The sequence below is a fragment of the Streptomyces sp. NPDC025721 genome (genome assembly GCF_055558595.1).
Genome location: NZ_JBVHMF010000011.1, coordinates 1 through 56,858 on the forward strand (window position 1 = coordinate 1; position 56,858 = coordinate 56,858).

52 protein-coding genes and 2 tRNA genes are annotated in these 56,858 nt (G+C 71.5%); 20 read left to right on the forward strand and 34 right to left on the reverse strand.

Annotation, left to right across the window (positions count from 1 at the left end):
• Window positions 1-129: 129 nt before the first annotated feature.
• From ACZ4EF_RS17410 to ACZ4EF_RS17430, 5 genes are all read right to left on the reverse strand, one after another.
• Window positions 130-831 (reverse strand): class E sortase, encoded by a 702-nt coding sequence (locus ACZ4EF_RS17410; RefSeq protein ID WP_391041969.1) that lies wholly within the window; start codon window positions 829-831, stop codon window positions 130-132.
• A gap of 36 nt (window positions 832-867) precedes the next feature.
• Window positions 868-2,223 carry a class E sortase gene (locus tag ACZ4EF_RS17415; protein WP_467348365.1) on the reverse strand — a complete coding sequence of 452 codons (1,356 nt, stop codon included), beginning with the start codon at window positions 2,221-2,223 and terminating at the stop codon, window positions 868-870.
• Window positions 2,224-2,258: 35 nt separating this feature from the next.
• A complete protein-coding gene (locus tag ACZ4EF_RS17420; RefSeq protein ID WP_355336697.1) occupies window positions 2,259-2,936 on the reverse strand; it encodes an aminodeoxychorismate/anthranilate synthase component II in 678 nt (225 codons plus the stop codon).
• Window positions 2,933-3,133 (reverse strand): hypothetical protein, encoded by a 201-nt coding sequence (locus ACZ4EF_RS17425; protein ID WP_355336696.1) that lies wholly within the window; start codon window positions 3,131-3,133, stop codon window positions 2,933-2,935. The genes ACZ4EF_RS17420 and ACZ4EF_RS17425 overlap by 4 nt, the downstream gene beginning before the upstream one ends.
• 120 nt (window positions 3,134-3,253) lie before the next feature.
• Window positions 3,254-3,958: a DUF881 domain-containing protein gene (locus tag ACZ4EF_RS17430; RefSeq protein ID WP_355336695.1), complete on the reverse strand. Its 705-nt coding sequence runs from the start codon at window positions 3,956-3,958 to the stop codon at window positions 3,254-3,256.
• A gap of 215 nt (window positions 3,959-4,173) precedes the next feature.
• On the opposite strand from ACZ4EF_RS17430, the gene crgA reads away from it, so the two are divergent.
• A complete protein-coding gene (gene crgA, locus ACZ4EF_RS17435) occupies window positions 4,174-4,431 on the forward strand; it encodes a cell division protein CrgA (protein ID WP_188281586.1) in 258 nt (85 codons plus the stop codon).
• Window positions 4,432-4,726: 295 nt separating this feature from the next.
• Here crgA and ACZ4EF_RS17440 read toward each other — a convergent pair whose 3' ends face one another.
• Window positions 4,727-5,581: a rhomboid family intramembrane serine protease gene (locus ACZ4EF_RS17440; RefSeq protein ID WP_467348175.1), complete on the reverse strand. Its 855-nt coding sequence runs from the start codon at window positions 5,579-5,581 to the stop codon at window positions 4,727-4,729.
• 171 nt (window positions 5,582-5,752) lie between these two features.
• A complete protein-coding gene (locus ACZ4EF_RS17445) occupies window positions 5,753-6,280 on the reverse strand; it encodes a peptidylprolyl isomerase (RefSeq protein ID WP_355336693.1) in 528 nt (175 codons plus the stop codon).
• A 256-nt stretch (window positions 6,281-6,536) separates the two neighbouring features.
• Here ACZ4EF_RS17445 and ACZ4EF_RS17450 point away from each other — a divergent pair, with 256 nt between their 5' ends.
• Window positions 6,537-7,349 carry a DUF5324 family protein gene (locus ACZ4EF_RS17450; protein WP_355336692.1) on the forward strand — a complete coding sequence of 271 codons (813 nt, stop codon included), beginning with the start codon at window positions 6,537-6,539 and terminating at the stop codon, window positions 7,347-7,349.
• A 200-nt stretch (window positions 7,350-7,549) separates the two neighbouring features.
• Here ACZ4EF_RS17450 and ACZ4EF_RS17455 read toward each other — a convergent pair whose 3' ends face one another.
• The 3 genes from ACZ4EF_RS17455 to ACZ4EF_RS17465 all read right to left on the reverse strand — a co-directional run bounded on the left by ACZ4EF_RS17455 (window position 7,550) and on the right by ACZ4EF_RS17465 (window position 13,417).
• Window positions 7,550-9,151 (reverse strand): MFS transporter, encoded by a 1,602-nt coding sequence (locus ACZ4EF_RS17455; protein ID WP_467505159.1) that lies wholly within the window; start codon window positions 9,149-9,151, stop codon window positions 7,550-7,552.
• A 203-nt stretch (window positions 9,152-9,354) separates the two neighbouring features.
• Entirely contained in the window at window positions 9,355-12,816 is a 3,462-nt protein-coding gene (locus ACZ4EF_RS17460) for an AfsR/SARP family transcriptional regulator (protein WP_467505161.1), read from the reverse strand.
• Between the two features lie 61 nt (window positions 12,817-12,877).
• Complete coding sequence (locus ACZ4EF_RS17465; protein ID WP_355336690.1) at window positions 12,878-13,417, reverse strand: MarR family winged helix-turn-helix transcriptional regulator; 540 nt, start codon at window positions 13,415-13,417, stop codon at window positions 12,878-12,880.
• Window positions 13,418-13,501: 84 nt separating this feature from the next.
• Here ACZ4EF_RS17465 and ACZ4EF_RS17470 point away from each other — a divergent pair, with 84 nt between their 5' ends.
• Window positions 13,502-14,146 carry an FMN-dependent NADH-azoreductase gene (locus ACZ4EF_RS17470; RefSeq protein WP_391041984.1) on the forward strand — a complete coding sequence of 215 codons (645 nt, stop codon included), beginning with the start codon at window positions 13,502-13,504 and terminating at the stop codon, window positions 14,144-14,146.
• A gap of 88 nt (window positions 14,147-14,234) precedes the next feature.
• On the opposite strand, the gene ACZ4EF_RS17475 is transcribed toward ACZ4EF_RS17470, so the two are convergent.
• Both ACZ4EF_RS17475 and ACZ4EF_RS17480 read right to left on the reverse strand, forming a co-directional pair.
• Complete coding sequence (locus tag ACZ4EF_RS17475) at window positions 14,235-15,083, reverse strand: methyltransferase domain-containing protein (RefSeq protein ID WP_467505163.1); 849 nt, start codon at window positions 15,081-15,083, stop codon at window positions 14,235-14,237.
• Between the two features lie 56 nt (window positions 15,084-15,139).
• Window positions 15,140-15,874 carry a DUF4232 domain-containing protein gene (locus tag ACZ4EF_RS17480; protein ID WP_467505165.1) on the reverse strand — a complete coding sequence of 245 codons (735 nt, stop codon included), beginning with the start codon at window positions 15,872-15,874 and terminating at the stop codon, window positions 15,140-15,142.
• A 188-nt stretch (window positions 15,875-16,062) separates the two neighbouring features.
• Between ACZ4EF_RS17480 and ACZ4EF_RS17485 the strand changes: the two genes are divergently transcribed.
• Window positions 16,063-17,490, forward strand: a complete 1,428-nt coding sequence (locus ACZ4EF_RS17485) for a helix-turn-helix domain-containing protein (protein WP_467505167.1) — start codon at window positions 16,063-16,065, stop codon at window positions 17,488-17,490.
• 56 nt (window positions 17,491-17,546) lie between these two features.
• Here ACZ4EF_RS17485 and bla read toward each other — a convergent pair whose 3' ends face one another.
• Window positions 17,547-18,545: a class A beta-lactamase gene (gene bla, locus ACZ4EF_RS17490; RefSeq protein WP_467505169.1), complete on the reverse strand. Its 999-nt coding sequence runs from the start codon at window positions 18,543-18,545 to the stop codon at window positions 17,547-17,549.
• A 235-nt stretch (window positions 18,546-18,780) separates the two neighbouring features.
• Here bla and ACZ4EF_RS17495 point away from each other — a divergent pair, with 235 nt between their 5' ends.
• Window positions 18,781-19,785, forward strand: coding sequence for a LysR family transcriptional regulator (locus tag ACZ4EF_RS17495; RefSeq protein ID WP_467505171.1), 1,005 nt, complete (start codon window positions 18,781-18,783; stop codon window positions 19,783-19,785).
• Window positions 19,782-20,696 (forward strand): serine hydrolase, encoded by a 915-nt coding sequence (locus ACZ4EF_RS17500; RefSeq protein WP_467505173.1) that lies wholly within the window; start codon window positions 19,782-19,784, stop codon window positions 20,694-20,696. Before ACZ4EF_RS17495 ends, ACZ4EF_RS17500 begins: the two co-directional genes overlap by 4 nt.
• Before the next feature lie 72 nt (window positions 20,697-20,768).
• Here ACZ4EF_RS17500 and tgmC read toward each other — a convergent pair whose 3' ends face one another.
• The 3 genes from tgmC to tgmA are packed head-to-tail and all read right to left on the reverse strand — an operon-like array spanning window position 20,769 to window position 23,180.
• On the reverse strand, window positions 20,769-21,932 hold the full coding sequence (gene tgmC, locus ACZ4EF_RS17505) for an ATP-grasp peptide maturase system methyltransferase (protein ID WP_467505175.1): 1,164 nt from the start codon (window positions 21,930-21,932) through the stop codon (window positions 20,769-20,771).
• On the reverse strand, window positions 21,929-22,891 hold the full coding sequence (gene tgmB / locus ACZ4EF_RS17510) for an ATP-grasp ribosomal peptide maturase (protein ID WP_467505177.1): 963 nt from the start codon (window positions 22,889-22,891) through the stop codon (window positions 21,929-21,931). The genes tgmC and tgmB overlap by 4 nt, the downstream gene beginning before the upstream one ends.
• A gap of 4 nt (window positions 22,892-22,895) precedes the next feature.
• On the reverse strand, window positions 22,896-23,180 hold the full coding sequence (tgmA, locus tag ACZ4EF_RS17515; protein WP_402710228.1) for a putative ATP-grasp-modified RiPP: 285 nt from the start codon (window positions 23,178-23,180) through the stop codon (window positions 22,896-22,898).
• 200 nt (window positions 23,181-23,380) lie between these two features.
• Here tgmA and ACZ4EF_RS17520 point away from each other — a divergent pair, with 200 nt between their 5' ends.
• The 3 genes from ACZ4EF_RS17520 (at window position 23,381) to ACZ4EF_RS17530 (ending at window position 25,834) form a co-directional block, all read left to right on the forward strand.
• Window positions 23,381-24,388: a tetratricopeptide repeat protein gene (locus ACZ4EF_RS17520; RefSeq protein ID WP_467505179.1), complete on the forward strand. Its 1,008-nt coding sequence runs from the start codon at window positions 23,381-23,383 to the stop codon at window positions 24,386-24,388.
• A 65-nt stretch (window positions 24,389-24,453) separates the two neighbouring features.
• On the forward strand, window positions 24,454-25,050 hold the full coding sequence (locus tag ACZ4EF_RS17525; RefSeq protein ID WP_467505369.1) for a YdcF family protein: 597 nt from the start codon (window positions 24,454-24,456) through the stop codon (window positions 25,048-25,050).
• A 28-nt stretch (window positions 25,051-25,078) separates the two neighbouring features.
• Entirely contained in the window at window positions 25,079-25,834 is a 756-nt protein-coding gene (locus tag ACZ4EF_RS17530; protein WP_467505181.1) for a WbqC family protein, read from the forward strand.
• A gap of 15 nt (window positions 25,835-25,849) precedes the next feature.
• Here ACZ4EF_RS17530 and ACZ4EF_RS17535 read toward each other — a convergent pair.
• Window positions 25,850-25,922, reverse strand: a tRNA-Ala gene (locus tag ACZ4EF_RS17535).
• A 106-nt stretch (window positions 25,923-26,028) separates the two neighbouring features.
• On the opposite strand from ACZ4EF_RS17535, the gene ACZ4EF_RS17540 reads away from it, so the two are divergent.
• Entirely contained in the window at window positions 26,029-26,592 is a 564-nt protein-coding gene (locus tag ACZ4EF_RS17540) for a helix-turn-helix domain-containing protein (RefSeq protein WP_355336678.1), read from the forward strand.
• A gap of 17 nt (window positions 26,593-26,609) precedes the next feature.
• Entirely contained in the window at window positions 26,610-27,980 is a 1,371-nt protein-coding gene (locus ACZ4EF_RS17545) for a serine/threonine-protein kinase (RefSeq protein WP_467505183.1), read from the forward strand.
• Between the two features lie 118 nt (window positions 27,981-28,098).
• On the opposite strand, the gene ACZ4EF_RS17550 is transcribed toward ACZ4EF_RS17545, so the two are convergent.
• The 12 genes from ACZ4EF_RS17550 to dnaA all read right to left on the reverse strand — a co-directional run bounded on the left by ACZ4EF_RS17550 (window position 28,099) and on the right by dnaA (window position 44,634).
• Window positions 28,099-29,490, reverse strand: coding sequence for a hypothetical protein (locus tag ACZ4EF_RS17550; RefSeq protein WP_467505185.1), 1,392 nt, complete (start codon window positions 29,488-29,490; stop codon window positions 28,099-28,101).
• Window positions 29,487-31,592, reverse strand: a complete 2,106-nt coding sequence (locus ACZ4EF_RS17555; protein ID WP_467505187.1) for a vWA domain-containing protein — start codon at window positions 31,590-31,592, stop codon at window positions 29,487-29,489. The genes ACZ4EF_RS17550 and ACZ4EF_RS17555 overlap by 4 nt, the downstream gene beginning before the upstream one ends.
• Window positions 31,593-31,821: 229 nt before the next feature.
• Window positions 31,822-31,962, reverse strand: coding sequence for a DLW-39 family protein (locus ACZ4EF_RS17560; RefSeq protein ID WP_223187219.1), 141 nt, complete (start codon window positions 31,960-31,962; stop codon window positions 31,822-31,824).
• A 178-nt stretch (window positions 31,963-32,140) separates the two neighbouring features.
• Window positions 32,141-32,214, reverse strand: a tRNA-Ile gene (locus ACZ4EF_RS17565).
• Between the two features lie 83 nt (window positions 32,215-32,297).
• Window positions 32,298-32,912, reverse strand: a complete 615-nt coding sequence (locus ACZ4EF_RS17570; RefSeq protein WP_391042007.1) for a DUF3566 domain-containing protein — start codon at window positions 32,910-32,912, stop codon at window positions 32,298-32,300.
• A gap of 3 nt (window positions 32,913-32,915) precedes the next feature.
• Window positions 32,916-35,567, reverse strand: a complete 2,652-nt coding sequence (gene gyrA, locus ACZ4EF_RS17575; RefSeq protein ID WP_391042009.1) for a DNA gyrase subunit A — start codon at window positions 35,565-35,567, stop codon at window positions 32,916-32,918.
• Window positions 35,568-35,608: 41 nt separating this feature from the next.
• On the reverse strand, window positions 35,609-37,609 hold the full coding sequence (gene gyrB, locus ACZ4EF_RS17580) for a DNA topoisomerase (ATP-hydrolyzing) subunit B (RefSeq protein WP_355336774.1): 2,001 nt from the start codon (window positions 37,607-37,609) through the stop codon (window positions 35,609-35,611).
• 325 nt (window positions 37,610-37,934) lie between these two features.
• Window positions 37,935-38,549, reverse strand: coding sequence for a DciA family protein (locus ACZ4EF_RS17585; RefSeq protein WP_391042011.1), 615 nt, complete (start codon window positions 38,547-38,549; stop codon window positions 37,935-37,937).
• Window positions 38,546-39,676 (reverse strand): DNA replication/repair protein RecF, encoded by a 1,131-nt coding sequence (recF, locus tag ACZ4EF_RS17590; RefSeq protein WP_355336672.1) that lies wholly within the window; start codon window positions 39,674-39,676, stop codon window positions 38,546-38,548. Before recF ends, ACZ4EF_RS17585 begins: the two co-directional genes overlap by 4 nt.
• Window positions 39,677-39,728: 52 nt before the next feature.
• Window positions 39,729-40,676 carry a phosphogluconate dehydrogenase (NAD(+)-dependent, decarboxylating) gene (gene gnd, locus ACZ4EF_RS17595; protein ID WP_355336773.1) on the reverse strand — a complete coding sequence of 316 codons (948 nt, stop codon included), beginning with the start codon at window positions 40,674-40,676 and terminating at the stop codon, window positions 39,729-39,731.
• Window positions 40,677-40,739: 63 nt separating this feature from the next.
• On the reverse strand, window positions 40,740-41,870 hold the full coding sequence (dnaN, locus tag ACZ4EF_RS17600; protein ID WP_355336671.1) for a DNA polymerase III subunit beta: 1,131 nt from the start codon (window positions 41,868-41,870) through the stop codon (window positions 40,740-40,742).
• An 811-nt stretch (window positions 41,871-42,681) separates the two neighbouring features.
• On the reverse strand, window positions 42,682-44,634 hold the full coding sequence (gene dnaA, locus ACZ4EF_RS17605; protein ID WP_391042015.1) for a chromosomal replication initiator protein DnaA: 1,953 nt from the start codon (window positions 44,632-44,634) through the stop codon (window positions 42,682-42,684).
• 380 nt (window positions 44,635-45,014) lie between these two features.
• Here dnaA and rpmH point away from each other — a divergent pair, with 380 nt between their 5' ends.
• The 9 genes from rpmH (at window position 45,015) to ACZ4EF_RS17650 (ending at window position 51,615) form a co-directional block, all read left to right on the forward strand.
• The gene (gene rpmH / locus ACZ4EF_RS17610) at window positions 45,015-45,152 is read left to right on the forward strand and encodes a 50S ribosomal protein L34 (RefSeq protein ID WP_003975051.1); all 138 of its coding nucleotides are present in this window, start codon (window positions 45,015-45,017) and stop codon (window positions 45,150-45,152) included.
• Window positions 45,153-45,171: 19 nt separating this feature from the next.
• Entirely contained in the window at window positions 45,172-45,570 is a 399-nt protein-coding gene (rnpA, locus tag ACZ4EF_RS17615; protein ID WP_391158835.1) for a ribonuclease P protein component, read from the forward strand.
• A complete protein-coding gene (yidD, locus tag ACZ4EF_RS17620; protein ID WP_188282916.1) occupies window positions 45,567-45,884 on the forward strand; it encodes a membrane protein insertion efficiency factor YidD in 318 nt (105 codons plus the stop codon). Before rnpA ends, yidD begins: the two co-directional genes overlap by 4 nt.
• Window positions 45,884-47,065 (forward strand): membrane protein insertase YidC, encoded by a 1,182-nt coding sequence (gene yidC, locus ACZ4EF_RS17625; RefSeq protein WP_355336772.1) that lies wholly within the window; start codon window positions 45,884-45,886, stop codon window positions 47,063-47,065. Before yidD ends, yidC begins: the two co-directional genes overlap by 1 nt.
• 13 nt (window positions 47,066-47,078) lie before the next feature.
• Window positions 47,079-47,597, forward strand: coding sequence for a Jag family protein (locus ACZ4EF_RS17630; RefSeq protein WP_355336668.1), 519 nt, complete (start codon window positions 47,079-47,081; stop codon window positions 47,595-47,597).
• A gap of 88 nt (window positions 47,598-47,685) precedes the next feature.
• The gene (rsmG, locus tag ACZ4EF_RS17635) at window positions 47,686-48,423 is read left to right on the forward strand and encodes a 16S rRNA (guanine(527)-N(7))-methyltransferase RsmG (protein ID WP_355336667.1); all 738 of its coding nucleotides are present in this window, start codon (window positions 47,686-47,688) and stop codon (window positions 48,421-48,423) included.
• Window positions 48,424-48,699: 276 nt separating this feature from the next.
• Entirely contained in the window at window positions 48,700-49,824 is a 1,125-nt protein-coding gene (locus ACZ4EF_RS17640; protein WP_355336666.1) for a ParA family protein, read from the forward strand.
• Window positions 49,821-50,921 (forward strand): ParB/RepB/Spo0J family partition protein, encoded by a 1,101-nt coding sequence (locus ACZ4EF_RS17645; protein WP_467505192.1) that lies wholly within the window; start codon window positions 49,821-49,823, stop codon window positions 50,919-50,921. Before ACZ4EF_RS17640 ends, ACZ4EF_RS17645 begins: the two co-directional genes overlap by 4 nt.
• Window positions 50,922-50,997: 76 nt before the next feature.
• Window positions 50,998-51,615: a GNAT family N-acetyltransferase gene (locus tag ACZ4EF_RS17650; RefSeq protein ID WP_355336664.1), complete on the forward strand. Its 618-nt coding sequence runs from the start codon at window positions 50,998-51,000 to the stop codon at window positions 51,613-51,615.
• 151 nt (window positions 51,616-51,766) lie between these two features.
• Here ACZ4EF_RS17650 and trxA read toward each other — a convergent pair whose 3' ends face one another.
• The 5 genes from trxA to ACZ4EF_RS17675 form a co-directional block, all read right to left on the reverse strand.
• Complete coding sequence (trxA, locus tag ACZ4EF_RS17655; RefSeq protein ID WP_355336663.1) at window positions 51,767-52,096, reverse strand: thioredoxin; 330 nt, start codon at window positions 52,094-52,096, stop codon at window positions 51,767-51,769.
• A 55-nt stretch (window positions 52,097-52,151) separates the two neighbouring features.
• Window positions 52,152-53,135 carry a thioredoxin-disulfide reductase gene (gene trxB / locus ACZ4EF_RS17660; RefSeq protein ID WP_355336662.1) on the reverse strand — a complete coding sequence of 328 codons (984 nt, stop codon included), beginning with the start codon at window positions 53,133-53,135 and terminating at the stop codon, window positions 52,152-52,154.
• Between the two features lie 135 nt (window positions 53,136-53,270).
• On the reverse strand, window positions 53,271-54,161 hold the full coding sequence (locus ACZ4EF_RS17665; protein WP_467505195.1) for an anti-sigma factor: 891 nt from the start codon (window positions 54,159-54,161) through the stop codon (window positions 53,271-53,273).
• The gene (gene sigM / locus ACZ4EF_RS17670; RefSeq protein ID WP_355336660.1) at window positions 54,158-54,829 is read right to left on the reverse strand and encodes an RNA polymerase sigma factor SigM; all 672 of its coding nucleotides are present in this window, start codon (window positions 54,827-54,829) and stop codon (window positions 54,158-54,160) included. Before sigM ends, ACZ4EF_RS17665 begins: the two co-directional genes overlap by 4 nt.
• Window positions 54,830-54,915: 86 nt before the next feature.
• A complete protein-coding gene (locus tag ACZ4EF_RS17675) occupies window positions 54,916-56,709 on the reverse strand; it encodes a protein kinase family protein (protein WP_467505372.1) in 1,794 nt (597 codons plus the stop codon).
• Between the last annotated feature and the right edge of the window lie 149 nt (window positions 56,710-56,858).

Sequence of the window (56,858 nt, forward strand, 5' to 3'; positions counted from 1 at the left end):
GAGGTGGGGATTGGCGGGGAAAGCAGCGGGAGAGGGGGTAGAGGCGCCCCTCGAGGAACAGAGGGGAAGCCCCCCCCCCCCCCCCCCCCCCCCCCCCCGCCCCCCTTTCACGTGTGTCGCCGTACGCGCCTACCGCAGCTCGGCCGGCGGGGTGCGGGCCGCGTCGACCTTCTCGGTGCGGACGAGTTCGCCCCAGACGATGTAGCGGTAGCGGGAGGTGTAGACGGGGGTGCAGGTCGTGAGGGTGATGTAGCGGCCCGGCGTGGTCTTGCCGGACTCCTTGGGGACCTGGTCGGTGACGGCGACGTTGTACTTCGAGGTCTGGTCGAGGATCTTGTAGACCTTGTAGACGTACCAGGTGTCCTTCGACTCGAAGACGACCGGGTCGCCGTCGTGGATCTTGTCGATGTTGTGGAACTTGGCGCCGTGGCCGTCGCGGTGGGCGGCGAGGGTGAAGTTGCCGGTCTTGGCGGTCGGCAGCGCGGCGGGGACGGGGTCGGTGTAGTAACCGGCGACGCCCTCGTTGAGGACCTTGGTCGAGGTGCCCTTCTTGACCAGCACCTCGTAGTCCTTGCCCATGGCGGGGACGTGCAGGAAGCCGATGCCGTCCTTGGTGTCGAGGCTCCCCGGTCCCGCGTCGGGCGTCCGGGCCCAGTCCTGCCGGACCTTGTCCGCCGCCTTGTGCTCATGGCGGTCGGCGAGGACGTTCGTCCACCACAGCGAGTAGGCGACGAACAGCGCGAGCACCAGGCCCGCGGTGATGAGGAGTTCGCCGATGACGCTGATGGTGGCCGCGATGGGCCCCCGGCCGCCGCGTTTGGTCGTGGTCACGCCGTTCCGTTCCTCAAGTTCCGCTTGGAGCATGGATCACTCCACCAGCGCGTCGGGCTTGCCCTTACTGCGCGGCCGTTCCTCGGTCAGCTTTCCCCAGACGATCAACCGGTTGGTGCTGGTGAATTCGGGGGTGCAGGTGGTCAGCGTCAGATAGCGGCCGGGCCCGGTGAAGCCGGAGCCGGTCGGCACCGGCTTGATCACGCTGATGTTGGACGGCGGGGTGGACGCCAGCGAACTGGTGATCTCGTACGTGTAGTAGGTGTCCGCCGTCTCGACCACGACCTTGTCGCCGGGCACCAGGTGGTTGATGTAGCGGAACGGTTCACCGTGGGTGTTGCGGTGGGCGGCGACCGCGAAGTTGCCGGACTTGTCCCACGGCATCGCGGTGTTCAACACGCCGTCGTAGTGGCCGATCATGCCCTTGTCCAGCACATTGTGCTTCGAGACGCCCTGCGCGATGGGCGCCTTGACGTCCAGCTTGGGGATGTACATGATCGCGAAGCCCTGGCCGGGCGAGAAGGTGCCGGGGACCCGGTTCGGGTCGTCCTTCGTGGCGTCCCACTGGTGCTGGAGGTTGTTCGCGGCGCCGCTGGCCTGCTGGTGCGCGCGGACGTTGGTCCACCACAGCTGGTACGTGACGAACAGCAGCATCAGCACGCCGGTGGTGATGAACAGCTCACCGACGATACGGCTGACGACGACCGCCGGGCTCTCCTTGGCGGCCTTCGCGGCCCTGCGGGCCTCGACCCGGCTGAGCGGGACGGCTCCGGCGGGGGCCGCACCGGCCGCGCCACCGGGCGTACGGCCCCTGGCGCGGTGGCCGCCGTGTCCGGCGCCGCCGCGCTGCTGTGCCTGCGCCGCCTTCCGCCGCGCGGCCCGCCCGCCCTCGCCGTCGGGGCCGAGCACGGGACCCGACGCCGGACCGGGCCCGGGACCCGCGGGCTCGGGGGCCGGTTCCGGGGCCGACTCCGTGGTGGGGAAGACGGATTCGAGTACGTCGTCCGCGGGCGGTTCGACGGCCGGCTGCTCGACCGGCCGCACGACGGGCTGCACGACCGTCGCCGTGCCGAGGTCCAGCTCCTCGTCCGCGGTGACGGGCCGGACCGGGGGCGGCGGAGGAGGCGGGGCCGCCTGCGGCGGCTCCTCGGGTACGAACCAGGGCGCGGCCGGCTCGTCGAACACCGGCTCTTCGTAGGCCGGTTCGGGGAAGACCGGCTTCTCGTACGCCGGTTCCGGGAAGACCGGCTCGTCGAACACCGGCTTCTCGTACGCCGGTTCGTCGTAGGTCGGCTCGGGAACCGCGGGGGGTCTTCCGGGGAGAGGGTCGTTCAGGGGGTCGTCGAGCTGCTCGACAACGGCTTTGAACTGCCCGGTGTCCTCATAGGACATCGGGCCGTCCGAGGGGCGCTCCGGGCGGAGCGTGGTCACGCCCCGGCCCTCCCCGCAGGACTTCCCGAACCTCCGGCGCCCCCCGCCGTACCGACCACGGGCGCCAGCCCCTCGGAGCGGCCGACGGCCCCCGGATCACCGCACTCGGCGAGCCAGTTGGCCAGCATCAGATGGCCCCACTCGGTGAGCACCGACTCCGGGTGGAACTGCACGCCCTCGACGGCCGCGTCCCGGTGCCGCAGCCCCATGATCACGCCGGACTCGGTCCACGCGGTGACCCGGAACTCCTCGGGCACGGTGTCGCGTTCGACGGCGAGTGAGTGGTAGCGGGTCGCGGTGAAGGGCGACGGCAGCCCGGCGAAGACGCCGGTCCCGTCGTGCGTCACCGGCGACGTCTTGCCGTGCAGCAGCTCCGGCGCGCGGTCCACGACCCCGCCGTACGCGACGGCCATCGACTGGAGGCCGAGGCACACGCCGAAGACCGGCACCCCGGTGTCCGCGCAGTGCCGCACCATGTCGACGCAGACGCCCGCCTCTTCCGGCGTGCCGGGGCCGGGCGAGAGCAGTACGCCGTCGAAACCGTCCTGCGCGTGCGCGGGCTTGACCTCGTCGTTGCGCCGCACCTCGCACTCGGCGCCGAGTTGGTAGAGGTACTGGACCAGGTTGAAGACGAAGGAGTCGTAGTTGTCCACCACGAGAATGCGTGCGCTCATCGGACAGCGGCCGTCCCCGTCTCGCGTACGACGGCCATCCCGTTGTCGACGGTGACCTCGTTGAACGGCAGCAGCGGCTCCGCCCACGGAAAGATGTACTGGAAGAGGAGGTAGACGACGGCCAGGGCGAGCACGAGCGAGATCAGAGCCCTCACCCACGCGTTACCCGGCAGATGCCGCCAGATCCAGCCGTACATGCGCTGCCTTCCTTCCTCTTCCCCGGAACAGAGTAAAGGGAGATCGGCGTGATAGGGGGCCCGGCTGGACAAAGGCTTCGGCATGCGTTCGCCAATGCTTCGGCCGGGGACGCCCGCCGCTCACGACGCCGGCTCCGCGTAGTGCAGGTCGGTCGAGCCCGAGTAACCGGGCAGTGTCGTCCGCTTCTGCGCGCCGACCTTCCAGCCGAGGCCGTACGCGTTCACGTACTGGAGGTAGTTCTGGATGGCCGGGCTGTCGTTGAGCGCCTTGCGCAGTTTGGCCTGGTCGCCGACGGCGGTGATGCGGTACGGCGGGGAGTAGACGCGGCCCTGGAGGATCAGGGTGTTGCCGACGCAGCGCACCGCGCTGGTGGAGATCAGCCGCTGGTCCATGACGCGGATGCCCTGGGCGCCGCCCTGCCACAGCGCGTTGACCACGGCCTGGAGGTCCTGCTGGTGGATGACCAGGTCGTTGGGCTGCGGGTCGGGGACGCCGGGGACCAGCGCGGTCGCGTTCGGCGGGGCGTCGTTGAGCGTCACGTCGATCGCGGGGCCGGTCAGCTTGCCGGTGCCCGCCGCCTTGTCGAGGGCGTCGAGCCTGGCCCGCTCGGCGGGGCTGACGCCGTCGCCCTGCCGGGTCAGCCGGTCCACGTCCTTGCGCACCCCGGAGAGCTGGTCCTCCAGCTGCTGATTACGGGTGTTCTTGGTACGTACGGTGTCGGACAGCTTCGGCAGCGGGTCGTCGCTGCGGATGTCGACGCCCTTGGCGGTGTTGAAGCTGGTCCAGAAGATCAGTCCGGCGAGCGCGAAGACTCCCGCACTCATGGTCCGCAGCGCTACGGTGCGGTGGGCAGGACGGGAGGAGGGGGTGGGGGATACCCCGTCTGAATCCGTCACCGTACCCTGTCTCCTTATAACCCGAGGAAGCACTACGCTAACGGACGCCCGGAAGCGGTAGTGACCCTTACCAGGCCCAGAACCCGCCCGGCTTACCCCGCACACCCGCGCGGTTACGCAGCGCATCGACAGGAGCGTCCCTCGTGCCGAAGTCACGGATCCGCAAGAAGGCCGATTTCACGCCGCCACCGGCGAAGACGGCCACCGCCATAAAGTTCAACACCAACCGCAACTGGGTCGCGCCGCTCATGCTGGCGTTCTTCATCGTCGGTCTGGCGTGGATCGTGCTGTTCTACGTGACGCAGGGCAGTCTGCCCGTCGAAGCGTTCGGCAACTGGAACATCGTGGTCGGTTTCGGCTTCATCGCGGGTGGGTTCGTCGTGTCCACCCAGTGGAAGTAGCCGTCCCCAGCGGGGTGCCGGGGGCCGCGTCGGCGTGCTGCCGGACGTTTGTCCACACGGTTATCCACAGTGGGGAAAAGGTCGGAAGATCTGTGGATAACCTCTACGAGGTTGACGCCGGTACGACCGGTGGCCAGGACGTCGGCCACCGGTCTTTCGCTGATCTTGGGCTTGTGCGGGCGTGAAACACGGTCTTCCGGCGACTTGTGCACAACTTGCGAAGACCCGCCTACACGCTGTGGATAACGTGTGATCAACGCCAATGGACACGGGTCCACGGCCGCGAATCCGTCCCTCAGGACGTGACCTGCGCCACAGCGATCACGCTGAGCGCGATCGAGACCACCAGGACCGCCGCCGTGGTCCCCCACTGCACCAGATCGCGGCGCTCGCGCGGCGCGTAGGCCATCCCTACGGCGATCGCGGTACCCGCCACCAGTCCGCCGATGTGGCCCTGCCAGCTCACGTCGGCCCAGGTGAAGGTGAACACGATGTTGAGCGCCAGCAGGATCAGCACCGGCCGCATGTCGTAGCGCATCCGCCGCATGAACACGGCCGTCGCGCCGAACAGGCCGTAGACCGCGCCCGAGGCGCCCAGGGTGAGCGACGACGGGGCGAGCAGCAGCACCAGCGCGCTGCCGCCGAGCGCGGAGACCAGGTAGAGCGCGAGATAGCGGGCCCGGCCGAGCATCCGCTCCAGCGGGGCGCCGATCCACCACAGCGACAGCATGTTGAAGCCGATGTGCAGGACCGCCTGGTGCAGGAACGCCGAGGTGATGAGGCGGTACCACTGGTCGGGGCCCTGGGCGACGCCGATGCAGCCGTGCTGTCCGAACGGGTCGTTGCCGCAGACCGCGTACAGCCCGAGGTCGTAGACCAGCCGGTCGCCGACCGCCTGGACCAGCAGGAACACCGCGATGTTCAGGCCGATGAGGATCTTGGTGATCAGGAACGGGTCGGCCGCGACCGTGCCGCCGGCGACCGTACGCGGCGCCGCCGTGTGCCGGCTGGACTCGTTGACGCAGTCCGGGCACTGGAAGCCGACCGACGCGTTGACCATGCACTCGGGGCAGATCGGCCGGTCGCACCGGGTGCAGCGAATACCGGTCTCCCGGTCCGGGTGCCGGTAGCAGCAGACCGCCTGGTCCATGAGCCTTCTCCCTGAATGAAGCGCCTCGCGATGCGGCGCGGAGGCGCTGAGACGCCCCGCCCACTCCTACGTGCGGGCGGGGCGCGATGTTCCCGAAGACGTTCCCCTGAGACGTTCCCCGAAGGTGCTTCCGAAGGGTACGGGATACGGGCCGCGGGGCGGCGGGCCGCGTCAGCGCTTCTCGATCACGACCGTCTCGATGATGACGTCGTCCAGCGGCCGGTCGGTGCGCGGGTTGGTCGGCGCGCCGATGATCGACCCGACGACCTTCTTGCTGGCCTCGTCCGCGACCTCGCCGAAGATGGTGTGCTTACGGGTCAGCCAGGTGGTCGGCGCGACCGTGATGAAGAACTGCGAGCCGTTGGTGGCCGGGCCCGAGTTGGCCATCGCCAGCAGATAGGGCTTGTCGAAGGCCAGGTCGGGGTGGAATTCGTCGGCGAACTCGTAGCCGGGACCACCGGTGCCGTTCCCCAGCGGATCGCCGCCCTGCATCATGAAGCCGGAAATGACGCGGTGGAAGACGGTGCCGTCGTAGAGCTTGGCCGTGGAAGGCCGGCCGGTACGGGGGTCGGTCCACTCGCGGGTGCCCTCGGCGAGCCCGACGAAGTTGTCCACCGTCTTGGGCGCGTGGTTCGGCAGCAGCCGGATCACGATGTCGCCGTGGTTGGTCCTCAGGGTGGCGTAGAGCTGCTCGGCCACGGTCTACCTTCCATAGTCTTCGCTGACAGGGACAAATCCTTTCACGGACGCGGTGGCGCGCGCGGGGTTCCCCGAGGGTCCGTGGCAAGGGAGCCGGCGGCGCGTCCCGAAGGCCCTCCCGGACACCGGGACGGACCGCTCGGAACGGGTACCTGACCCGTATGCGCGTCCACACATGCCGGACCCGCCATCGACAGGCATGATTTCAAACTGGGTGGAAAGGCGAAAACCGTACGCCACCGAGGAGGAGGATCCCGTGACCCGCATCGACAGCGTGCGCCACGCAGCCGACGTGACCAAGGACAGCGTGCGGCATGCCGCGGAGGTGGCGGCGCCGTACGCGAGCACGGCTAAGGACAACGCCGCGTACTACGCGCAGCAGGCCGGCGCACTGGCCAGGCAGCAGTACGACGCCCATCTCGCCGACCGGGTCGACCAGGCCCGCGAACAGGCGAAGTCGGCCGTGCCGCCGAAGGCCGCCGACGCGCTCGGCACCGCCGCCAAGCGGACCCGCCGCGGCGCGCGGGCCGCCGCCGACTACACCGCGCCGAAGGTGCGGGCGGCGGCCGACTACACCGCGCCCAAGGTGGAGTCCGCCGTGACCGCGACCCGCTCGGTCGCCGGTCCGGCCAAGGACGAGGCGGTGCTGCGCGGTGCCGCCGCGCTGCACGCCCTGCGCGGTCAGGTGACCGCGGCCGAGATCGACGGGCTGGTCCGCAGGCGGGTGCGCCGCGAGCGCACCGGCCGGGTCTTCCGCGGGCTCGTCGTCGCCGGTCTCGTCGGCGGTGCGGCCTTCGCCGCCTGGAAGTGGTGGTCGAAGCAGACCAACCCGGACTGGCTGGTGGAGCCGCCCGAGGCGACCGACGTCGCCGACCGCGGTCCCGTGAACAGCAGCGGCACCCTCACCGTCGTCGAGCCGGTCGGCCACCCCAACGGGTCCTCGCCGAACGGCACGATCGACCAGGTCGACGGCTCCCTCGAGGCCGATGGCCTCGACCCCGAGGTCGAGGCCAAGCAGGCCGACGCCGACCGCCCCGACGACGAGGGCCGGGGCGGCACCTACCCCTAACCGCCGACGAGGGACGAATCGCGCGATCAGCCGTGACGTGTGTGGCACGTCACGGCTGATCGCGCCGTGGCGCGGGTGAGAACCGTCCCCAGCGGGGCGGTTGCTGTCGTTTTCGGGCTCAAAGCCCGGCGGGGGCTGAGCGCGCAGTTCCCCGCGCCCCTTCTGGGCTCGTACCCACCGGGCGCACAAGTGCGCCGTCGTCAGACGGCAGGGGCGGGCTGGGGGGCCTGTTCCGCAGGGGCTTCGGGGACGTCGAGCACGGCGGGGACCCCGCGGAGGGCGAACAGGGCGGCGACGGCACCGGCCAGCATCAGCGCGGCGGCGATGTAGAGGGTGCCGTGCAACCCGTCGGTGAAGGCCGACTTGGCGGCGGCGACGACCTGCCGCCCGGTGGCGCCGGGCAGGGCGGCGCCGGTCTCGACGCCGGAGGTGACGGATTCGCGCGCGGTGGCGACCCGGTCGGGGGAGAGCCCGGCGGGCAGGGTGAGGCCGTTGCGGTAGAAGGCGCTGAGGACCGACCCGAGGATGGCGATACCGAGGGCGCCGCCGAGCTCCATGGCGGTCTCGGAAATGGCGGCGGCCGTACCGGTCCTGGTCCTGGGCACGCTGGCCAGCAGGGTGTCGGCGGTGACCGAGAAGACGAAGATCAGTCCTGCGCCGTTGACGACGAGCGCCGGAAGCAGCAGCCAGTAGCTGGTGTCGGCGCCGATCAGCCCGAACGCGGCGGTGCTCAGCGCCATGAGCAGCAGGCCGAACGAGACGGTACGGGCCCGGCCGATCCTCGGGATCAGCAGCGCGGACAGCGGCGCGGCGAAGGCGGCGGACAGCGGTCCCGGCAGCAGCGCGAGCCCCGCGGTCAGCGGCGACCAGCCGCGTACCACCTGGAAGTACAGGGAGAAGCCGAGGGACAGGGTGGTGGCGGTGAACAGCGTCACGACGTTGGAGCCGACAGCCCCCGCGAAGGCGGGGTTGCGGAAGAACCTCAGGTCGAGCAGCGGTTCGGCGAGGGTGGTCTGGCGGCGCAGGAAGAGGACGAGGGCGGCGAGGCCGACGGCCGCCGAGATCCAGACGGCGTGGTCGTCGACGCCGTCGCGTGCGGCGGCCTTGATCGCGTAGATCACGCCGAAGAGCCCGGCGATCGACAGGGGCACGCTCGGCCAGTCCAGCCGTCCCGGGTGCGGATTGCGGGACTCGGGGAGCAGGACGGCGCCCGCGACGAGGACGGCGGCCATCACGGGGACGTTGATCAGGAAGACCGAGCCCCACCAGAAGTGGTCGAGCAGCACGCCGCCGACGACCGGGCCGAGCGCGAAGCTGGCCGCGCCGATGCCGCTGCTGATGCCGATCGCGGTGGTCCGCTCCTTGGGATCGTCGAAGACGCTGCGGACCAGCGACAGGGTCGACGGCATGATCGTGGCCCCGGCCAGGCCGAGCAGCGCGCGGGACGCGATCAGCATGCCGGGGCCGTCGGCGTAGGCGGTGAGCGCGGAGGCGGCGCCGAAGCCCGCGACGCCCAGCAGCAGGAGCTTCTTGCGGCCGATCCGGTCGCCGATGTTGCCCGCCACGATCAGCAGGCCGCCAAGAACGAAGCCGTAGATGTCCACGATCCACAGGAGCTGTGTGGAGGACGGGCCCAGCTCGCGGGACAGGGACGGGATCGCGTAGTTGAGGACGCTGTTGTCGATGCCCAGCAGCGCGGCGGCCACGCAGCAGATTGCCAGGACGGCCCAGCGCCGCCGGTGCGCCTGTTCTGCGGCGCTCCCGCCGCCCCTCACATCGTCGTTCGGTGTCGTCGTCGTCATGGCAAGCAGCGTGCGGCGGCCCGCTGACGGCCGGCGCACCGTCGGCTGACAGCGCCGGGGCGCGATCCGGTCAGCGGGCGGTCGGGGCTGGGCCGGGGCGCGTGTCCCAGGACGGGAGCCGCACGCGGCAGGCGGTCGGAGAGCGTCAGGGGCGCGGGTCTCGGGGCCGGTCTCGCCCACGCGGCGGGCGGTTCGCCGTCAGCTCAGTCCGCCGTGAGGTACGCCGTCAGGACGGCGAGTGCCGCGTCGCGGTCGAGGGCAGCGGCCCGCGCGCGCTCGCGCTCGTACGCCTCGTCGCCCAGCGCGGCGCGTACGGCGGCGACGGTCGCGGCGGCGTCCGGCCCGGTGGGCGGCCGGCCGCGCAGGGCCTCGGCGGCACCGAGGAGGGCGGCGGCCCGTGGCGCGTCGCCGTTGAGCAGGGCGAGGCCCGCGGTGGCCTCGGCGGCGACGGCGCCGTTGAGCGGGAGCCGCATGGCGACGCTGTCGAGGGTGACCGCCTCGCGGAAGTGGCCGCGGGCCAGCTCCGGGTCGCGGTCGGCGACGGCGACCCGGCCCAGGGCGACGAGGACGGCGGAACGGGTGCCGTTGCTGGAGAACCAGCCGACCGGGCACTCGGCCAGCGCCTGCTCGTACAGCGCGCGGGCGCCGTCGCCGTCGCCGCGCAGCCGGACGGACTCGGCCAGCGCCAGGTGGGCGAGTGCCAGGCACTCGGGGGTGCCCGCCCGGCGGGACAGCTCCACGGCCCGCTCGCTGTACGCGGCGGCGGTCGCGTAGTCGCCCGCCTTGGTGCTGTACGCGGCGCGGATGCAGAGCAGCTCCGCCATGTCGAGCGCCGAGTCCAGCTCCTCGGCGAGCAGCAGCGCGTCATCGAGGAGGGAGTCGGCGAGCGCGAGTTCACCGCGGTGGTCGGCGAGGTCGGCCAGCACGTTGAGGTTGGTGATCATGCCCCAGCGGTCGCCGAGGCGGCGGAACTCCTCGTAGGAGGCGGTGCAGTGGATCCGCGCGGCGACCGGGTCGGCGCGCGTCAGCCAGGACTGGAATCCGCTGCCGAGCAGGATCAGCGCGCGGTACCAGGGGTGGTCCCGCTCGGTGAGGAACTCGTCGAAGACCGCTTCCAGGACGTCGATGCCCTCGTCGGGGACCCCGGCGAAGGGCGCCCACAGCAAGGTGAGCACGGGGTAGCGGCGGGACAGCCGGTGCATCGCCTCGACCACCCGGGTCGCCGCCGCGACATGGTCGGCGAACTCCTCGGGGTCGGGCAGCATCCCGACCACCGCCATCACGCACAGCGCGTACTCCTCCTCCATCCCCTCCGGCGGATTCGGGCCGAGGGCGGCGAGGACCTGGCGGGCGGGTCCGAAGCCCTCGTAGCGCACGCCGCGCAGCAGCCAGTACGAGGACAGGGCCGCGATCAGCCGCATCGCGGTACGCACCTCGCCCGCCTCCAGGCTGCGGTGCAGCGCGGCCTGGAGGTTGTCGCGCTCGTCGCCGAGCAGCCGCAGCCACTCCAGTTGCTCGGCGCGGCGCAGGTGCGGGTCGGCGGTGAGCGCGAAGTCCAGGAAGTACGCGGCGTGCGCGCGCACCGTCGCCTCGCGCTCCCCCGCCTCCGTCAGCCGCTCGGCGCCGTACGCCCTGATCGACTCCAGCGCGCGGTAGCGAATCCGGCCCGCGCCGTCCGGCTGCTCGGCCACCACCAGGGACTTGTCGACCAGCGCGTCCAGCAGGTCCAGCACGTCCTCGGCGAGGATTCGCGCGCCGTCCGCGCACACCGCCTCCGCGGCGGCGGGCGTCCAGCCGCCCGCGAAGACCGAGACACGGCGGAGCACGGCCCGCTCGTCGTCGGGCAGCAGGTCCCAGCTCCAGTCGACGACCCCGCGCAGGGTGCGCTGGCGCGGCTGGGCGGTGCGGCTGCCGCGCGACAGCAGCCGGAAGAGCGCGTCGGGCCGTACGCCCAGGCTGTACGGGGCGTCGTCGTCGGGCAGCGCGCCGAGCCGGTCGGCGATGTCGGTCACCGACAGCGAACGCAGCCGGGCCGCGGCCAGTTCGATGGCGAGCGGCAGCCCGTCGAGCGCGGTGCACAGCCGCAGGACGGCGTCCACGGTGGCCGGGTCCGCGGTCGCGTCGAGGTCGAGGTCGGGGCGTACGGCGGCGGCCCGCTCGGTGAACAGCCGCACGGCGGGGGAGCGCAGCGCCTGCTCGCGGTCGGTGCCGGGCCGGGGCACGTCAAGCGTGGGCACCGGGCACAGCGTCTCGCCGTTGATGCCGAGGGCTTCCCTGCTGGTGGCGAGCAGCCGCAGCAGCGGTGACCCGGCGAGCAGCCGCTCGGCCAGCCGGGCCGCGTCCTCCACCACGTGCTCGCAGTTGTCGAGGACCAGCAGCAGCGGGCGGCCGTCCAGGGCGGCGGTGATCCGCGCGACGGGGTCGTGCGGGCCGGGGTCGTGCCCCTGGCCGCCGGACGCGGCCGATCCGGCCGCCAGCAGCCCGCCCGCCCGCAGGCCGAGCGCGCCAAGGACGGCCTGCGGGAGTTCCGCGCCGTCGCTGAGCCCGGCCAGCGGCACGAAACAGGCGTCGTGCGCGTACCGCCCCGCGGCCTCCACCGCCAGGCGCGTCTTGCCCGCGCCGCCGGGGCCGGTGAGCGTGACGAGCCGCTGGCGCGCCAACTGCTCACCGATCCGCTTCAGTTCGGCGGACCGGCCGACGAAGCTGGTGAGCTGGGCGGGGAGTTCGTGCCGGGGCGGGGCCGGGGCGGGCGCGCCGTCCCCTGAGCCTCCCGCGCCTTCCGTCGATGTTCCACGTGGAACATGTCCGTCGGCGCCCACCCTGTCCGCCGTGTCTGTTTCACGTGGAACATCCTGCGGCGCGTCCCGTGGAACATCCCGCCGGGCGGCCCGCGACGCGTCCCGTGGGGCCTCGCGTGAGATGTCCCGTGGAAGCAGCGCGGGGTCGCCGCGCAGCACCGCGAGGTGGACGGCGGCCAGTTCGGGTCCGGGGTCGGCGCCGAGGGAGTCGGCCAGTTCGCGCCGGGCCTCCTCGTACGCCTCCAGCGCCTCGCTCTGCCGTCCGCTGCCGTACAGCGCGCGCATCAACTGGCCGCGCGGGCGCTCCCGCAGCGGGTGCGCGGTGACGAGTTCGCCGAGTTCGGCGACCAGGGAGCGGTGGCGGCCGAGGGCGAGGTCGGCGTCGACTCGGTCCTCGACGGCGCCGGTCCGCAGCTCTTCGAGCCGGGTGATCTGCGCGGCGGCGAAGGGCGCGGCGCCGACGTCGGCGAGTGCGGGGCCGCGCCACAACGCGAGGGCGGTGCGCAGCAGTCGCTCGGCCAGGACCGGGTCGCCCGCGGCCAGGGCGGCGCGGCCCTCGGCGCTCAGCCGCCGGAAGCGGTGGGCGTCCACCTCGTCCGGTGCGACGGCGAGCCGGTAGCCCGCGGGGAGCCCTTCGAGCGGCACCGGCAGTACCTGGCGCAGCCGGGAGATCTGGGACTGCACGGCGTTCCCCGCGCCCGCGGGCGGCTCGTCGCCGTAGAGGCCGTCGATCAGCCGCTCGGCGGGCACCGCCCGGCCCGCGTCGAGCAGCAGCAGGGCGAGCACCGCGCGCCGCCGGGGGCCGCCCAGCGCGACCTCGGCGCCGTCCGCGCCCACCACCCGCGTCGCGCCCAGGATGCCGAACATCACGCCCCCGTTCTCCGCCCGGGAGCGCGGGCCGACGCCGCCCGTGGCTCCCCGGGCACCGTCAGCAGGTCTCCGTGTCCCCCGCCTCGCCCAGGCACTCCGGCACGGCGGCCGGGGCGTCGGTCACGCAGTTCAACGCCGCGTCCGTCGCCGTCCCGTCCACGCCGTGTCCCGACGCGGCGAGCTGGAGCAGATCGTAGAGGGTGTCGCGCTGGCCGGTGTCGAGCGCGCAGAGGACTTCGTCCTCGACGCGGGCGAGCGCGAATTCGGCCTTGGCCAGCCGCTTGCCGCCCTCGTCGGTGAGCTGCACCAGGTGGCGCCTGCGGTCCTCGGGCGAGCGGAGCCGTTCGATCAGGCCGTCCGCCTCCAGATCGTTGAGCAGGCCGACGACATTGGCGCGGTCCATCATCAGCGTCGTGGAGAGCGCCTGCTGGGTGCTGCCGTGCTGGTCACGCAGGACGGTGAGGGCCACCAGGTGCCGTGGGCGCAGGCCGAGCGGGGTCAGCACGGACTCGGCGTGCAGTCGCATCCGGCGCGTCAGCTGTTCGAGCAGCGCGCCTGAACGTCGCGGGGGCTGGTTGAGCACGGGCAGTGAGGCCACTTCCTCAGTCTATCGGGCGGCGTGGAATCATGACGTGCTATAAATCGTTGGCGTTACACAAACCAAGTATGAAGGGTTAACGAGATGCCTCACCTCCTGCACATCGATTCCAGCGTCCAGGGCGACCGATCCGTCAGCCGCCGGTTGACCGCGCGGGCCGCCGCCGCCTGGAAGGCCGCCCACCCCGATGGCACGGTCACCTACCGCGACCTGGGCAAGGACCCGATTCCGCACATCCACACCGGCACCGTGGGCGTGGCGATGATCCCGGCCGAGGACCGCACCCCCGAGCAGGCCGCCACCTACGCGCTGTCCGAGACGCTGATCGGTGAGGTCAAGGAGGCGGACACCGTTCTGCTCGGTCTGCCCGTCTACAACTTCGGCGCGCCCAGCAGCGTCAAGTCATGGGTCGACCACCTGATCGTGCCCGGTCTCTCCGTCGACGCCGAGACGAGGGACCCGCTGCTGACCGGCCGCGACTTCGTCGTCCTCGCCTCGCGCGGCGGCGGCTACGCCCCCGGCACCCCCCGCGAGGGCTGGGACCACGCGGAGCAGTGGCTCCCGCACGGCGTGGTCATGACCGGCCTGGTCCCGCGCTTCATCACCGCCGAGCTGACCCTCGCGCCGGTCACCCCGGCCATGTCCGAGCTGATCCCGCTCGCCGAGAAGAGCCTCGCGGCGGCGGAGGAGGCCGTCGACGCGCTGTGGCAGCCGGTGCGGGCCGCCTGATCCCTGGGGGTTCCCTGACCCCTCAGGGTTCCCTGACCCCTCAGGGGCTCGCGGAATGACGCCCCGGCTCCACCGGCCCGGGCCACGGCTACGCCTGCGCCACCACGATGTAGAAGGTCACGGCCGCGAGGAAGGGCCCTGAGGCCAGGTGGTCCAGCCAGCGACGGGCCCCTTCGACGGTGAAGTACCCGGCGGCGAGGGCCCGTTGCGTGGTCCGCTCCAGGCCGAGGACCTTGTCGGCGGCGCCGACGTCCCGGAAGGCGGGCGTCACCGGGACGACCGCCGGCACCGTGAAACCGGCCTCCGCCGCCAGCCGGGGGAGCTGCCTGCCGATCCGGGCGTTACGGATCACCTCGTCGGTCACGTACCGCGTGTAGGCGCGCGACAGCTCGTCGTCGGGGTGGTCGACGGTCAGCGTGTCCCAGTCCGGCTCGCCCAGCACCAGCCGCCCGCCGGGCCGCAGCACACGGTGGGCCTCGCGCAGCGCCCGTACGGGATCGGCGACGTGTTGCAGCACCCGGTCGGTGCGGGCGCGGTCCACGCTGCCGTCGGCCAGGGGCAGTTCGTGGACGTCACCGAGGTGGACGGTGACGGTGTCCCGGCCGACGGTACGTTCCCTGGCGGTGTCGACGGCGACCTGGTCGTGGTCCACACCGATGACCGCGCCGGGGGCGGAGCCCGAGCCCGTACCGCTGACCGCGTCGGCGAGGGCGCCGAGGTCGGTGCCGGGGCCGCAGCCGATGTCCAGGACCGTCTGGCCGGTCCTGACATCGAGTGCGTCGAGCATGCGGCCCTTGTAGAAGCGGCCCAGGTCGGTCGCGGCGAGACGGTCGAGGTAGACGACGGAGCCGGGAGCGACGGTCTCGAAGACCGCTGAGGTCGGTGAACTCGGTGAACTCCATGAGCTCGATGAGGGCGATGAGGTCGATGACGTCATGGCGCCAGTCAACCAACCGCCCCCGCGTCGGCGGGCTCCTTCCCCCGGAGGGGCGGCTACCAGGAGATCGCGTCGTTCATCGACTGCTGCCAGTAGCTGACCTTGAGCGAGTCGTCGATGTAGGTGCCCCCGGCGGGCAGCGACGGGTGGGCGCCGGTGCCGACGCTCTCGTTGCCGGAGCGGCCGTGGAAGTAGACGTTCAGGGTCTTCACGGTGCGGCCGTGCTCAGCGCTGCCGTCGGCGGCGGCCAGGACGATGACGGCGTAGCCGGACTCACCCGGGTTCAGGGTGACGACCGCCTGCGGCTGGGACTCCTCGATGACCGGCGGCTCGGCCTGCGCGTCGGTGAACTGCACGGACGGGTACGTGTAGAGGAGGCAGGGGTTGCCGCCGGTGTTGGTGACCGTGAGCAGCATGTGGTTCACGGGACGGTTCAGCGGGGACGCGACCGTCTTGGTGTTGGAGCCCTGGCAGGTGACCGCCGTGTCCTTGGCCCCGGGCTTCTTCGGCGCGGGTGCCTTGGCCACGGGCTTCTTGGTCGAGCCGTCCGCGGCGGGCTTCGAACCGACCGGCGTGCCCCCGGCGTCCGCAGTGGTGGAGCCGGAACCGGGAGTGAGGGTCGGGGTGACCGAGGGCGAGCCGTCGGAGGAGGACGAAGAGGCCGGCGAGGCGCCCTCGTCCCTGCTGCCCGACCCGTCGTCGCAGGCGGTCAGGGCGAACGCGGCGAGCGCCACGGTCGCGGCGGCGGTGACGAAGCGGGTACGGGTACGGGAGTTCCGGATGCTGGACATGTGGCGGGTGCCCCTTAGTCGTTCGGGTGGTGGTGCTGCTTGGATGACTGGAGCTTGCGGGGCAATCCGTCCCAGCCACCACCGTCGGCGGGCAGTTGGGGACGCTGGGATGGAAAAACCGGCTCTGAGCAGGGGGAACGCACATCCCCTGGAATGCGTGACTGGGACGCGGGGGGATGGAGGAACTGATGTCGGTGGCAACAGGGGCCGGTGAGACGAACGAGTTCGCGACCCTGCTGCGGCAGCTCAAGGACCGTTCGGGCCTGAGCTACGGGGCGCTGGCGAAGCGGCTGCACATGAGCACGTCGACGCTGCACCGCTACTGCAACGGCACCGCGGTGCCGAACGAGTACGCGCCGGTCGAGCGCCTGGCGCGGGTCTGCCGGGCGACGCCCGAGGAACTGATGGAGCTGCACCGCCGCTGGATCCTCGCGGACGCGGCGCGCGACCGGCGCGCGGAACAGGCCGCGGCGGCGCGGGCGGGGGCGGCAGCGGCGGAAGCGGGGGCGGCGGAGGCACCGGGTACGGAGCAGGCGGCGCCGTTGTCGCAAGCGGCGGAGGCGGAGGCGGATGCCGAGGCCGGGGCAGAAACCGGGACCGGGGCCGAAGCCGGGACCCCGGCCAAGGCCAAGGCCGAGACCGACGGGAACGGTGACCTGGTCGTCACCGACCTGCCGCGCACGCCCGCGCCCGCACCGCCGTCACGCCGCCGCCGTCACGCCCTGATCGCGGCCGTCACCGTGGCCGCCGTCCTGGGAGCCGTGGTCCTCGCCGTGGACCGGCCCTGGGACGGCGGGAACGGCGGGGGTTCCGCCGACGGAAAACAGCGGGCCGTCGGCGCCACCGGCACCACCGCCGCCACGACCACCGGTACGGCGGCCACCGCGACGCCGCCCGCCACCCCGTCCTCGACCGCGCCGAGCCGCACCCCGTCCACCACGCCCTCGGCCACCAGGACCGGCGGGGCCGCGCCCGCCACCAGGACCGGCGACGGCGAAGGCGACGGCACGGCCCCGCCGGTCAGCGTCGACGTCCACCCCTACGTCCGCGCCGAGGAGAACCCGTGCAGCCAGCACTTCCTCGTCGACGCCGAGCCCTCGCACATGGGGCCGCCCGCCAGCGAGCAGGACTCACCGCGCTGGGCCGCCGCGTACGGCGCGGTCTCCTCCGACGAACAGCGCCTGTCCCTCACCGTCCAGGGCACCGGCTCCGAGACCGTCGTCCTGGAGGCCCTGCACGTACGGATCGTCTCCAAGGCCGCGCCGCTCGCCTGGAACGACTACGCGATGGCCGTCGGCTGCGGCGGCAATGTCGGGACGGCGGACTTCGGCGTCGACCTCGACAAGGGCAGCCCGCACCTCACCCCGGAGAACGGCCAGCGCGACTTCCCGTACAGCGTCAGTGAGTCGGACCCCGAGGTCTTCCGCGTCACCGCCACCACCAAGGCGTACGACGTCCGCTGGGACCTGCTCCTGGACTGGTCGAGCGGCACCCGCCACGGCACCCTCCACATCGACAACAAGGGCATCCCCTTCCGTACCAGCGCCGACGTGAACCGTCCCGGCTACGACTACCCGCCCGGCTACACCGACTGGATCAAGCGGGAGGGCGGCTGAGGCGAGGCGGGGGACGACGCGGTGACGTACGGACACCGGTGACGCGGGTGACGCCGTTACCGCGTCAGTGCTCCGAAGGCGACTTCGGAGGCCCGGGCGATGAGCGCGTCGTCGCGGGTCGCGTCCTCGGCCGCGCGGCGGGATAGGACGGCGAGGACGATCGGCGCGCCCCCGCCGGGCGGCCAGGCGATGGCGATGTCGTTGCGGGTGCCGTACCCGCCGGTGCCGGTCTTGTCGCCGATCCGCCACCCGCGCGGCGCACCGGCCCTGATGGTGTGGTCCCCGGTCGTGTTGCGCACGAGCCAGTCGGTCAGCACGGCGCGCTTGTCGGCGGGGAGGGCCGTCCCGAGGACGTACGCGCGCAGGTCGGTGGCCAGGGTGCGGGGCGTGCTGGTGTCGCGGAGGTCACCGGGGACGGCGTCGCTGAGCGCGGGTTCGTACCGGTCGCAGTGGGTGACGTGGTCGCCGAGCGCGCGCAGGGCGTCCTGGAGCCGCCGGGGGCCGCCGAGTTCGCGGAAGAGAAGATTCGCGGCGGCGTTGTCGCTGTACCGGATGGCCGCGTCGCACAGGTCGCGCACGCTCATTCCGGTGGCCACGTGCTTCTCGGTGATCGGTGAGTTGCTGACGATGTCGCCCCGGCCGTAGCGCACGACGCGGTCGAGCCGCCGCAGCGAGTTCTTCTCCAGAACGGCTCCGGCCAGCAGGGCCTTGCAGGTGGAGGCGTACGCGAAGCGTTCGTCGGAGCGGTGCGCGACGGTACGGCCGCTGCCGGTGTCGAGCGCGTGGACGCCGAGGGTGGCGTCGAACTTCTTCTCCAGGTCGGCGAAGGCGCGCCGCGTGGCGGGGTCGGCGGCGTTCGTCGCGCCCGGGGCGGGTCGCGTGGGTCCGGTGGGCCGGGTGGGCCGGGTCACGGGCGGGGACGTCGTCGTCGGCCGCGCGCCCGACCGGGTCGGGGCGGTCGTTCCGGAGCCGCCGCAGCCGGTGATCGGCACGGCCGCGATCCCGGTGAGGGTGGCGAGCGCGGAACGGCGGGAGACAGGGGTGCGGGTGTCCATGGGGTGCATGACTCCGTTCTGAGGGGGGTGGGTTCGCACCGGGGGGGGCCGCCGGTCGGCTCAGGAGGTGAGCCGGTCCTGGTGGCCGCGGACGGCCCACGGCGTCGGTGCGGGGGCACACCGTACGGTCGGCCCCTCGTCCCGGAGTCAAGCCCGCGACCGGGCCATATGTCGAATATGCTCTTGATGTCGGATCGATTCACAGGCCGTATCGGCCCACGCCAGGGGGTACGGATTGCTGACGGAACGGCATCTGGAAATCTTCGTCGCGCTGGCGGAAGAGGGACACTTCGGGAGCGCCGCGCAGCGGGTCGGCATCACGCAGCCGCCGCTGTCGCAGGGCCTGCGGCGGCTGGAGGCGCTGCTCGGCGTCCGCCTCTTCGACCGCGAGCGCGGGGTGTCCCTCACCGAGGAGGGCGCCCTGCTGCTCCCGCACGCCCGCCGGGCGCTGGCCGCGCTCGCGGAGCTGCGCGAGACCGGTGCCCGTGAGCAGGCCGACGGCCGCCGTCTGCGCCTCGGGCTGGCCCCCGAGGTGCCCGCGCCCCTCGCGGCCGGCGCGGCGGCCGAGGTCGCGGGCGCGCCGGTACGGACCGGTGAACGGACGCGCATCGGCGTGACGACGGCGCCGACGGCCGTACTGCTCAACGACCTCGCCGCCGGGCGGCTGGACATCGCCGTGATCCGGCACCCGTCCGTGCTGCACGGTCTCACCGCGGGCCGGGTGATCCTGCTGCCGACCTGGCTCCTCACCCCGGCAGGTCCGCACGTTTCTCACGGCGACGGCGACGGCGACGGTGGGGGTGGCGGTCACGGTGACGAAGGCGGTGGCAGCAACGGTGGGGGTGGCGCGCCGCCGCGGCTGCCCGTCGCCGTACGACCGCGGGCCGAGGCGCCCGCGGCCCACGACCTGTTCGTGGACACCCTGGCCAGCCGTGGCCGCCGGGTGGAGACGGTGGTGGTCTCCGACGAGCGCGCCGGGCTCGCACTGGTGGCGGCGGGCCAGGCGGTGCTGGTCACGGCGGACGACACGCTGACGGCCTCGGGGGTGGAGCGGCGCGCGGCGGCCGATCCGCCGCTTCCGCTGCGGCTGCGGGTGGCCTGGGATCCGCGGCGGCCGGGGGCGGGGGAGACCGCGCGGACGGCGCGGCGGTTCGAGGAGAGCCTGGCCCGTGGCGTCGCGGCCCCTCACACCTCTGGGCACTCTCCGCACGGCACCCCGGCCCGGCGGATGGCACCGTGAGCGGCACCCGGCACACGAGCGGGGTGGAGCGGGCCATCCGCGCCCTGTTCGACGACGCGGGCGTCCGCGGCTGGCTGCACGTGGCGGATCTGCGCCGCCCGTCCGACCAGGTGACGATCGACCCCGGCGAACGGCTGCCCATCGCCTCCGTCTACAAGGTGCCGCTGATGGCCGCCTTCTGCCGCCTCGCGGACGCCGGGCTGCTCGACCCGCGCCGCCCGGTGACGCTGGAGCCCGACGAGCGCGTCCCCGGCGCGACCGGCGTCTCCGTACTCCGCGACCCCGTCACCATGTCCCTGCGCGACCTGGTGGTCCTGATGATGACCATCTCCGACAACGCCGCGGCCGACGCCGTCCTCCGCGCGGTCGGCCCCGACGTGGTCGACGCCATGTGCCGTGAGCTGGGCATGCCCGACACCCGCGTCCACGGCGGCGCCGCCGGCACGTTCAGCCGCCTGGTCGCCGAGACGGGCGCCGCCTCCCTGGACGCGGCCCTCGCCCGCGTCGCCGACAACGACTCGGTCGCACCCCCCGGCGTGTACGACCCGGCCTTCACGGCGTCCGGCACCCCCGCCGACATCGCCGTCCTGCTCCGCGCGATCTGGACCGACGAGGCCGCCTCCGCCGCCCGTTGCGCCTTCATGCGCGACGTCATGCGCCGACAGCCCTGGACCCACCGCCTCGCCTCCGGCTTCCCCTACGACGACATCACCGTCTACGGCAAAACCGGCACCTTCGGCTCACTGCGCCACGAGGCGGGCGTCGTCGAATTCCCCGACGGCACCGCCTACACCGCCGTCGTCTTCACCCAGGCCGCCCGCTCCGACACCAAACTCCCGCGCGCCGACGCCGCCATCGGCACGGCGGCGCGACTGGCGGTGGAAGCACTACGCGCCACCCGCACCACCTGACCGCCCCCGGCCCCCAGGTACGACGGTGGGCCTTCGCGGTGTGGACGACTCGGCGGAGATCCCCACCACGCCTCAGGTGAGGACGTGTTCCCAGGTCAGGGCCGACGTCCCTTCGATCCAGTAGCGGTGGGACGCCTGGGTGACGCGGAGCCGTACCGAGTTGATCTCAGGGTGTCCGGCGGCCTGCCAGGCGACGAGCGCGCCCTCGATCCTGTCCCAGAGAGGTACGGGGCCGCCCTGCCGGACCGTCCACCGGCCGTCCTGGGCGGTGAATTCCGCGAAGGACTCCCGGTCGGGGTCGAAGAGGTACAGCAGGCCGGTCCCGTCGCTCCGGACGGCGCGGACGAGATGTGCGCCGGGTGCGGCGAGTTGAGCGAGGAAGGCCGGCATCCAGTCGTCGAGGAGGGTCGGTGGCACCTTCGTCTTCCGCTCGCTGTCCACGTAGGCGGTGCGGGCGGACAGGTCGCCTGCCACCGGCACGACGGCTTGGGCACGTGCCTGCATGAACGACGAGCGGCCGGCAATGCGGCCCTCGGCGTTGCCGTCGTCGTCGACGACCACCTTGGCCAGGCCGGTTCCGTACGGCCAGGAGCCCACGGTGGCCAGGATGGTGCCCCCGGGCTTGGTCTGGAGGATCCAGGTGTGCGGGATGCGGCGGACGGCGCAGGTGGCGATCACGCGGTCGTACGGGGCGTTCCGTGGGTACCCGAGGAGGCCGTCGCCGGTGACGGTCCATGCGGAGAAACCGAGCGATTCCAGCGCGGTGTCCGCGCGCTCGGCCACCTCCGGATCGACCTCGACCGTGGTCACGTTCTCCGCGCCGAGGCCGTGGCACATCAGGGCGGAGGAGTAGCCGGTACCGGTGCCGATTTCCAGGACCCGGTGGCCGGGCTCCAGGTCCAGATTCTCGATCATCCGGACGACGGTGGCTGGGGTGGTGGAGGAGGAAGTGGGCACCCCGGCAACGGACTCGGCCGTCTGGTCGGCGGTCAGGTGGCCGTCGAGCTGAGTGGTGAGGGTGTCGCGACCGTACGCGGTCCTGAGCCACTCGGTGGGCTCGGTGCCGGCCGCCGTGACGGGTTTCCAGAGGCCGCCCTCGTCGAGGAACACCCCGGGGCGGAGGAACACCTCGCGGGGTACGGCTTCGACGGCTGCGCGCAGCCAGGGCGAGATGAGGTCGCCGTGTCGAGCCAGCGCCGTGGCGAGGCGGCGGCGCTCGGGCGCGGAATCGGTCACGGGCTTTCTCCTTGTGCGAGCAGGTCGGCGAACGCGGAGGACATCGGGAGGCCGGTCTCGGTCGCCAGCCACCCCCACTGGCCGTTGGGATTCAACTCCAGCCACCAGTAGTCGCCCGCCCGATCCACGGCGAGGTCGAAGCTCCCCGACACCAGGCCGAGACACTCCAGATAGAGGTGGAGCGCCTTGGCCACCTCCTCGGGAAGGCGCTCGACGGTGTAGGTGAGGGCGCTGTAGTCCTTGCGCCAGTCCAGCAGACCGGACTGGATCCGCACGGCGAACGTGCGCCGGCCGACCACCAGGACACGGACGTCGGCGGCTTTCTCCACGCGAGCCTGAAACAGGTGCGGCGCGACACGGACGCTTTCGTCGACCTCGTCGGCGGACACGGGTTCGGCCCAGCCGGTGACCGGTACGCCGTCCCGCACGTACGGGGTCCAGCGCAGCGTTTTGAACAGCGCGTCGCCTCGGATACCGGCAATGAACTCGCGTGCTTCGTCCGGGTCGTTGGTGATGAGGGTGGCCGGGACGGCGAGGCCGAGTCGCTGTGCGAGGGCGAGCTGCGCGGGTTTGTAGTCGGCGGCGGCGATCCGCTGGGGATGGTTCACCCAGAGCGGGCCGTCCATCGCGTAGAGGAGACCGCCGAGCCCGAAGCGGACCTGCGCAGCCGCGAACCGGGCGTCGTCCGGGCGCAGATGGGAGAAGGCCGGCCACTCGGGGCGGCGCCAGTACACCGCGCGGACGCGGGCCAGGTCGGCTGTCCTCGACCGGGTGCGCAGCCGCCCGGCCATGGAGTCCGGGCGGGTGCCGAACCGGGTCGAGACCGTCAAGTCGGCACCGATGTCAGCAGGGTTGAACCTGACCACGGGCACATTCCGCCGGTTGAGTTCGGTGATCACCATGTCGGCGGTCAGGTCGTCCGCCTCGGTCACCACCAGAACCGGCCTCTCCTCGGTCACGGCGTCAGTCCTGCTCGGAATCCTGGTCGTGACCCTGATCGTTCTTGGAGTCCGAGTTCGTGGTGGTCGACGTTTCGGTGCCCTTGCTGGTGCCGTGCGCGCCCATCTCGACCAGCAGACCGGCGCGATCGCGGAACACACCTAATTGCGTGCCGGGGTCGACGACGACCGTGGCATGCGGGCGCTGTGCGGTGGCCGGGTACGGGGCGAGACGGCCGACGCCCCACGGTGCGGTGGGCTGGGGCGCGAGTCGCTGCTCGGTTCGGGTGACCACGCTGATGACCTCCACGGCGGGACGAACGGATCGGGTCCTTCGAGCCTGCCGCGGCCCCATCCCCCTGGGAATGAACCGCCGTTGCACCTTTGTGGCACTTCCGTGGCCGCTCGCACACCGTCCGTGATTCCATGGCGGCGGGAGGTAGGCGCGCTGTGGTGAATGTGAGTCGATGGACGGGCCACGAGGCGGGCTTGCTGCGGCAGGCGCTGCGCATGAGTGTGCGTGCTTATGCGGCGCATCTCGGCGTCGGCATCCGCACCGTCTCGAAGTGGGAGAAGCTGGGCACGGACACCTGCCCCTGGCCCGACACGCAAGCCATTCTCGACACAGCCCTCGCTCGTTCCGACGCCGCCGTACAAGCCCGATTCGATCAGCTCATGGGTTCGTTCCCCGGGCGGCGACCGACCAGGACGCCCTCGCTCACGGTCGCCGATTACGAGACCTGGACGGAGGATCTGGAGCGCGGCGCGGTGTGTCTCGACCGCCAGGACTTCTCCTTCGCCGCCAGCCTCCTGGAACGTTGGCTCGGTCGGGTCCGGACACGGGACCTGGACGATCGCGGCTTGTACCTCTACGGTCGCTCCCTGGTCCTCTCCGGCGACCTGCGCCGACTCCAGGGCACCCTTCAGGACTTGATGACCGCCAAGCGCCTCTACTGCGACGCCCACGCCGCGTTCACCGAACTCGGCATCCCCCGCCGGGCCGCGCAGATCGAACTCTCGCTCGCGGTCGTCACCGAGATGGCCGGACGGCTGGCCCCCGCCGCCACGCTTTATCAACAGCTCACCGACGACGAAAGGCTCGGCTCGGCCGACCGCGCTCGCGCCCTGCTGTGGATCGGCACCGCCCTGTCCAAGCACGGCCGCAACGAGTTCGCCATCCAGGTCATGGCACAGGCAGCCGAGCGGTTCGAGGACCTGGACGAACCGGAGGACTGGGCGACCGCCCAGCAGAAGCTCGCGCTGGCGCACCGCGGCGTCGGCGATCTCACCCGGGCGCTGGCGTACATCGACACGGCCCGCAGCAACGGCCGTTTCGAGACCCCGCTCCAGCGCGTCCAGATCGACACCGCGCACGGTCACATCCTGCTCACCGACCCGGCCACCCGCAGTGCCGGCGACTCCGTGCTTGACCGGGCCTCCGACACCGCCACCCGGTACGGCCTGAAACACCAACTGCGCAGCATCAAGAGCGTGCGTGAGAGCGAGGAGTACGCGTGACCAGGCAGGCACCGATCAGCGACGCGGACCGGGCCGACGCCCGCACCATCTGGGACTTCCACCAGATGGGCCACGAGCTGAAGCCCTGCTCCGCCGCGATCACCCTCGGCAGCCTCGACCTCGGTGTGGCCACCACCGCCGCTGGCCTCTACCGCGCCGGCATGTTCCCGACCGTGGTCTTCACAGGCGACACCAGCGCAGCCACCCAGGCACGATTCCCGCGCGGCGAAGCCACCCACTACCGCGAGCACGCGCTCTCCCTGGGAGTGCCGGACGGGGCGATCCTGCTGGAGCCCAAGGCCACCAACACCGGTCAGAACATCGGCTTCTCCCGCGAAGTGCTGGAGAACGCGGGCATCCCGGTGACCACCCTTCTCCTGATCTCCATGCCGTACATGCAGCGCCGGGCCTACGCGACATGCCGCAAGGTGTGGCCCGAGGTCGAGCCGGTCTGCGTCTCCCAGCCTTTGCCGTACGACGAGTACGTCAGGACGCATGACGACGAGAAGCAGCTCATCGACATGCTCATGGGCGACATGGAACGGGTGATGGAGTACCCCAAGCGCGGATTCGCCATCGAGCAGCACGTCCCTGAAAGGGTCCGCGATGCCTTCGAACGCCTCCGCGCCGGTGGTTACGACACCTGGCTCCTGCCCGGCTGACCGAACCGCCTCCTTGCACGCACCGGCCGTGCGCTCGTGCGCGATCCATCAGCCCAACCTCCTGCCCCGCCTCTCCACACTGGCGAAGCTCTACGCGGCCGACGTATGGGTGGTCCTCGACGACGTCCAGTTCGTCCGTCGCGACTACCAGCACCGAGCCCGGCTCGCGGGGCTCCACCGCCCGGAGCAATGCCGGTGGCTGTCCGTGGAAACCCATCTCCCTTACGGGCGCGCAACATTGATCCGCGAGGCCCGACTCGTAGACCCGTCACGCGCCGCCCGGCGCCTCAGCCAGTTGCCCGCACAGCACTACCGCCTCAGCGGCTACTGGCCGTCACTGCAAGTCGCCCTCCGACCCGCAGTCCAGGCGGTCACTGAAACCGGTGGGACAGCGTCCGTCGCTGAATCCACCACCCGCGCCCTGCTGAACGTCCTGGACTGGCGCGGCTCCATCGTGCACAGCAGCGACCTCGCCGCGTCCTCGGACCGCTCAGCACGCCTGGCCGACCTCACGAGGGCGGTCGGCGCCGACACCTACCTCTGCGGCACGGGCGGCATGCGATACCTCGACCGAAGCCCCTTCGCCGAGCGGGGTCTCAGCGTCCACGCATTCCGGCCGACGTCCGCCGAGGGCCTGTGGACGGGGGCGGCGACAGTGTCCGCCCTCTGGGCACTCGCCGCGTACGGCCCCCGCAACGTCAAGGCCGCGTTCGACGAGTTCCTCACAGCTCGTGTCCCGCACGCCAGCGGCCCCCTCGCCCGGACCGGGCGAGGGGGCCGCTGAACTGCGGGAACGCTGTGGAGCCTAGGAGATTCGAACTCCTGACATCTGCCTTGCAAAGGCAGCGCTCTACCAACTGAGCTAAGGCCCCGCTACGGGAGACAGCGTACCGGTTCCGGGGGCGGGGGCCGAACGGGTATGGGGGTGGGTCCGTAGGATGGGTTTGCTGGATTCGCGGGAGCAAATTGGGAGCGCGTATGGATGCGTCGGCGCAGGACTCGGCACGTCGCGCGCAGGAGGCGAGGGAGTTGCAGCGGGGGTGGTACGGGGAGCCGTTGGGGGATCTGTTCAGGCGGCTGCTGGCGGACCTGGGGCTGAACCAGGCGCGGCTGGCGGCGGTGCTGGGGCTGTCGGCGCCGATGCTGTCGCAGCTCATGAGCGGGCAGCGGGCGAAGATCGGGAATCCGGCGGTGGTGCAGCGGTTGCAGGCGTTGCAGGAGCTGGCGTGGCAGGTGGCGGAGGGCCGGACGGGGGCGATCGAGGCCGCGGCGCGGATGGACGAGATCCGGGAGCTGGCCGGGTCGTCGGTGCTGGGCGGGACGACGACGCACTCGGCGGCCGGGGAGCTCCCGGCGGCGCCCGCGCGGCAGGTGGTGCGGGGCATCCAGGACGTGCTGCGTTCGGTCGCGTCCGCGCAGGAGATCGAGCGGGCGGCGCACTCCCTCGCGCCCGCCCACCCGCAACTGGCAGAGTTCCTTCGTGTGTACGGCGCCGGGCGGACCGGTGAGGCGGTCGCGCACTACGAGGCGCATCAGGACTGAGGGGAGGGGCGCGCACCATGGGTGAGGTCTTCGCGGGCCGGTACGAACTGGTGGACCCGATCGGCCGCGGCGGTGTGGGCGCGGTCTGGCGCTCGTGGGACCGCCGCAGGCGCCGCTACGTGGCCGCCAAGGTCCTCCAGCAGAGCGACGCGCACGCGCTGCTGCGTTTCGTCCGCGAACAGGCGATGCGGATCGACCACCCCCATGTGCTGGCCCCGGCGAGCTGGGCGGCCGACGACGACAAGGTGCTGTTCACCATGGACCTGGTGCACGGCGGCTCGCTGTCGCACCTGATCGGCGACTACGGGCCGCTGCCGCCGCACTATGTGTGCGTGCTGCTCGACCAGTTGCTGTCCGGGCTGACCGCCGTGCACGCCGAGGGCGTCGTCCACCGCGACATCAAGCCCGCGAACATCCTGCTGGAGGCGACCGGCACCGGCACCCCGCACCTGCGCCTGTCGGACTTCGGCATCGCCATGCGCAAGGGTGAGCCGCGGCTGACCGAGACGGACTACGTGGTCGGCACGCCCGGCTACTTCGCGCCGGAGCAGATGCTCGGCGCCGAGCCCGACGTCCCCGCCGACCTCTACGCGGTGGGCCTGGTCGCGCTCTATCTGCTGGGCGGGCAGAAGCCGGACGCGCAGGCGATCTCGGAGCGCTTCCTGACGATGGGCATGCCGCCCGCGCCCGTGGGGGTGCCGGAGCCGCTGTGGCAGGTCATCGGCGCGCTGCTGCAACCCGACCCGCGGGCCAGATTCCGTACGGCCAACGGCGCGCGCAAGGCGCTGGCCGCCGCCGTGGAGCTGATCGGGGAACCGGCCGCGGGCGACGAACCGGTGGAGGTCTTCGACCAGATCGGCCCGCTGCCCGAGGGCTTCGGCCCGGACGGCCCGCTGCCCGCCAAGTCCTCGCAGTCCGCGGAACGCGCGAGGCACGCGGGGCCCGCGGAACCGGAACCCGCCGCGCCCGCCGCCCCGGCCGTCCCGGAACCGGCCCGCGCCCTCACCACCGGCTTCCCCCTCGCCGCCCCGCAGACGGCCACCCCGCAGACAGTCGGCCCGCAGACAGTCGGCCCGCAGACAACGGCCCCCGCCCCCGTACAGCCGGTCACCCACACCAGGACCCGCGCGGAGCCGTACACCCCCGCCCAGCCGCTCCCCCCGGCCGCGCCCATCGCCCGTACCGCCCCGACGCGCCCGCTGCCCGACCCGGCAGCCACCGGCCCGGCAGCCGTGGACCCCGCGGCCGGTCACAGCGCCGGTACGGTCTCGGCCCACCTCCCGGTCCGCGCGCCCACGCCGGGCCCTTCGGCCAAGGTGGTCGTGCCGGTCCTCGTCGTCGCCGTCCTGTGCTTCGTCGTCGGCATCCTGGCCCTGCTGGCCTCCTAGAGCCGCCGTGCCTCCGCGCGGAAACGGGTAACAGCCGCCCTCCAGGAGAGCGACTGTTACCGGCATCCGTACAAGAGCCCATACAAGAACCCGTACGAGAGCCCGTAGAAGACACCCGCTACCAGGCAGGCGGCGGCCCGTACCCCGGCTGCGGCGGCACCGCGTCCGCCGTCCGCGCCGCCCGTCGCCGCGCGGCGACGAACCACACCACGAGCGTGAGCAGCAGCACCGTCCCGGCGCCCATGGCGCCGAAGGCGAGGAAGCGCAGCCCCGAACTGCCGGACGACCCGGACGACCCGGTACCCGAGCCGTTCGCCGCCGAGACGTCGTGCGCGCTGACGCCGATGCCGGCCGCGCCCGGATCACCGTCGTACGCGGGCGCGGGCAGCGCCTCGCCCTTGACGTCCACCCGCAGGGTGACCGGCACCGCGCCCGTCACCGCCTTGGCAACATCGGGGTGCATGGTGACCGCGAAGTAGTACCAGCCCGCGTACCGCACCCGCACCACATCGGTGGCGCTGCCCGCCCTGTTGGCGTACGACACCGGCGCCAGCCGCTCGTTCAGCGAGGTCGGCGCGCCGGAGTAGGAGTGGTCGACGGAGTCGATCAGCTCGCGGACCGGGCTGTACGCCGTCAGTCGCACGCCCTGACCGATGTACGTGGCGCTGTCGCCGTTGGCCAGCGCGCTGGAGAAGTCCGAGAAGACGGTGGCCTGCTGGCCCCAGTCGACCGGGACCTTGTAGAAGCGCGTCTCGCCCGGCAGCACCTTGTCCTTCCAGATGCCGGTCTTGACGGCCGCCGCCGTCTCGAAGCTGGGGCCGCCGCGGGCCTGCCGCGGGGTGCCCGCGGTCAGCGGGGTCGGCGACGCGGAGCCTAAGTTCGGCGCGGGCTGCGCCGTCGTCCCGGCCTTCAGCGCGGGTTCGAGGACGAAGCGCAGCTCCAGCGGCCACGCGCCGGGGTCGGACGTCCCCGCGCTCGTCCGGTGCACCGACAGCGTGTACTGGTTGGCCTCCTGGCAGGACGTGCCGACGCCCGCCAGCCGCGCGACCGCCGAGCCGATCGGCCGGGTCGCGTCGTCGTCACGGAAGTTGGCGTCCCGGCTGTCGCAGGTGGTGCCGTCCGCGCTCTGGAGTTCAAGCTCCAGCCCGTCGTTGTACGCCACCCGCGAGCCGGTCGGCGGCAGCGCGAAGGCCGAGGCGTACGCCGAGGACGTGGCGTCGAGCGTGATCCCGTACATCCGGGTCTCGTTCGGCTTGATCATGTCCCGGTACGTGGTCGCGGCCTTCAACGGCGGCGCGTCCGCCGTGGTCTGCGCCCCCGAGACGGCGGTGCCCTCCGGCTTCCAGGTGGCCGGGGCCTCGGTCGGGACCCCCGTGGAACCGGCCGAGGACGACCCCGACGCGGAGGACGGGGGCGCGGACGGTGACGCCGTGTCGGCCGCCGCCTGTCCCTGGAGCGCGGCGAGCGCGAGCACGCCCGCCGCCGCGGTGAACGTCAGTTGGCGCTTCATGCCCCACCCCTGTAGTCGTCGCCGGACTGAGTGCCCGGTTGAGTGCCGGACGGTGTGCCCGGTTGAGTGCCGGTCTGTGTGCCCGTCTGGGTGCCCGTCTGAGGGCCCGTCTGAGTACCGACCAGCGTGTCGGCCTGCGCACGGAACCGCTGACGGGCCCCGGCGCGGCGGATCAGCGCCGCCACCCCGACCCCGGCCAGCGCCACGGCGCCGCCCGTCCCCGCCGCGAGCAGGTCCTTGCCCGTGACCGAGCCGATGCCGGACCCCGCGGCGGAGCCCGTACCGTCACCGTCACCGTCACCCGCGGCCCGGCCCTTCGTACCGCCGTCGGCGCCGCTCGCGCCGTTCCGGTCGCCGCCCTGCCGGGCCAGCTTCGGCGCCTGGTACTCGGGGCCCGCCAGCTCGTCGCCGGTGACCGCGACCCGCAGGATGACGCCGACAGCGGCGTTCTTGGCCAACTGCGCCGCGTTCGGGCCGAGTCCGACCGCGATCCAGTAGTCGCCCGCGCTGTGCACGGTGTCGGCCGGGTCGCCGACCGTCCAGCGGTTGGTCCAGGTCACCGGGACCGTACCGAGGCCGACCGACAGCGGCTTGCCGAAGTACGAGCGCTCGCCGCGGGCGTCGGAGGCGCTCTCGATCGGGAGCCTGCCGGGCGCGAAGGCCGAGGTGGTGACGAAGGTGGACGCGTGGGACGAGGAGTCGTCCAGGACCGGCTCGTTGGCGAATTCCGCCGCGTAGGTGAGCTGCTGGCCCCAGCCGAGGTGGACCTTGTAGTAGCGGGTCTGGCCGGGCAGCAGGTGGTCCCGCCAGACGCCGGTGCCGACCCGTGCGGCGTCGTTGAAGCCGGTGCCGCCGACGAGGTCCTTGGGCGTGCCGGTGACGGGCGCGGGCGCGGTCCCGTAGTCGGTCCGCGCGGCGGCCGGTGTGGTGCCCGCGGGCAGCGGCGCCTCGGCGTCCAGCCGCAGTTCGACCGGCCAGCGGCTCCGGTCGGAGGCGGGCGCGCTCGTCCGGTGCACCGACAGCAGGTAGCGGCCCGCCTTGTCGCAGTCGTCCTTGTGGTCGGCGGACGGCACCCGGCTGACCGCGCCGGTCAGCGTCATCGCGCCCTCGTTCTGCCCGAAGTGCGCGGACTGCGTGTCGCAGGAGTAGGCGTACGTACCCGTCCCCGTGAGCTTCAGCTCCAGGCCGTCGCCGTAGGTGACCGGCACGCCCGGCTGCGGGGCCGCGGTGACCGACGCGTCGGCGGTCGAGACGCCGTCCAGCGTGGCGGCGTACCAGCGCGTCTCGCCGGGGCCGATGGTGTCGAGGTACTGGCCGGTGCTGATCGAGGCGGCGTGCTCCGCCGAGTCGCCGCCGGTGATCCGGGTGCCCTCGAAGCGGTACGCGTCCGCGCTCAGTTGGGAGGCGCGCACGAGCTGGCGGGCGAGCGAGGCGGCGTCCGGCGCGTCGTAGTACGAGCCGTGCCCGGCGCGGGCGACGCACTCCAGCTCGTCGCGGGCCGCGCCCTTGACCTGGAAGCCGACCGTGTTGATCCGCAGGTCGATGCCGTCCTTGCCGTCGCCCGCGAGCCGCGCGGCCACGTCGCACGGCTTGGGCGCCCCGCAGTTGGACTCGCCGTCCGAGATCAGCAGGATCGTGCGCCGCCCGTCGGCGGGCAGGTCGTCGGCCGCCTTGGTGAGGGCGAGCGCCGTCGGGGTGTCCCCCTTGGGCTGTACGGCGTCCACCGCGCGCTTGACGGCGTCCCGGTCGAGCGGGGTGACCGGCTTGGCGAGCGAGGTGTCGTCGCAGCCGTGCGGCTTGCCCGCGCCGTAGACCCGCAGTCCGGTCGGGTAGCCGTCCGGCAGCGAGTCCACGACGGAGCCGACGGCCTTGCGGGCCGAGGCGATCCGGGTGCTGCCCGAGCCGTCGGGGCCCGCCATCGAGCCGGAGGAGTCCAGCACCATGATCAGGCTGCCGTCCTGGCCGACGGCCGGGGCGGCGGGTGCGGCCGGGGCCGCGGCGGCGGTTCCCGCGCCGGTCAGCACGGCCGCACAGGCCAGGAGCAGCGCCCCGAGCAGCGCGGCGGTGGCGGCTGCCCGCCCCGGTGGTGGTCGTCGTTCCATGCCGTCACATCCCCCTCGCTCCACTTCATTTGCAAGAGCAAACCTAAGGATTTGCTCAGGCAAACTCAAGCGGTTCCTGTCACGGTCCCGCAACAGCCGAGCCGGGCTCGCCCACACGCCCCGGCAGCGGCCAAATCCCCCGACCCGCCCGCACGGCCCCCGGAAACAGCGAAGCCCCGGCGGCACTCACCCATGAGTGCGGCCGGGGCCCGAAGACAGTACGTACGGTTCACACGGTCGTGCTGGATCCCGCCGGAACCGTGTCGGTGGCTTCGGTCCACAGGTCCTGCTCGGCGCGGTCCGCCTGAATCTGTCGGTATACGAACAGTCCGGCGACGGCGGCCAGGGCGACCAGGAGAAACTTCTTCATCGCGTGACCTCCTCCTTGATTCCGTGGGGAGAGCTTCTGACGCGCCCGACTATACACAGCGGCCGATACCGAACGGTGACCTGTGCGGCCTTTCGTTCTACCCTCAACAGCGCGGCCTCACACCCCCCGTACACACCGAAGGCCCCCAACCGACTTGCGGTTGGGGGCCTTCACGCGGTGGGGCTACCAGGACTTGAACCTGGGGCCTCTTCCTTATCAGGGAAGCGCTCTAACCGTCTGAGCTATAGCCCCGCGCTGCACCGAAAGATTAGCGCACCCTGGGCCATGTCCCAAAATCGGTATCCGCCGCCCCGACCTGCCGCCCTGACGGACGGCTACTCGTCCTCCGCCAGCGTCAGCTCGACACCGCCGACGAAGCCCGCCGAGAGGTTGTAGACGAAGGCGCCGAGCGTGGCCAGCGCGGTGGCCAGGATGACGTCGATCACGGCGATCACACAGGTGATGACCATCACCCGGGAGAGCGACAGGAACGACACCAGGTCGAAGCCGCCGCTGCCGCCCTGCTCGGACGTGGTGGCCTCGCTGATGGTGTCGCCGACGGTGCTGAAGACGCCGATCGCGTCCAGCACCATCCACAGCACCGCCACGGCGATGATCGTGCAGATGCCCAGTGCGATGGAGAGCAGGAAGCTCACCTTCATCACCGACCAGGGATCGGCCTTGGCGATCCGCAGCCGCGCCTTGCGGGTGCGCGGCACCGACCGGGCCGCGGGACGCGGCCTGCGCACCCCCGCGGCGGCGGGCGAACCCGGCGTCGGCGGAGGTGTGGCGGGTGCCGGCGGCGCGTACGCCTGCGCCGGCTGGTGCGGCGGCGGCTGACGCGTGTCAGTCACGGTGTATCCCCCCTCTTGCGGGCCGTTGAGGTTGGCCGAGCCATGGGCACCCCCGGTCCTGCCCGCCCCACCTGCGGCGCCCGTGGCTCCACTCACGGCTTACTCCTCCGCTTCACCGGTCTCGGGCTCCAGGCCCGCGACCGCTCCGTCGTCCTCACCGGCTTCGGCCACGATGGCCGACTCCGGGTCGTCGTCCGCTTCGGCGTTCCGCGCGATGCCGACGACGGCGTCCCGCTTACCGAGGTTGATCAGTTGGACGCCCATGGTGTCACGGCCCGTCTCCCTGACCCCGTTGACCCGCGTACGGATCACCCCACCGCTGAGCGTGATGGCCAGGATCTCATCGGTCTCCTCGACAACCAAAGCGCCGACCAGAGAACCGCGGTCCTCCACGATCTTCGCCGCCTTGATACCGAGTCCGCCGCGCCCCTGGACCCGGTACTCGTCCACCGATGTGCGCTTCGCGTACCCGCCGTCCGTGGCGGTGAACACGAACGTACCGGGCCGGACGACATTCATCGAGAGGAGTTCGTCACCTGGACGGAAACTCATGCCCTTCACGCCCGAGGTGGCGCGGCCCATCGGGCGCAGCGCGTCGTCGGTGGCGGTGAAGCGGATGCACTGCGCCTTACGGCTGACGAGCAGCAGATCGTCCTCCGCGGAGACCAGCTCGGCGCCGATCAGCTCGTCGGAGGTGCCGAGCACCGCGCCCTCGCCGTCCGCGTCGCCGTCCACCGCGCCGGACTCGCGCAGATTGATCGCGATGACACCGCCCGCGCGCGGCGAGTCGTAGTCCTTCAGCGCGGTCTTCTTCACCAGTCCGGCCTTGGTGGCCAGCACCAGGTACGGCGCCGCGTTGTAGTCCTTGATCGCCAGGATCTGGGCGATCCGCTCGTCCGGCTGGAAGGCCAGCAGATTCGCCACGTGCTGGCCGCGCGCGTCCCGCCCGGCGTCCGGCAGCTCGTACGCCTTGGCCCGGTAGACCCGGCCCTTGTTGGTGAAGAACAGCAGCCACTGGTGGGTGGTGGTCACGAAGAAGTGGTCGACGATGTCGTCCTGCTTCAGCTTCGCGCCGCGTACGCCCTTGCCGCCGCGCTTCTGCGACCGGTAGTCCTCGGTCTTGGTGCGCTTGACGTAGCCGCCACGGGTGATCGTGACGACGATGTCCTCCTCGGCGATCAGGTCCTCCATGGACATGTCGCCGTCGAAGGGCACCAGCTTGCTGCGCCGGTCGTCGCCGAACTTGTCGACGATGGCCTGGAGCTCCTCGCTGATGATCTGCCGCTGCTTCTCCGGCGAGGCGAGGATCGCGTTGTACTCGTTGATCTTCTGCTGCAACTCGTCGTGCTCGGCGATGATCTTCTGCCGCTCCAGGGCGGCCAGCCGGCGGAGCTGCATCTCCAGGATCGCGTTGGCCTGGATCTCGTCGATCTGGAGCAGGCCCATCAGGCCCTCGCGCGCGACCTCGACGGTGTCGCTGCGCCGGATCAGCGCGATGACCTCGTCGATCGCGTCCAGCGCCTTGAGCAGACCGCGCAGGATGTGGGCGCGCTCCTCGGCCTTGCGCAGCCGGAAGCGGGTCCGCCGCACGATGACCTCGACCTGGTGGTTCACCCAGTTGCGGATGAACGCGTCCAGCGACAGGGTGCGCGGCACGCCGTCGACCAGCGCCAGCATGTTGGCGCCGAAGTTGGACTGGAGGTCGGTGTGCTTGTACAGGTTGTTCAGCACGACCTTGGCGACCGCGTCCCGCTTGAGGACGATGACCAGCCGCTGGCCGGTGCGCGACGAGGTCTCGTCACGGACGTCGGCGATGCCGCCGATCTTGCCGTCCTTCACCAGGTCGGCGATCTTCTGCGCCAGATTGTCCGGGTTGGTCTGGTACGGCAGCTCGGTGACGACCAGGCACTGCCGGTTCTGGATCTCCTCGACCTCGACGATCGCGCGCATCGTGATCGAGCCGCGGCCCGTACGGTAGGCGTCCTCGATGCCCTTGCGGCCGACGACCAGGGCGCCGGTCGGGAAGTCCGGGCCCTTGATCCGCTCCATGAGGGCGTCGAGCAGCTCCTCGGGCGTGGCGTCCGGGTTGGCCAGGCACCACTGGGCGCCGTCGGCGACCTCGCGCAGATTGTGCGGCGGGATGTTCGTCGCCATGCCGACCGCGATGCCCGCGGAACCGTTGATCAGCAGGTTCGGGAAGCGCGCCGGGAGGACCGTCGGCTCCTGGTTGCGGCCGTCGTAGTTGTCCTGGAGGTCGACGGTCTCCTCGTCGATGTCCCGGACCATCTCCATGGACAGCGGCATCATCTTGCACTCGGTGTACCGCATCGCGGCGGCCGGGTCGTTGCCCGGGGAACCGAAGTTGCCGTTGGAGTCCACCAGCGGCATCCGCATCGACCACGGCTGCGCGAGACGGACCAGCGCGTCGTAGATCGAGGAGTCACCGTGCGGGTGGTAGGTGCCCATCACGTCGCCGACGACGCGCGCGCACTTGTAGAAGCCCTTCTCGGGCCGGTAGCCGCCGTCGTACATCGCGTACAGCACGCGGCGGTGCACCGGCTTGAGGCCGTCCCGCACGTCCGGCAGCGCGCGCGAGACGATGACGGACATCGCGTAGTCGAGATAGCTGCGCTGCATCTCGGTCTCGAGCCCGACGGGCTCGATGCGCAGGCCACCCGACTCGTTGCGCTCGTCCATCTCGGACGGGGGTACGTCGGGCACGGGGGGAACGTTGGAGGTGTCGTCGGCCATCGCTGTCGATTAGTCCTTTCACACGGCCAGTGGGGGCCGACTCAGATGTCCAGGAACCGGACGTCCTTGGCGTTGCGCTGGATGAAGGAGCGGCGGGCTTCCACGTCCTCGCCCATCAGCACCGAGAACAGGTCGTCGGCCTGGGCCGCGTCGTCGAGCGTGACCTTGCCGAGCACCCGGTGGTCGATGTCCATCGTGGTGACCCGCAGCTCCTCGGCGTTCATCTCGCCCAGACCCTTGAAGCGCTGGATCGAGTCCTCGCGGATGCGCTTGCCGGCCTGCTTGCCGATCTCCACCAGCGCGTCCCGCTCACGGTCGGAGTACGCATACTCGAAGTCGTCCCGGCCCCACTTGATCTTGTACAGCGGCGGGCGGGAGAGGTAGACGTGCCCGGCCTCGACCAGCGGCCGCATGAAGCGGAACAGGAAGGTCAGCAGCAGGGTGTTGATGTGCTGGCCGTCGACATCGGCGTCCGCCATCAGGATGATCTTGTGATAGCGGAGCTTGGAGATGTCGAAGTCCTCGTGCACACCGGTGCCGAAGGCCGAGATCAGGGCCTGGATCTCGGTGTTCTGGAGGATCTTGTCGATCCTCGCCTTCTCCACGTTGAGGATCTTGCCGCGGATCGGGAGGATCGCCTGGTACTGCGGATTGCGGCCGGACTTCGCGGAGCCGCCGGCCGAGTCGCCCTCGACGATGAAGATCTCGCACTTCGTCGGGTCGTTGGACTGGCAGTCGCTCAGCTTGCCGGGCAGCGACGCGGACTCCAGCAGCCCCTTGCGGCGGGTCAGGTCCCGCGCCTTGCGGGCCGCGACCCGGGCGGTGGCCGCCTGGATCGACTTGCGGATGATGTCCGCGGCCTCGTTGGGGTTGCGGTCCAGCCAGTCGGTCAGGTGCTCGTGCACGACCTTCTGGACGAACGTCTTCGCCTCGGTGTTGCCCAGCTTCGTCTTCGTCTGGCCCTCGAACTGCGGCTCGCCGAGCTTGACGGAGATGATCGCGGTCAGACCCTCGCGGATGTCCTCGCCCGCCAGGTTGTCGTCCTTCTCCCGGAGGAACTTCTTCTCGCGCGCGTAGCGGTTGACCAGGCCGGTCATCGCCGCGCGGAAGCCCTCCTCGTGCGTGCCGCCCTCGTGCGTGTGGATCGTGTTCGCGAAGCTGTACACACCCTCGCTGTACTGGGTGTTCCACTGCATGGCGACCTCGACCGACAGCAGCCGCTCCTTGTCCTCCGCCTCGATGTCGATGACGGTGGGGTGGATCAGCTCGCCCTTGCGCGAGTTCAGGTACTTCACGTAGTCCACGAGGCCGCCCTCGTAGTGGTACGTGACGGTGAGCGGCTTGCCCTCCTCGTCCACGTGGTCGGCGCGCTCGTCGGTCAGCGAGATCCGCAGGCCCTTGTTGAGGAACGCCATCTCCTGGAAGCGCCGCGACAGCGTCTCGAAGGAGTAGTCGGTGGTCTCGAAGATGTCCGCGTCTGCCCAGAAGGTGACCGTGGTGCCGGTCTCGTCGACCGCCTCGTTCTTCAGCAGCGGCGCCGTCGGCACACCCAGCTTGTAGTCCTGCGTCCAGCGGTGGCCCTCGGTGCGCACCTCGACCGCGACCCGGGAGGACAGCGCGTTGACCACGGAGACGCCGACGCCGTGCAGACCGCCGGAGACCGCGTAACCGCCGCCGCCGAACTTGCCGCCCGCGTGCAGCACCGTCAGCACGACCTCGACGGCCGGCTTGCCCTCGGAGGGGACGATGCCCACCGGGATGCCGCGGCCGTTGTCCACGACGCGCACGCCGCCGTCTTCGAGGATGGTGACGTCGATGGTGTCCGCGTGACCGGCCATCGCCTCGTCGACCGAGTTGTCGACGACCTCCTGGACGAGGTGGTGCAGGCCCCGCTCACCGGTCGAACCGATGTACATACCGGGGCGCTTGCGCACCGCTTCGAGACCCTCGAGCACGGTGATCGCGCTGGCGTCGTAGGACTTGCTGGAATTCTCGTTGGGGTTGCCGGAATCGGCCACGAAGCGCCCTTTCTGGCACAGCACGAGCCGTCTCCCGCGGGGCGGGATCGGCTGCGTCTTCGACATGTTCCGCTGGTGTCCCCCTGTCTGCTGCCAGGGGAGGGCGGTCTGCCTATCAGTCTACCGGTAGCGCCGACATGAATGGGGCTTTGGCGGTACCTGAGTTCCCATGTGCCGTCCCGAACCGCCGCCGCCCGACTCCCTACACGCGGCCCTGGTGCCAAAACCGCTCACACGGGCGTCCAGGGCTTCCGGCTGTCAACCCCCGGCTACGCTGAGCAGGGTCGGCGCGAAGTCGCTACGGGCGCCGTACGAACGCGCTCCCCGCCGTACGCGCACCGGCGCGTTCTCAGCCGTACGTGTCGCCGGGGCCGACACTGCCGGGGGCGCGCAGCCGTCCGTACGAGCGGGCCGGGCCCGCGGGGCCGAGCACCTTGATCAGCTTCACCGTGCCGTGGCCGAGATCCGCGTTGAGCCGGGCCACCAGGGTCGGGGCCAGCAGCCGGAGCTGGGTCGCCCAGGCGGTCGAGTCGCACTGGACGGTCAGGACCGAGTCCTCCTCGTCGTACCGCGCGGGCGCGCAGTGCAGCGCCACCTCGGGGCCGACGAGCTGCGGCCAGCGGCCCATCACCCCGCCCACCGCGGCCGGGGCCTCCCAGCCGCGCTCGGTGATCAGCCGGTTGATCGCGGCGCCCAGCGGCAGCGGGTCGCGGCCGTCGGCGCGCGCGCCGCTGCGCAGCCCGCCGCGCCTGGCCTGCTTCTTCTGCACGGCCGCGGCGCCACGGGCCCTGGCCTGCTCCTTCGCGGCGCGCAGCGCGACCCGCGCGAGGTCGACGCCGGTCTGCTCGGGGAGCGTGCCGGACGGTGTACCCGCGGGCGCTGCCGGAGCGGTGTCGGCCGCGCCGTCCGCCGGGAGTGCCGTGCCGCCCGCGCCCCTGGCCCGCTTCGCGCCGCGCTCGCTCATACCCGCTCCACCGTCCCCTGCTCCACCGCGAACCGGGCCCCCACCAGGACACCCGGCACATCGTCGTCCACCGCCGCCGTCACCAGCACCTGCTCGCCGGGCGCGACCAGCTCCGCCAGCCGCTCGCGCCGCTTGGTGTCCAGCTCGGCGAAGACGTCGTCCAGCACCAGCACCGGCTCGCCGCCGTCGGAGCACAGCAGTTCGTACGACGCCAGGCGCAGCGCGAGCGCGTACGACCAGGACTCGCCGTGGCTGGCGTAGCCCTTGGCGGGCATCGGGCCGAGCTTGAGCAGCAGGTCGTCGCGGTGCGGCCCGACCAGCGTCACCCCGCGCTCGATCTCCTGCCTGCGCGCCTCGCCCAGCGCCTCCAGCAGCCGCCCGTACAGGTCCTCGCGGCCCTCGGCCCCGGCCATCCTCTCGCCCATCGAGCCCCGGTACTCGAAGCCGACCGGGCCGCCGCCGGGGGCGAGCTGTTCGTACGCCTTGTCGGCCAGCGGCTGGAGCGCGGCCACCAGGTCCAGGCGCTGCGCGAGCAGTTCCGCGCCGACCCGCGCCAGATGCTGGTCCCACACGTCGAGGGTGGACAGATCGCCGCCCTTGCCGCCGTGCCTGCGGGCCATCGCGGCGGACTTCAGCAGGGTGTTGCGCTGCTTGAGCACCCGGTCGTAGTCGCTGCGGACCCCGGCCAGGCGCGGGGTGCGGGCGGTGATCAGCTCGTCGAGGAAGCGGCGGCGCTCGGTCGGGTCGCCCTTGACCAGCGCCAGGTCCTCCGGCGCGAAGAGCACGCTGCGGACGATGCCCAGCAGGTCGCGCGGGCGGCCGGGCGCCGAGCGGTTGATCCGGGCGCGGTTGGCCCGCCCCGGATTGATCTCCAGCTCCACGAGCTGCTGCCGGTCGCCCTGCACGACCTGGGCCCGGACGACCGCGCGCTCGGCGCCCATCCGGACCAGCGGCGCGTCGGTGGAGACCCGGTGGCTGGACAGCGCCGCCAGATAGCCGACGGCCTCGACCAGATTGGTCTTGCCCTGCCCGTTGGGCCCCACGAAAGCGGTGACGCCCGGGTCGAGGGGGACCTCGGCCCGGGCGTAGGAACGGAAGTCGGCGAGCGAAAGGTGCGCTACGTGCATCGCGTGCTGTGGCGCGGGACCGCGCCGACCTCCCTGCTGTCTGGCTTTCGTACTACTCGGCGGCGGTGACCGCGTGCCCGCCGAATTCGTTGCGGAGCGCGGCGATCATCTTCATCTGCGGCGAGTCGTCCTGGCGGGACGAGAACCGGGCGAACAGCGACGCGGTGATGGCGGGCAGCGGCACGGCGTTGTCGATGGCGGCCTCGACCGTCCACCGGCCCTCGCCGGAGTCGTCCGCGTGGCCGCGCAGGGCGCCCAGGTGCTCGTCCTTGTCGAGCGCGTCCACGGCCAGGTCGAGCAGCCAGGAGCGGATGACCGTACCGGACTTCCAGGAGCGGAAGACCTCGCGGACGTCGGTGACCGAGTCCACCGCCTCCAGCAGCTCCCAGCCTTCGGCGTAGGCCTGCATCATCGCGTACTCGATGCCGTTGTGGACCATCTTGGCGAAGTGGCCCGCGCCGACCTTGCCCGCGTGCACGGCGCCGGCGTCGCCCTCGGGCTTGAGCGCGTCGAAGATGGGCTGCGCCTTGGCGACGTCCTCGTCCTTGCCGCCGTACATCAGCGCGTAGCCGTTGGCCAGGCCCCAGACACCGCCGGAGACGCCGCAGTCGACGAAGCCGATGCCCTTGGCCGCCAGCTCGTCGGCGTGCCGCTCGTCGTCCGTCCAGCGGGAGTTGCCGCCGTCCACGACGAGGTCGCCGGGGGAGAGCAGTTCGCCCAGCTCGTCGATGGTCGACTGGGTGGCCGCGCCCGCGGGGACCATGACCCACACCACGCGCGGTCCCTTGAGGGAGTCCACAAGCTCCTGGAGGCTGTGGACGTCGGCGAGATCCGGGTTCCGGTCGTACCCGATGACGGTGTGCCCGCCGCGGCGGATGCGCTCGCGCATGTTGCCGCCCATCTTGCCGAGACCGATGAGACCGAGCTCCATCGCAGATCCTTCGTTCGAAGCGTGTCTGACCTGAGCCGAGCCTACGACGGCCCGCTGTGACCGGCTCAGCCGGACGGTGTGTCCGGCGGGCGGGGGCGGCCCCGACGGCCGTCAGACGGCCGCCGACAGCCGTCAGCCGGACAGCCGGACCGGCATGATCAGGTACTTGTACGCGTCGTCCGCCTCGGCGTCGAGCGCGGGACGGCCGCTGAGCAGCGCGGGCTTGGTCGAGGTCGTGAAGGAGAGCTGGGCGACGGCGGAGTCGATCGCGCTGAGGCCGTCGAGCAGGAAGGTCGGGTTGAAGGCGATCGAGATGTCGTCGCCCTCCAGCTTGGCGTCGACGCGCTCCACAGCCTGTGCGTCGTCGCTGGAACCGGCCTCCAGGGTGAGCACGCCCTGCTCGAAGCTGAGCCGCACCGGGGTGTTGCGCTCGGCGACCAGGGCCACGCGCTTGACGGCCTCGACGAACGGCGCGGTCTCGATCACCGCGACCGAGGCGAACTCGGTCGGGAAGAGCGTGCGGTACTTCGGCAGGTCGCCTTCGAGCAGCCGGGTCGTCGTACGGCGGCCGGCGCCCTCGAAGCCGATCAGGCCCTCACCGGCGCCGGATCCGGCGAGTGCGATGGAGACGGTGTCTCCGCTGGTGAGCGACTTGGCGGTGTCCAGCAGCGTCTTGGCGGGCACCAGGGCGACGGCGGAGATGTCGGCCTGCTCGGGCTTCCACAGGAACTCGCGGACCGCGAAGCGGTAGCGGTCGGTGGCGGCGAGCGTGACGGTGTCGCCCTCGATCTCGATCCGCACACCGGTGAGCACCGGGAGCGTGTCGTCGCGGCCCGCGGCGATGGCGACCTGGGAGGCGGCGGCGGCGAAGATCTCGCCGGGCACCGTGCCCGAGGCGTCGGGCATCGCGGGCAGCGCCGGGTACTCCTCCACAGGCAGGGTGTGGAGTGTGAACCGCGAGCTGCCGCAGACCACGGTCACGCGGATTCCGTCGGTGGAGATCTCCACCGGGCGGTTGGGCAGGGCCCGCGAGATGTCGGCGAGCAGCCGCCCCGAGACCAGGACCGTGCCCTCCTCCTCGACCTCGGCCTCCACCGACACCCGTGCCGAGACCTCGTAGTCGAAGCCGGAGAGGCTGAGCTTGCCCTCCTCCGCCTTCAGCAGGAGCCCGGCGAGGACGGGCACCGGGGGACGGGCCGGGAGGCTACGGGCTGCCCAAGCCACTGCCTCGGCGAGTACGTCGCGCTCCACCCGGATCTTCACCGGAACCGCCTCCTGCTTGTTGCTGGCTGTCGGGGAACAGTCTGACGCACAGCACCGACAGTCGGTGCGGGTTGGCGTCAAGCCGCGACACGAGCCGCAGGGCGGGTCCGGGCCGAGTTGTGCACACCCCCCGCTTCGAAGCAGGTTCCCATCTATCTCTACGTAGTCGTAGTAATAGGGGTTGTGGATACCGTGGATAAGTGGTTCCGGTGCAGGTCAGACCCTGTTTTTTATCCACCGGGCCTGTGGGTGGGGCATGGGGACAACCAGGGGGTCCTGTGGACGGCCGGAAGTTGTGCACACCCGATTCACAGGTGACCCCGGGTTCTCCCCAGCGCTGTCCCCAGAAATACCCAGGTTCTCCCCAGGCCAACCCACCACCTTGGTGTGACGCCTTTCACTCTTCCGTGGGACCAGGCGCGTTTCGTTGCCGAACAGTGGACAGAGATGTGGAGAAACGATCCCATGCTGTGCACAACGAGCCCCAACCTGTGGGCGAGCGGTGGACAACGCGAAGTGACCCCCAAGAGGTGTCCTTTCTGTCCACAGTCTGTGGATTCGGGTTGCCCACATATCCACACCCGGCTGAGCTGGGCGTACTTCCGTTGCGGCGCCCGGCCTGTGGAGACTTTCTGGACAACTCCGGTGTCCCCAGGGTGTGGACGGTCCATTTGCCACAGTCCTGTGGAGAACTGCCCCTCGGCGTACGGGAATCGAACAGGGCGCGGCGCGGCGGACAACGCGAAGCGCCCCGGGAGAGGTCTCCCGGGGCGCTCTGAGGGGCTGTGCGCGGCGCTTCTCCGCGCGCGGCTCAGCTCTTGATGCGGTTGGTCAGCTCCGTCACCTGGTTGTAGATGGAGCGCCGCTCGGCCATCAGGGAGCGGATCTTCCGGTCGGCGTGCATGACCGTGGTGTGGTCGCGGCCGCCGAAGAGCGCGCCGATCTTCGGCAGCGACAGGTCCGTCAGCTCGCGGCACAGGTACATGGCGATCTGCCGGGCGGTGACCAGGACGCGGCTGCGCGAGGAGCCCGACAGGTCGTCCACGGCCAGCCCGAAGTACGCGGCGGTCTCGGCCATGATGGCCGTCCCGCTGATCTCGGGCACCGAGTCCTCGCCGCCGGGGATCAGGTCCTTCAGCACGATCTCGGTGAGCTGGAGGTCGACCGGCTGCCGGTTGAGGCTGGCGAAGGCGGTGACCCGGATGAGCGCGCCCTCCAGCTCGCGGATGTTCCGCGAGATCCGGGACGCGATGAACTCCAGCACCTCGGGCGGGGCGTTGAGCTGCTCCTGCACCGCCTTCTTGCGCAGGATCGCGATCCGGGTCTCCAGCTCGGGCGGCTGGACGTCGGTGATCAGGCCCCACTCGAAGCGGTTGCGGAGCCGGTCCTCCAGGGTGACGAGCTGCTTGGGCGGCCGGTCGGAGGAGAGCACGATCTGCTTGTTGGCGTTGTGCAGGGTGTTGAAGGTGTGGAAGAACTCCTCCTGCGTCGACTCCTTGCTCGCCAGGAACTGGATGTCGTCGACGAGCAGGATGTCCATGTCCCGGTACCGCTTGCGGAACGCGTCCGCCTTGCCGTCCCGGATCGAGTTGATGAACTCGTTGGTGAACTCCTCGGAGCTGACGTACCGCACCCGCGTCCCCGGGTACAGGCTCCGCGCGTAGTGCCCGATCGCGTGCAGCAGGTGCGTCTTGCCGAGCCCCGACTCCCCGTAGATGAAGAGCGGGTTGTACGCCTTGGCCGGGGCCTCGGCGACGGCGACCGCGGCCGCGTGCGCGAAGCGGTTGGACGCGCCGATCACGAAGGTGTCGAAGAGGTACTTGGGATTCAGCCGGGCGGTCGGCTCGACGGCGCCGCCGGAGGAGGAGCCCGAATGGCCCGAGTGGTTCTGGCGGCCCGAGGGGTCGGAGTGCCCGGAAGGCCCCGAGGGCCCGTCGAGCCGGCCGCCCGACAGATTCGGCGACGCGTGCCGCCCGGTCGACTGCTGCTGCTGGTCCGGCCGGCCCTGGCCCTGCTGCCGGTCCTGCTGCTGGTAGCCGCCGGACTGCGGCGCGTAACCGCCCTGCGGGGACTGCGGGTACGCCTGGTGCGGTACGACCGGGTAGCCGTCGTGCGTGTCCTGTCGGTACCGGTGGCTCTGCTGCTCCGGGTACGGCTCGCGGTCCTGGAAGCCGCCGCTGTTCTGCGCGGGCAGGGTCCAACTGTCGGTACGCGGCTGCCGCCAGCCGTCGTCGCTCTGCCGCGGCGGCCACTCGTCGGGGCCCGCGTGCCTGCCCTGGCTCTGCTGCTCGGGGTAGGCGCGGCGCATCCGCATGCCGTCGTCCCCGAGGTCGCCGCCGTGCCGGTCGTCCCGCGGGCCGTCCCGCATGCCGTCGCGGTGGTCGTCGCGCAGCTCGTCCCTGTGGTCCGCGCGGTGCCCGTCGCGGCGGTCGTGCCGCTCGTGCTGCTGCTCGTACGGGTCCTGGTCGTGGTCGGCAGGGGCCGGCTCCTGGTCGCCGCCGGACGCGACGGCGATGGCGATCCCGACGGGGTGACCGAACTCACGGCTCAGCACCTCGGTGATCAGCGGCAGCAGCCGCCCCTCCAGGACGCTCTTGGCGAATTCGTTGGGCGCGGAGAGGACGGCGGTGCCCGCGACCAGGGCCAGCGGCTGGGTGCGCTTGAGCCACTCCGCGTCCTTGGGCTTCAGGTCCTCGCTATCCACCAGCAGTTTCTGGAGTACGCGCGGCCACACTGCGGCAAGATCGGCGGTTACGTCAGCCACAGGGCACGCTCTCTCGTCGCTTAATGGTGCAAGTGCGGGCAACTCCCGCGAAAGTGTGGTCCTGAAGACAGGCGGGAAGAGTTGGGAGTTCAGCCACGGTAGTCAGGGGGTAGGCGCGGTTCAAGTCGTTGTCCACAGGGTGTGTACAAATGCCGGGCCCGCGACCGCCGGGTTTGACCGGATGGCCTAGCCGCGCGTACCGTATCGAGGTCGAGTTGTCGATGGCTGCTGCCGCCTGCCTACCGATGGGCGAGGGTCTTCCGGAAGTCCCCGGATGATCGTCAAGCGGTGCACCTGATCTGTTCCGCGAGATTCTTCGTGGGCGCACGGTGACAGCCAGGCGACGCCCCGCCGGACACGATTTTCCCTGGAGCCCCCGAGTGAGCAAGCGCACCTTCCAGCCGAACAACCGCCGTCGTGCGAAGACCCACGGCTTCCGTCTGCGTATGCGCACCCGCGCCGGCCGCGCGATTCTCGCGACCCGCCGCAGCAAGGGCCGCGCCCGACTGTCCGCCTGATCGTCACAGGTCTCATGCCGTGCTGCCCACCGAGAATCGGCTGAGGCGGCGCCAGGACTTCGGAGAAGCGGTTCGCCGAGGACGCCGAGCGGGTCGACCGCTGCTGGTGGTCCATCTGCGCAGCGACATCACGGACCCGCATGTGCCGGGGGGGAGCACTCCCCCGGTGCGTGCGGGTTTCGTCGTGAGCAAGGCGGTGGGTGGCTCGGTGCAGCGCAATCTGGTCAAGCGCCGACTGCGTCATCTGGTCCGCGAACGCCTGTCGCAGCTGCCCCCCGGTAGCCTGGTAGTCGTACGAGCGCTACCCGGAGCCGGTGGCGCTGACCATGCGGAGCTGGCCCACGACCTGGACGCCGCCCTCGAGCGGCTGCTGGGTCGCGACACCCGAGGCGAAGCCGAGGGGAGGGTGTCTCGATGAAGTACCCGCTGCTGGCACTGATCAAGCTGTACCAGTGGACGATCAGTCCGCTGCTCGGCCCGGTCTGCCGGTACTACCCCTCGTGCTCCCACTACGGGTTCACGGCCATCGACCGGCACGGCGCGATCAAGGGCACCGCCCTGACCGCGTGGCGCATCCTGCGCTGCAATCCCTGGTCGCCGGGCGGCGTGGACCATGTCCCGCCGCGCAAGCGGCCGCCATGGCACGATCGGCTGCGCCGCGCACTGCGGGGCGGCTCCGACGGGCCCGTCACGCCCGAGCCCACCGGACCCTCTCACGCCCAAGGAGCCTGATCGTGGGGATTCTGAACCCCCTCTACGACGCTGTCTCGTGGATCATCGTCCAGTTCCACTCGTTCTACAGCCTGATCTTCGACAAGGACAGCGGCTGGGCGTGGGGTCTGTCCATCGTCTCGCTGGTGGTCCTGATCCGGATCTGCCTGATCCCGCTGTTCGTCAAGCAGATCAAGTCGACCCGGAACATGCAGGCGCTCCAGCCCAAGATGAAGGCGATCCAGGAGCGCTACAAGAACGACAAGCAGCGCCAGTCCGAAGAGATGATGAAGCTGTACAAGGAGACGGGTACCAACCCGCTCTCCTCGTGCCTGCCGATCCTGGCGCAGTCCCCGTTCTTCTTCGCGCTGTACCACGTGCTGAGCAACATCGCCAAGGGCCACGAGGTCGGCGTGATCCACGCCAACCTGGTCGACAGCGCCAAGAACGCGCACATCTTCGGTGCCCCGCTGGCGGCGAAGTTCCTGGACAGCGCGGCCAAGGTCGAGTCGCTGGGCGCCACGCAGACCAATGTGCGCATCGTCACGGTGATCATGATCCTGATGATGTCGGCGTCGCAGTTCTACACGCAGCGCCAGCTCATGACGAAGAACGTCGACATGACGGTGAAGACCCCGTTCATGCAGCAGCAGAAGATGCTGATGTACGTCTTCCCGGTCATCTTCGCCGTCATGGGTATCAACTTCCCCGTCGGTGTCCTCGTCTACTGGCTGACCACCAACGTGTGGACCATGGGCCAGCAGATGTTCGTGATCCGGCGTAACCCCACCCCCGGCAGCCTCGCGTTCCAGCAGCGCCAGGAGCGGCTGCGCGCCAAGGGCAAGCTCGTCGAGCCCCCGGAGGAAGTGGCCGCCAAGGAGGCCGTGGAGGTCGCGCGCGCCAACCGCACCCAGCCCAAGCGGCAGCCGAAGTCCAAGCGCCAGACGACCCCCACGGGCACGGGCGCCGGCGGCGGCGCGGCGGGCGGCACCGGTGGCGGCGGCGCTCCCAGGGCGGGCGGTGGAGCCCCGCGGGCGGGCGCTCCCAAGGCCGGTGCCCCGAAGGCGAGCGGCGGCTCGGCAGGCACAGGCAGGACAGGCGGCGGTACGAAGCAGGGCGGCGCTCCGGGCAAGCAGGGCGGTTCGCCCGGCAAGCAGTCCGGTGGCAAGTCCAAGCCGACCAACCTGTCGAAGAAGAAGTAAGAGGAGCCCAGGCGTGAGCGACGTCAACACCACCACCGCACCCGACAACGGCTCGGCCGCGACCCTGAACCGGCTGGAGCAGGAGGGTGATATCGCCGCCGACTACCTGGAAGGTCTGCTGGACATCGCGGACCTCGACGGTGACATCGACATGGATGTCGAGGGCGAGCGCGCGTCGGTGTCGATCATCGGTGACACCGGCACCCGTGATCTGAACAAGCTGGTCGGCCGGGACGGCGAGGTGCTGGAAGCCCTCCAGGAGCTGACCCGGCTCGCGGTGCACCGGGAGACCGGTGAGCGCAGCAGGCTGATGCTGGACATCGCCGGGTTCCGGGCGCGCAAGCGGGCCGAGCTGGCGCAGCTCGGCGCGAAGGCGGCGGCGGAGGCCAAGGCCAGCGGTGAGCCGGTGAAGCTGGACCCGATGACGCCGTTCGAGCGCAAGGTCGTGCACGACGCCGTGGCCGCCGCGGGCCTGCGCAGCGAGTCCGAGGGCGAGGAGCCCCAGCGCCGGGTGGTCGTACTCCCGGTCTGACCGGACGCTGTGTGGTACTGCTCTGTCGGCCCCGTCTGTTCGCAGGCGGGGCCGAACCTTGTGAGTGACCTAGGAAAGGACAGCCCCCGTGACGGAGGCAGCAGCGGAGCTTCCCGCGCCGCCCGAGCAGGCCAGGACGGTCTTCGGTGACCGGTTCGCCGACGCCCTGCGCTATGCCGAGCTGCTCGCGGACGCCGGGGTGCGCCGCGGCCTGATCGGCCCGCGCGAGGTGCCCCGCCTGTGGGAGCGGCACCTGCTGAACTGCGCGGTGCTCTCCGAGGTCATCGACGAGGACGTGTCCGTGTGCGACGTCGGCTCGGGCGCCGGCCTGCCCGGTATCCCGCTGGCGCTGACCCGGCCCGATCTGCGGATCACGCTGCTGGAGCCGCTGCTGCGCAGGACCACCTTTCTCGAAGAGGTCGTCAAGGTGCTGGGGCTGAGCAATGTCACCGTGGTGCGCGGCCGAGCCGAGGAGATGATGGGCAAGCTGCCCCCGGTGGACGTGGTGACCGCGCGCGCCGTGGCGCCGCTGGAACGGCTCGCGGGCTGGGGCCTGCCGCTGCTGCGCCCGCACGGTGAGATGGCGGTCCTCAAGGGCGACACCGCGCTGGACGAGCTGAAGGCGGCCAGGGCCGCGCTCGACCGGCTGGGCGCGGTCGACACCTCCGTGGTCCAGGTCGGCGAGGGCATCGTGGACCCGCTCTCCACCGTCGTACGCGTCCTGGTCGGCGAGAGCCCCGGCGGGGTACGCGCCGCGACCCGGCGGGCGAAGGCCGCGCGCGCGAGCCGTAACCCGCGGGGCGGAGCTCCCCGCCGTCGCCGCTGAACCGTCGTTCCTCGAACGGTCCCGCGCCGAACCCTCCCTCTACGCCATACAAACGGCCAAACAGACATAACCCGGAGTGTCTGCGGAGTTAGCGGTCCGGCGCTGTGCATCGTGTTCCACGTGAAACGTCGCTCGCTGCTACCAGGAGTCCTCAGCCGCGGCCGAGCCGCGGCCGAGGCACACGCCAACAAGCCCTCCAAGACGCCCCAGTCGGTGGATAGATCTACGGCTTCATCCACAGGCAGCCAAGTCTCGCTGGTTCATCACCCCTCCGGCATGGCAGGCTCTTCTCATAGCGAGCCTGAAGTCGAGGAGTGTGAGTCCTTGCGGTCCGACGCCAACATCGCGGGACCGATGGCCGATCCGGTCCCCGGTCCCCGCACAGCAGAGTTTGCCGGGGGCCCGATTGCCGTGCCCCCGGGGTTCGGAGACGGTGTTTCACGTGAAACATTGCCTCCCATGGATGACACCCCGATCGGCCGCGCCGCGCAGTTGGCCGTCGAGGCACTGGGACGCGCCGGGGAAGGACTTCCCCGGCCGGCCCAGACCCGGGTGATGGTGGTCGCCAATCAGAAGGGCGGGGTCGGCAAGACCACGACCACGGTGAATCTGGCGGCGTCCCTGGCGCTGCACGGCGCCCGGGTGCTCGTGGTCGACCTGGACCCGCAGGGCAACGCCTCCACGGCGCTGGGCATCGACCACCACGCCGAGGTCCCCTCGATCTACGACGTCCTGGTGGAGAGCAAGCCCCTGTCCGACGTCGTGATGCCGGTCCCCGATGTGGAGGGCCTGTTCTGCGCGCCCGCCACCATCGACCTGGCGGGCGCCGAGATCGAACTGGTCTCCCTGGTCGCCCGCGAGAGCCGGCTCCAGCGGGCGATCGAGGCGTACGAGCAGCCGCTGGACTACGTCCTGATCGACTGCCCGCCCTCGCTCGGCCTGCTGACCGTCAACGCGTTGGTGGCCGGGGCCGAGGTCGTCATCCCGATCCAGTGCGAGTACTACGCGCTGGAGGGGCTGGGCCAGCTCCTGAAGAACGTGGAACTGGTCCGCGCGCACCTCAACCCGAAGCTGCATGTGTCGACGATCCTGCTGACCATGTACGACGGACGGACCCGCCTCGCCTCCCAGGTCGCGGAGGAGGTGCGCACGCACTTCGGCAAGGAGGTGCTGCGGACCAGCATCCCGCGGTCCGTCCGGATCTCCGAGGCGCCCAGCTACGGCCAGACCGTACTGACCTATGACCCGGGCTCCAGCGGCGCGCTGTCGTATCTGGAAGCCGCCCGGGAGATGGCCCTGCGCGGAGTCGAGGCGTCCGTCGCCGTCGAGTACGACCCGCAGGGTGACTACACCCAGCACGATGAGCAGAACCCGCACAGCATGTCGGAGGGGATCCAGTGAGTGATCGACGCAGAGGGCTCGGCCGTGGTCTCGGCGCGCTGATCCCGGCCGCGCCGCAGTCGACGGGCGGCGCCCAGGGCGCCGCACCGGTACTGACGCAGGAACGCGGCGTCGCCGCGGCCAAGGTGGCCGGACTGGTGGACCGCAGAGTCCCCGAGGCCGCGCCGCCGCCCGTGGTGGACATCCCTGTTTCACGTGAAACAGAGCCGGACCTCTCCGACGCGAAGAACCCCGTACCGGGTGCCTACTTCGCGGAGCTGGACCTGGACTTCATCACGCCGAACCCGCGCCAGCCGCGTGAGGTCTTCGACGAGGACGCCCTCAACGAACTGATCACCTCCATCAAGGAGGTCGGTCTGCTCCAGCCGGTCGTCGTGCGTGAGATCGGCAAGGACCGCTTCGAGCTGATCATGGGCGAGCGCCGCTGGCGGGCGTGCCGCGAGGCCGGCCTGGAGCGGATTCCGGCGATCGTCCGGGCGACCGACGACGAGAAGCTCCTCCTGGACGCCCTCCTGGAGAACCTGCACCGGGCCCAGCTCAACCCCCTGGAGGAGGCGGCGGCGTACGACCAGTTGCTCCGCGACTTCTCCTGCACCCACGAGCAGTTGGCGGACCGGATCGGGCGCTCCCGCTCGCAGGTCTCCAACACGCTCCGGCTGCTGAAGCTGTCGGCCCCGGTGCAGCGCCGGGTCGCGGCCGGGGTGATCTCCTTCGGCCACGCGCGGGCGCTGCTCTCGCTGGACGACCCCGAGGAGCAGGACAAGCTGGCCCACCGGATCGTCGCCGAAGGGCTGTCGGTGCGCGCGATCGAAGAGATCGTGACGCTGATGAACAGCGACCCGAAGCCCACCAGGAAGAGCGCGGCGCCCCGGGCCGGGCGTCGGGTCTCCCCGGCGCTCACCCACCTCGCCTCCCGGCTCTCCGACCGCTTCGACACCCGGGTGAAGGTCGACCTGGGGCAGAAGCGCGGAAAGATCGTCGTGGAATTCGCGTCGATAGAGGATCTGGAGCGCATCCTCGGGGCGATGGCCCCGGGCGAGGGCAATGTGCTGGAGAACCGGCTCGAAGAGGAAGCCGAGGACGAAGACGGCGAGTGACGCGGGCGCACCCCGGCGTTCGCGCCGGGGTGTACGTGGGCAGTTCGGTTCACGGCAGAGATGGGGTTCAGGCCACATGGGACGTCGGCTGGCACCACTGACACTCGACAATCTCCCGGACCTCCCCAAGCCCTGCCGCAGTTGCGTCTTCTGGGAACTGGACCCGGTCAGCGGCGAAGCGGCCGTCCAGGCGGGCAAGCCCGAGCTGGAGAAGGAGGCGTGGATCTCCGCCGTTCTGCTGGAGTGGGGTTCCTGCGGACGGGTCGTCTACGTCGACGAGGTGCCCGCGGGCTTCGTGCTCTACGCGCCCGCCGCGTATGTGCCGCGCTCCCTGGCCTTCCCGACCAGCCCGGTGTCGGCGGACGCTGTCCAGCTCATGACCGCGCGCATCCTGCCCGGCTTCCAGGGGCAGGGCCTCGGCCGGGTCCTGGTGCAGACCGTCGCCAAGGACGTCATCCGGCGTGGCTTCAAGGCGATCGAGGCGTTCGGCGACGCGAAGTGGACCGCCCCCTCGTGCGTCCTGCCCGCGGACCATCTGCTCGCGGTGGGCTTCAAGACGGTCCGCCCCCACCCGCGCTATCCCCGGCTGCGGCTGGAGCTGCGCTCCACGATCTCCTGGAAGGAGGACGTCGAGATGGCCATCGACCGCCTCCTGGGCGCCGTCCAGAAGGAGCCTGCCCTCCGGCCCCTGTGAGCCGCCGTCACTCCCCACGGCCGCGCCGGGCACCCGGCCCGGACATGCGAGAGGGCCGACCCCCGGATCGGGGGTCGGCCCTCTCGTGTTCCACGTGGAACAGCGTCCGCCGGTGAAGACGTCCGCCGGTGAAAGCGTCAGCCGGTGAGCGTCAGCCGATGAAGTCGGACAGGTCGCGCACGATGGCGGCCTTCGGCTTGGCGCCGACGATGGTCTTCACGACCTCGCCGCCCTTGTAGACGTTGAGCGTCGGAATGGACATCACGCCGTACTTCGCCGCGGTGACCGGGTTCTCGTCGATGTTCAGCTTGACGATGGTGATGTTCTCCGCGTGCTCCTCCGCGATGGCCTCCAGCGAGGGGGCGATCTGGCGGCACGGGCCGCACCACTCCGCCCAGAAGTCCACCAGCACGGGCTTGTCGCTGGCGAGCACCTCCTCGGCGAACGTCTCGTCGGTCACGTGCTTGGTGTTGCCAGCCACGGCGGTCTCCTCAGGTCGTGATGTGTGCGTGTCGGGGGTGAGGGATGGAAGCGGGTCAGACGGCGGCCTTGTCGGCCGACGCGTCGGCCGTCTCGGCCTTCTCGGCGTCGGCGAGGGCGGCCAGGTAGCGCTCGGCGTCCAGCGCGGCGGAACAGCCGGTGCCGGCCGCGGTGATCGCCTGACGGTAGGTGTGGTCCACGACGTCTCCCGCGGCGAAGACACCGGGGACGTTGGTCCGGGTGCTCGGCGCCTGGACGGTGAGGTAGCCCTCTCCGTCGACGTCGAGGACGCCCTTGAACAGCTCGCTGCGCGGGTCGTGGCCGATCGCGATGAACAGCCCGGTGACGGGCAGCTCCGAGGTCTCGCCGGTCTTCGTGTTGCGCAGGGTCAGACCGGAGAGCTTGCCGTCGCCGTGGATCTCGGCGACCTCGCTGTCCCAGACGAAGGAGATCTTCGGGTCGGCGAAGGCCCGGTCCTGCATCGCCTTGGACGCCCGCAGGCTGTCCCGGCGGTGCACGATCTTCACGGACTTGGCGAAGCGGGAGAGGAAGGTCGCCTCCTCCATCGCGGTGTCGCCGCCGCCGATCACGGCGATGTCCTGCTCGCGGAAGAAGAAGCCGTCACAGGTGGCACACCAGGAGACGCCGCGGCCGGAGAGCTGGTCCTCGTTGGGGAGGTTCAGCTTGCGGTGCTGCGAGCCGGTGGTGACGATGACGGTCTTGGCGCGGTGGACGGTGCCCGCCGAGTCCGTGACGGTCTTGATGTCGCCGCCGAGGTCGACCGCGACCACGTCGTCCGGGACCAGCTCGGCGCCGAAGCGCTCGGCCTGGGCGCGCATGTTGTCCATGAGGTCCGGGCCCACGATGCCGTCGCGGAAGCCGGGGAAGTTCTCCACCTCGGTGGTGTTCATCAACGCGCCGCCGGCGGTGACCGACCCCTCGAAGACCAGCGGGTTGAGGGATGCGCGCGCCGTGTAGAGCGCCGCGGTGTACCCCGCGGGCCCCGAGCCGATGATGATCACGTTACGGACGTCGCTCACGGGTGTCTTCCTCGTCTCTGCGGACAACTGCGGGGGCCCTGGCTGGACTCTCGTCCTCCCTAACGGATCCTACGGGTCCAGCATTCCCCGGACGGCGCGGCGCACGCCGTACGCCACGCCCCCCGGACGAACGGCTCAGCGCGGGTAGGTGCTCCGGAAGAGAACCGCGCCGGGACTGGTCGCCGTACAGGCGGCGCTGACCACGAACGCGTCGACCGCCGAGGCGTCACTCGGGTGCGGCAGCACCACAAGGTAGGAGTCCGTCCCGTGGAAGGACTCACGCTCGGCGGCCAGCGCCGGGCCGGTGCGCTGGGTGGCCTTGAGCACACACGGGGGGACGGTGGGCACTGCCTTGTCCGGGCTCATGGTGGCGCCCTCGCTGCTGACGCCGGGACCGCTGAGCATCGGGGAGTCGGACTCCCCGGCCGCGTGGTTCGGCGCCGCCTCATCGAGCAGCTCCCGCACCTGGACCGCGATCGGGTCGGCGGCGGTGTCCGCCTTCTTGCTGCTGGCGGTCGCGTCGCTCTGCGAGGTGGTGTCGTCGCCGACGTGATAGATCGTGACGCCCAGGCCGACGACGACCACGGCGGAGGCGGCGACGAGCAGTCCGCGCCGCCACCGCCGACCGGTGCGGCCGGGACCGGCGGACCCGGAGGCATGTCCGTCGGGACCGGTCGATGTTCCACGTGGAACATGCGTCAATGTCGGTGTCGGTGTCGGTGCCGGTTTCGGTGACGGCCGCGATGTTCCACGTGGAACATCGGGCGTGGTGGCGTCGAGGAGCGCTTCGGCGGCGAGCGCCGCGTCGATCCGTCCGGCGATGTCGGCGGGCATCCGCTGCGGTCCCGGCAGGGTGCCGAGCAGTCCCCTGATCTCCTCCAGGGAGTCCCGGACGTCGGCGCACAGCGAACAGCCCGCGATGTGCTCGGTGACCTCCGTGGCGCGCTCGGGGCGGAGCAGCCCCTCGGCCAGGTCGGAGATCTCGGCGACCTCGGGATGCGCGTCGTGGTCCGCTGTCGATGTCACCGCTGTTCACCTCCGCCCTGTTCCGGTCCCGTCTCTGGGACGGATGTCCCCTCCGCCCGGTTCCTTCCCCCGCCGCGATCGGCGCTATCCACGCCCTGCGCGCGCAGATGGGTGACGAGGGGAAGCAGTTTCGCCCGGCCTCTGGCGCACCGGCTCTTGACCGTACCGGTGGGCACATCGAGCACCGCGGCGGCTTCGGCGACCGAGTAGCCCTGCATGTCGACCAGGACCAGTGCGGCGCGCTGGTCGGGCGGCAGCGTGGTGAGGGCGGCTATCAGCTCGCGGTGGAGTTCCCCGCGCTCGGCCGGGACCTCGGCCGACTCGTGGGGTTCGAGCAACGCCTCGAAGTTCTCCTCGTCGGCCACCGGGGCCGTCCTGCGGGAGGCGGCCTTACGGGCCCGGTCGAGGCAGGCGTTGACCGTGATGCGGTGCAGCCAGGTGGTGACGGCCGACTGGCCGCGGAAGGTATGGGCGGCCCGGAAGGCGGACACCAGCGCGTCCTGGACGGCGTCAGCGGCTTCCTCGCGGTCCCCCAAGGTGCGCAGGGCCACCGCCCACAGCCGGTCCCGGTGGCGGCGCACCAGCTCGCCGAAGGTGTCGGGATCGCCCGCGACATGACGGGCCAGGAGATCGGCGTCGGCGACATCGCCGAGCGGGTTTGCCTCCAAGGCCGTTCTCCCCCGTCCCCTGCCCCTGTGGGTCTCGCCGTGGGTGTCCCCGCGGCCGTCGCCGCGGGGTCAGCCCGTCTCCGGGATCAGCCCGTCACGCTGATCTCGGAGATCCTGCCACGGAAGTGACCGGTCTCGGCAGGCGCCAGACGCGTCATCCACACCAGCACGTAGCGCGAGGTGAGATCGGCGCTCGGCTTGAACGTCACCGAACTGCCCGAGCCCTGGGCCACCTTGGTGAAGGCGTCGAAGGTGGTCGGCATCGCGGAGGTGCCCTTGGGCGCGGCCAGGAGCTGCGCGGTGACGTCGCCCACGAAGTCGACCTTCACCGTGCTCACGTGCTTGGCGCTGCCCAGGTCGACGATGACGCCGACACCCGGCTTGAGATTGCCCAGATCGGCGCCCAGGTAGTAGTTCGTCTCCCAGTACGTGGAGGGGTCGCCGTCGAACGCCTTGGGGAGATCCTTCGGATTCTCGCTGCCGTCGCCGAGCGGGTCGAAGTCCTTCAGCCCGGCGATCTTGATCGGGACCGGGGCCTTGCGCGTCGGGTCCTGGCTCGCCTTCTGGCCGGTCGTCGGGTGACTGGTCGGCCGGTCCTCACGCGACTTGAGGGTGTCCGCGAGCTGCCAGCTCCCCAGGCCGATCGCCACGATCACCAGTGCCGAGACCGCCCATTTCAGTGCCCGGCCGGTACGGCCGGGCAGAGCGGGCGGCGGAGCGGGGGCCGCGACCGCGGGCGGCTGCGGCGTACCCGGTGGCGCGGGCGGCTGGCGGAAGGCGGCGACCGGGTAGACCGGCGGTGCCTGCTCCGGCGGCCGGATGCGCGGGATGCCCGCGACGGCCTTGGCCAGTTCCTCGGGAGTGGTGCAGGGCGGGTCCTGCCGGGAGGCGGTCGCGCCGTCGTTGACGAGCGCGCGCATGGCCAGCTCGGACAGCCCGCGGTGGACGCCCGCGCGGACCTGGTCGGGTGCGACCAGGCCGACGCCCTTGGGCAGCCCCGCCAGACCGTGCGCGTCCTCCTCGTACGGCCAGCGCTGCGTGAGCGAGGCGTAGAGCAGCGCGCCGATCGCCTCGGTGTCCTGCCGCTGCGGACGCTCGGAGTTGAGCCCGCGCAGTGCGGCGGCGACCGCGAGGCCGCGGATGCGGTACTGCCCGGAGACCGTACGGAGCACGGCGCCGGGGTCGAGACGCAGGTGTGCCAGGCCCTCGCGGTGGGCGGCGGCCATGCCCTGGGAGACCTGGCTGACCATCTGGTACGCCTCGTGCGGCTCCATCGCGCCCGCGGCGAGCAGGTCGGCCAGCGAGGAGGCGTCGGGCAGCCACTCGTGGATGACGTACACCAGGTCGTTCTCCTCGACGGCGTCGAGGACCTGGACGAAGCGCGGGTCGCCGAGGAGCGCGGCGGACCGGGCGGCGGCCAGCACCTGGCGGGCCCGCCGGTGGTCGGCGGGCAGGATGTGGATGCCGACCGCCCTGCGCAGCTTCTCGTCGACCGCGCGCCAACTGCTGAAGCCGTCGATCCGGGTGACGCACTCGGCGAGCTGGTAGCGCCGGGCGAGCTTGTGACCGCTGTGCAGCTCGGGCTGCGCGCTGCGGACGGGCCTGGGCGCCGTGGTGGCGCTGCCGCCGCCCTTGGCGGGGCCGGCGGGCCGCCGGCCGCCGGCGGGCGCTGTGGAGGCGGCTGTGGGGCTTCCTGGGGCGGCCTCGGTCGCCGGGCGGTCCCCGTCCCCGGTCTTCTCGTCGGGGGCGAGCGTGGCGGTGCCCCCGGAGCCGGACGTCGAGGGCGCGGGGGACGGTGCGGACGGGGCCTTCACGGAGGCGACCGGCGTGCCCTTGGCGGGCGTCCCCTTGGCCGGGGCGCCCTTCGCCGAAGTGCCCATCGAGGAGGTGCCCTTGGCGGGTGTCCCCTTGGCCGACGTGCCCTTGGCAGGAGTGCCCGTCCCGACGGGCGCGGTCGCGGAGGCCGCCTTGGCGCCGTTCGTCGAAGCGGACGCCTTGGGGCTTCGGCCGTCCTTGACGGTCTGCTTGG

Bases quoted from the DNA above. Each gene is read 5' to 3' on its own strand.
- ACZ4EF_RS17415 (WP_467348365.1), bottom strand. From the start codon at position 2,223: ATGTCCTATGAGGACACCGGGCAGTTCAAAGCCGTTGTCGAGCAGCTC.
- ACZ4EF_RS17585 (WP_391042011.1), bottom strand. From the start codon at position 38,549: ATGAGCGAGCGCGGCGCGAAGCGGGCCAGGGGCGCGGGCGGCACGGCA.
- ACZ4EF_RS17460 (WP_467505161.1), bottom strand. From the start codon at position 12,816: ATGTTCGGCATCCTGGGCGCGACGCGGGTGGTGGGCGCGGACGGCGCC.
- ACZ4EF_RS17440 (WP_467348175.1), bottom strand. From the start codon at position 5,581: ATGGACCAGGCGGTCTGCTGCTACCGGCACCCGGACCGGGAGACCGGT.
- ACZ4EF_RS17420 (WP_355336697.1), bottom strand. From the start codon at position 2,936: ATGAGCGCACGCATTCTCGTGGTGGACAACTACGACTCCTTCGTCTTC.
- bla (WP_467505169.1), bottom strand. From the start codon at position 18,545: ATGGACACCCGCACCCCTGTCTCCCGCCGTTCCGCGCTCGCCACCCTC.
- ACZ4EF_RS17555 (WP_467505187.1), bottom strand. From the start codon at position 31,592: ATGGAACGACGACCACCACCGGGGCGGGCAGCCGCCACCGCCGCGCTG.
- ACZ4EF_RS17470 (WP_391041984.1), top strand. From the start codon at position 13,502: ATGCCTCACCTCCTGCACATCGATTCCAGCGTCCAGGGCGACCGATCC.
- ACZ4EF_RS17480 (WP_467505165.1), bottom strand. From the start codon at position 15,874: ATGTCCAGCATCCGGAACTCCCGTACCCGTACCCGCTTCGTCACCGCC.
- ACZ4EF_RS17425 (WP_355336696.1), bottom strand. From the start codon at position 3,133: ATGTACGGCTGGATCTGGCGGCATCTGCCGGGTAACGCGTGGGTGAGG.
- yidD (WP_188282916.1), top strand. From the start codon at position 45,567: ATGAAGTACCCGCTGCTGGCACTGATCAAGCTGTACCAGTGGACGATC.
- ACZ4EF_RS17540 (WP_355336678.1), top strand. From the start codon at position 26,029: ATGGATGCGTCGGCGCAGGACTCGGCACGTCGCGCGCAGGAGGCGAGG.
- ACZ4EF_RS17675 (WP_467505372.1), bottom strand. From the start codon at position 56,709: ATGGGCACTTCGGCGAAGGGCGCCCCGGCCAAGGGGACGCCCGCCAAG.
- ACZ4EF_RS17650 (WP_355336664.1), top strand. From the start codon at position 50,998: ATGGGACGTCGGCTGGCACCACTGACACTCGACAATCTCCCGGACCTC.
- ACZ4EF_RS17550 (WP_467505185.1), bottom strand. From the start codon at position 29,490: ATGAAGCGCCAACTGACGTTCACCGCGGCGGCGGGCGTGCTCGCGCTC.
- ACZ4EF_RS17455 (WP_467505159.1), bottom strand. From the start codon at position 9,151: ATGACGACGACGACACCGAACGACGATGTGAGGGGCGGCGGGAGCGCC.
- gyrA (WP_391042009.1), bottom strand. From the start codon at position 35,567: ATGGCCGACGACACCTCCAACGTTCCCCCCGTGCCCGACGTACCCCCG.
- ACZ4EF_RS17485 (WP_467505167.1), top strand. From the start codon at position 16,063: ATGTCGGTGGCAACAGGGGCCGGTGAGACGAACGAGTTCGCGACCCTG.
- ACZ4EF_RS17640 (WP_355336666.1), top strand. From the start codon at position 48,700: ATGGCAGGCTCTTCTCATAGCGAGCCTGAAGTCGAGGAGTGTGAGTCC.
- ACZ4EF_RS17525 (WP_467505369.1), top strand. From the start codon at position 24,454: ATGGGCCACGAGCTGAAGCCCTGCTCCGCCGCGATCACCCTCGGCAGC.
- recF (WP_355336672.1), bottom strand. From the start codon at position 39,676: ATGCACGTAGCGCACCTTTCGCTCGCCGACTTCCGTTCCTACGCCCGG.
- ACZ4EF_RS17475 (WP_467505163.1), bottom strand. From the start codon at position 15,083: ATGACGTCATCGACCTCATCGCCCTCATCGAGCTCATGGAGTTCACCG.
- ACZ4EF_RS17560 (WP_223187219.1), bottom strand. From the start codon at position 31,962: ATGAAGAAGTTTCTCCTGGTCGCCCTGGCCGCCGTCGCCGGACTGTTC.
- ACZ4EF_RS17545 (WP_467505183.1), top strand. From the start codon at position 26,610: ATGGGTGAGGTCTTCGCGGGCCGGTACGAACTGGTGGACCCGATCGGC.
- ACZ4EF_RS17520 (WP_467505179.1), top strand. From the start codon at position 23,381: ATGAGTGTGCGTGCTTATGCGGCGCATCTCGGCGTCGGCATCCGCACC.
- ACZ4EF_RS17430 (WP_355336695.1), bottom strand. From the start codon at position 3,958: ATGAGTGCGGGAGTCTTCGCGCTCGCCGGACTGATCTTCTGGACCAGC.